The organism is Achromobacter sp. RTa, from assembly GCF_000757485.1.
Taxonomy (GTDB): Bacteria; Pseudomonadota; Gammaproteobacteria; order Burkholderiales; family Burkholderiaceae_B; genus Achromobacter.
In genome coordinates this window covers 1-56,235 of record NZ_JPYO01000027.1, presented here as the reverse complement: position 1 = coordinate 56,235, position 56,235 = coordinate 1, and the positions used below count along the sequence as shown (strand labels likewise).

Sequence of the window (56,235 nt, the reverse complement as noted above, 5' to 3'; positions counted from 1 at the left end):
CATGCCGATTGCTCGTAATCGGGATAGCCCTGTTCGGCCACGGTCGGCACGTCGGGGTTGGAGGCGGCGCGGGTTTTGGTGGTGACCGCCAGGGCGCGCAGCCGGCCGTCCTTCAGATTGCCGATCAGGGGCGGCAGGTTTTCCATCATGGAATCGACGTGGCCCCCGAGCAGGTCCGACAATTGCGCGGCCGTGGCCTTGTACGGAATCTGGCGCACGGCGGCGCCGGTCTGGGCGATGAACAGCTTCACGCCGACTTCGCTGGTCGTGCCCGGGTCCGCCGAGGTCATCGTCAGGCGCTCGGGCTGGGCGCGGGTGGCGTCGATGAAGCCCTTCAGATCGCGATAGGGCGAGGACGCATTCACCACGATGACGTTGGGCGTTTCGGCCACGAGGCCGATCGGCGCGATGTCGCGGTCCAGGTCGTATAGCTGCTGCTTGAACAGGAACCGGTGCAGCACCAGCGTGCCGACGTGCGCGTAGCCGATGGTGTAACCGTCCGGCGCGGCCCGCACCACGGCCTGCGTGCCGATCCGTCCGCCCGCGCCGACACGGTTCTCCACGACCACGGGCTGGCCCAGCTGGCGGCTCATTTCCTGGCCGATGAGGCGTGCCGTGATGTCGGCGTTGCCGCCCGCGGCGGCGGGCACGATCAGCGTGATCGCGCGTTCCGGGTAGTCGGCCAGCGCGAGGGGCGCGGCCAGGCAAAGCGACAGGGCGGCAAGGCAGGCGGTGGCGGAGCGGTTCATGACGATTCCCCAGGCGTTGAGAGCGGTGCCATTGTGCGGCGGCGGCCCAGGGAATATGTTTGGTCCAGTGATATGAGTGTTCAGTAAAATCTAATGATTGCCAGGCTTGCGCCGGTCGGCTCGCCGCCCCAGCCCGTAGCCCACCGCGGCGGCGCCCAATGCGCAGGCGGCCCCCAGCACGGCGATCAGCGCCGCGCCGTGGCCCAGCATGTCCACGCCCGCCTTGACCCAGCCGCTGGCCGCGTCGCCCGCGCGGTAGACCACCGTGTCGATGACGTTTTTGGTCTTGTACTTGTCTTCGGGCGGAACCGCGGTAAACAGCATCTCGCGCCCCGGCTTGATCAGCGCATACTCGCCGACGCGGCGCACGACCATGGCCGCGGCCAGTACGCCGAAAACCGGAAAGGCCGCCAGGGCCAGGAAACCGGCCGCCACCGCCAGGGGCACTGCGGTCAGCAGGAAGCGCAGGCCCAGCCGCGCGGCGACCCGGCCGGTGATGAAGACCTGGGACAGCAGCGACAGCGCCTGCACCGCGAAATCCAGCGTGCTGAAGACCCGTATGCGTTGCGCCGTGTCGGGAAAAGCATGGGCGACGAGCCGTGCCTGCTCCATGTACAGGAACGTGCTTAGCGTGGCCAGCAGAATCACCAGCAGCGAGATCCCCATCAGGTAGGGCGACTGGAAGATGCGCGATATGCCGGCCAGGACGGAGCCCTCGATGGGGCGCTCCATATCGTCCGGAGAGGTGTCTTCCCGGCCCGCTGCGCGCCATCGCAGCAGCCATCGCTTGAGCGGCAGCGTGGCGGCCAGCAGCAGCGCGGACAGGAGCAGCAGGCCGGCCGGGCCCAGGGCGCCGGCCAGCAGGCCGCCCAAGAGCGGGCCCGACAGCCCGCCCGCGCTGGCGCCCGCGGCGATCAGGGCGAAGAGACGCTTGGCGGAATCCATCCGGAATACGTCGGCCATCAGGCTCCAGGCGATGGAGACGACGAACAGATTGAACACCGACAGCCAGACGTAGAAGGCGCGCGCGGCCCAGACGCTGCCGGGCCGCAGGTGGAGCAGGACCGCGAACCCGGCCATGGTGAGGGCGAAGATGGCATAGACCCAGGTGATCAGCGTGGCGCGCGGCACGCGGGCGGACAGCCAGCCGAACAGCGGCACGACGGCCAGCATGGCGACGAAGGTGGCGGTGAACAGCCATTGCAACTGGTCGACGCCCGCCTGTATGCCCATCGTTTCGCGGATGGGGCGCAGCATGAAATAGCCGCAGAAGAGAAAGAAGAAAAAGGCGAAGCCGCAGGCCGCCGGGGCCAGTTCGTCGTCGTGTATGCCCAGCGCTTGCGCCGCCCGGCCCCGCAGGGTGTGCGCGGCCGCCATGGCGTCAGGCCAGCAGGGCGGCGATGCGGTCCCGCATGGCGGCGTCGGGTTGCCGGCCGAACCCGGCCCGGGCGTTGTCCGCCATGTTGGCCGGCTTGGAGGTGGCGGGGATGACCGCCGTGACCGCGGAATGGCCGATGATGAATTTCAGGAAAAGCTGCGCCCACGACGTGCAATCGATCTCAGCCGCCAGGGCCGGCAGCGCCATGCCCCTGACCTGGCGAAACAGCGCTCCGTCCTGGAAGGGGCGGTTGATCAGCACCGCGACGCCGTTGGCCTGGCATGCGGGCAGCAGGCGCTTTTCCGCATTGCGGGCGCCGACCGACAGGTTGACCTGCAGGAAATCGGGCCGTTCGCGCTCGACCAGCGCCGTCAGCTCGTCGTGGGCATGGTCCGCATAGTGCGTAATGCCCACGTAGCGGATGATGCCCTGGCGTTTCAGGTCGCGCAGCAGCGCCAGCTGGTTGACGGTGTCGATCAGGTTGTGCACCTGGATCAGGTCGAGCTTGTCGCTGCCGAGAGCCTTCTGGGATTGGCGGATCTGGCGCATGGCCGATTCGTGGCCCTGCGTGCTGATCTTGGTGGCCAGGAAGGTCCGGCCCCGCAGGCCCGGGGCACGGTCCAGCAGCGCGCCGGTGACGGCTTCCGCCTGGCCATAGCTGGGCGCGGTATCAATGAGGCTGCCGCCCGCCCGCTGGAATGTTTCCAGGACCTGGGCCAGCGGCGCCATGGCGGCGGCATCGCCCGGATCCACGTTGAAGGTGTCCGCCGTGCCCAGGCCGATGACGGGCAGCGCCTCGCCGGACGCGGGGATGGCGCGCGCAAGCATCGGAGGCTGCTGGCTGAGGGCGCGGGCCGTCCGCGAGGAGCCGATCAGGGCGGCGCCGGCGGCGGTCTGAAGGAAGCGGCGGCGGTCTGGCATGGCGGCAGGAGTCGAAGATGCCTAGGAAAAAAAAGGGCCTACATGAGAATGTAGGCCCTTGGAGCAGTTCTGGCTGTTGGCGATTACTCGCGGTTGCCGCCGAAGATGCCCAGCAGCATCAGCAGGTTCGAGAAGACGTTGTAGACGTCCAGGTAGATGGCCAGCGTGGCGGACACGTAGTTGGTTTCGCCGCCGTTGACCACGCGCTGGAGGTCGACCAGCATGAAGGCCGAGAAGATGACGATGGCCAGGACCGAAATGGTCAGCATCAGCGCCGGCAGCTGCAGGAAGATGTTGGCCAGGGCCGCCACCAGGATCACGACCGCGCCGATGAACAGGAATTTCTGCATCCCCGAGAGATCGCGCTTGATGGTCGAGGCCAGCGTGGCCATCGTGCCGAACACGATCGCGGTGCCGCCGAAGGCCGTCATGACCAGCTGCGAGCCGTTGCTCATGCCCATGACGAAGCCGAGCAGGCGCGACAGCATGATGCCCATGAAGAAAGTGAAGGCCAGCAGCAGGACGACGCCCAGCGAATTGTTCTTGTTCTTTTCGATGGCGAACATCATGCCGAACGCGCCCACCAGGAACACGATCGCGGACAGGCCGGGGCTGGCGCCCATGACGGTATTGATGCCGGTGTACAGGCCGACGGCGGCGCCGAGCACGGTGGGGATCAGCGAGAGCGCCAGAAGCCAATAGGTGTTGCGCAGGACCTTGTTGCGCGCGACCTCGCCCGGCGCGCCGGCAATCGCGCCGGAACGGTTAAAAGGGGACGGACGATATTCGTTCATGGAGAACTCCTGTGTGCGGCAGAGTAATGGTTGCCTAGAAGGCTTAGATGGGAAGGATACCTTACAGTTCCCTGAAGAATCCAGTTTTGCCAAGAATTAGACCGGATGCCGGGCGTGGGTTCCCGAGGGTTCATCCCGGCCTGACATCCCGCAGGACGCGGGCGACGATGCCCGGAAGCTCGGCGTCCATGCGGGCCTGGATCTGCTCGATGGCGTCCGCCAGGGCCTCCCGCGTGAGCTGCTCCACTTCGGCCTGCAGGCGGGCGCTGACGACGGCCGCGTCGGGCAGGGCGGCGGACGCGGGCGCGCCGGCGGGGGCCTCCGCGGATTCCGCCACATCGGTCAGCAGCGGGAAGGCGTCGTCGCCATACGCCTGCGCGGCCTCGTCGGCCAGCTCCGTCAGCACCGGCGCCTGCACGCCGCCTCCGGTCGAGGGCGCATGGAAGGTGGGCTCGGCCCGTTGGGTCAAGGTAGGGATGCCGGGGTCGTTGAGGCGAGAAGGCATGGTGGCTCCCGAAGGTCTGGATCGCGCGGCGGCCGGGGGGGGCGCCCGCATGGCGGTCAGCCGTCCGGCTGCTGGCGGCTGAGGTCGTGGCTGTGCGGCGCGTGGCCGGCGCCCTGGTAGGCGCGCCAGCGCTGGCGGGCGGCCTGCTTGTCATCGGGATCGTCGGAGACGATTTCGAGCAGCCGCTCGAAGGCCTCGAACCCGGGAGGGCAGTCATTGTCCAGGTTCAGCAGCCAGGAGGGGGCGGGATGCCCGCCCTGGCTTGCCGCCGCCGCAGCCTGCTGCGGATCGCCCGCGGTCAGCACCACGGGCGTGTCCGCCGCCAGCGGATCGTTGGCCAGCACGTGGGGCACGAAGGACGTGTCGTCGAACGCCCACAGCATGCGGTCGAACGCGGCCAGCCGGCTACCGTCTTTACAGTACACCACCAGCCGCTGGCCCGCCAGGAATCGCTTGCGCACGACTTGGCAGGCCATGCGCAGGCGGTCCGGCGCGCCGAAGGCGAAGTCGATGCGCGTCATGCCGGGCACCGTTCCAGGCGCTTCACGCCTGGTCCAGCAGGTACTGCATCAGCAGCGGCACGGGGCGGCCCGTGGCGCCCTTGTCCTTGCCGCCGCGCCAGGCCGTGCCGGCGATGTCCAGGTGGGCCCAGGGATAGGCCGTGGCGAAGCGCGACAGGAAGCAGGCCGCCGTGACCGCGCCGGCTGGGGGGCCGCCGATGTTGGCGAGGTCGGCGAAATTGGACTTCAGCTGTTCCTGGTAGGCGTCGTCCATGGGCATGCGCCATGCGGTGTCCAGCGACGCGCGGCCGGCGGCGGCCAGCGCGTCGGCCAGGCCGTCGTCCTTGGAGAACAGGCCGCTGTTGACGTTGCCCAGGGCGACCACGCAAGCGCCGGTCAGCGTGGCGATGTCGATGACGGCGGACGGCTTGAAGCGCTCCGCGTAGGTCAGGGCGTCGCACAGGACCAGGCGGCCCTCGGCATCCGTGTTCAGGATTTCGATGGTCAGGCCGGCCATGCTGGTGACGACGTCGCCCGGCTTGTTGGCCTTGCCGCTGGGCAGGTTTTCGCAAGCGGGGATCAGGCCGACCACGTCCAGCGGGAGCTCAAGTTCGGCCAGCGCGCGGAACGAGCCCAGCACACTGGCGGCGCCGCACATGTCGTACTTCATTTCGTCCATGGTGGCGGCGGGCTTGAGCGAAATGCCGCCCGCGTCGAAGGTGATGCCCTTGCCGACCAGCACGATGGGGCCCGGAGCCGACTTCGCGCTCTTCTTGGCGGCCTTGTTGCCGGCGTGGCGCAGCACGATGAAGCGCAGCGCTTCCTCGGAGCCCCGGGCGACCGACAGGAACGAGCCCATGCCCAGCGCTTCGACCTGCTTGCGGTCCAGCACCTCGACCTTCAGCGACTTGAATTCGCGGGCCAGGCGCTTGGCGGTCTCGCCCAGGTAGGTGGGGGTGCAGATGTTGCCGGGCAGGTTGCCCAGGGTGCGGGTCAGGTCCATGCCGTTGGCGATGGCGCTGCCTTCGCGCAGGCCTTTCTGGGCCTGGGCGGCATCGGAGCGCTCGACGACCTGGACGATCTTCTTGAGCTTGGGGCGGGCGTCGCGGTCGGGCTTGCCGAAGCTGGCGTCGTAGTGATAGACGGCGTTGCCGGCAGCGATGGCCGCGCTGCGGGCGCGGGCGGCGATGGCCACGTCGGCGATGGGGTTGGCGGCCAGCGTGGACACGCCTTCGGTGAGTTGGGCGACGACGCAGGCCGAGGCGAAGGCCTGTTCGGCCGAGGCGTGGGCGCGGGCCGAGTATTCCTCCTGTTTGCCCAGGCCCACCAGCACCACGCGCTGCGCGGTCACGCCGGGCAGATTGCGCAGCGTCAGGGTGGAGCCGGCGCGGCCGCGGAACTCGGCCTTGACCACCGAACGCACGGCGCCGTTGGAGGCGCGGTCGATGAGGTCTGCTGCGGGGCTCAACACGCCTTCCGCGTACACCCCGACGGCCAGGGCGGCGGTTTTGACTTGGTGCAGGGAAGCGGTGGTCTGTGTGCTAAATTCCATGAGGGTTTCCCGTGTGCGTCTGTGTATGATGCGGTCGATTATCCCGCATATTCTCCCATGTCTCTATTTAAACGCTCTGTCGTCAGCGAGATCGTCAGTCACGCTGGCGTTGTCTTTTCCACGTTGCTCGTCGTGTGGCTCAGCGTGCTGCTCGTGCGCTTGCTCGGCGAAGCCGCCGGAGGCAACATCGGAGCGGACGTCGTGCTGGTGCTGGCCGCGCTGTCGACCATCACCGCCTTGCCGACCGTTCTGGCGGTCTCGGTATTCATCGCGGTCCTGACCACCGTCACGCGCAACTACCGCGAATCCGAAATGGTGGTGTGGTTCGCCAGCGGCCTGTCCCTGGCCGATTGGCTGAAGCCCGTGCTGCGCGTGGCCATTCCCGTCGCGATCGCCGTGGCTGGGCTGACGCTGGTGGCCGCGCCATGGGCGTACCGCCAGATCGGCGAATACCACGAACGTTTCGAGCAACGCTCTGACCTGTCCAAGGTCACGGCGGGGCAGTTCGCGGAATCGTCCGGAGGCAGCCGGGTGTTCTTCGCCGAGGATCCTCTCGACGCCAACGACGAATTGGGCAACGTGTTCGCGCGCGAAACCGGGCCCGAATGGCTGAGCGTGCTGACCGCCAGCAAGGCGCACAGCGAAACCCTGCCCAACGGCGACCGCTTCCTGGTGCTGGGCGAGGGGCACCGCTACGACCTGAAGCCCGGCACGCCCGAGCTCCGCCTGGTGCATTTCGACAAGTACGGGCTGCGCCTGGAAAGCAAGTCGGGCGGCGATCCGGTGGCCGAGGCCCGCGCCGCGGCGGAGCGGTCGTCCAAGGCGCGCACCACCTCGCAACTGATGGCGGACAACACCGACAGCAGCTGGTCGCAGGTGATGTGGCGCATCTCGCTGCCTCTGGCCGCGTTGAACCTCGCCCTGCTTGCGATCCCCCTCGGGGCGGTGAACCCCCGCCTGGGGCGCTCGGGCGACCTCCTCATCGCCGGCCTGGTGGGCCTGCTCTATATGAACCTGATCAACCTGTCGCGCGCCTGGATTTCCAGCGGCAAGCTCAGCTTCGGCGTGGGCGTGTGGGCCATCCATGGCGCGGTGGCCCTGTTGACGGTGTTCCTGCTGATGCGGCGGTTGCGCGTGAAGGCGCCCCGCAATAACGCCTAGGCCCGGTCCCCGGGGCCCAGGCCCCGGCCGTCAGGGCAGGTACTGCATCGTGCCGCGCCTGCCGGCCAGCAGGCCGGCATTCTTCAGCACCGACTTGCGGATGAATTCCCACAGGGCCGTCACGCGCTTGAGCTTGCGCAGGTCTTCGTGGCAATACATCCAGAACGAGCGCGTGATCTCCACCTCGTTTTCCAGCACCGGCGTCAGCCGCGGATCCTGCGCGGCGATGAAGCAGGGCAGGATCGCCAGAGACTGGCCCTGCAGCGCGGCGTGGTACTGCGCGACCACGCTGGTACTGCGCAGCACCACTTTGCTGGCGGGCAGCAGGTCCTCCAGGTAGCGCAGGCGCTCGCTGAACAGGAGCTCGTCCACATAGCCGATGAAGGAATGATCCGCCAGGTCCGCGCGCGCCCGGATCGGCGGGTGGCGGGCGAGGTAGCCGGGCGTGCCGTACAGGCGCAGCGTGTAGTCGCACAGCTTGCTGCACACATAGGGGCCGCGCTGAGGGCGTTCGATGGTGATGGCCAGGTCGGCCTCGCGCTTGGACAGGCTGACGAAGCGCGGCACCGGCAGGATGTCCAGCGTGATGTGCGGATAGCGCCGCTGGAAGTCCGCGGCCAGCGGAGTCAGCACGTAGCTGCCGAAACCCTCGGTGGCGCCGATGCGCAGGTGGCCCGATAACGCCTGGCCGATGCCAGACAGGTTCTCGCGGGCGGAATGCACCGTGCTTTCCATCTGCTCGGCATGGACGAAGAGGCGCTGGCCGTCTTCCGTCAGCATGAATCCGGCGCTGCGCGACTTCTCGAACAGCAGCGTTTCCAGTTCGGCCTCCAGGGCGCGGATGCGCCGCGACACCGTCGTGTGTTCCACCCCGAGCTTGCGCGCCGCCGCGCTGACCCGCTGCGTGCGGGCCACTTCCAGGAAATACCGCAGGCTGTCCCAATCAAGCACGATCCGGCGCTCCAGGCGTCTGCGGCGCAGCGCGCGGCGGACGCGAAATCCTATTGTTTATTTATGCACAAGGAATGTGCATTTCTGGTGTTGCTTGTTGATTTTCACACATCTACACTGGGTTGGCAGACCCTGGGGCGACGCTCCATGGGATCGCAGGCCGCAAAGACGGCGCCATAACGCATAAAACTCAGGAGACAAATCCATGAAATTGCACGCACGCGGGCTGGCCGTAGGTTTGTGTCTGGGCGCCGCCCTGGTTGCCCAGGCGCACGCGGCGGACAAGCCGCCAGTGAAGATCGGCATTCTGACGGACATGTCCGGCACCTACGCCGGCATGGGGGGAGCGGGTTCGGTAGCGGCGGCGCAGTTGGCGATCGATGATTGCCTGGCCGCGGAGTGCAAGGGAATGAAGATCGATCTGGTGTCCGCGGACAACCAGAACAAGGCGGACGTGGGCGCGGCCAAGGCGCGTGAATGGTTCGACCGCGACGGGGTCACCGCCATCGCCGACCTGACCAACTCCGCCGTGGCGCTGGCGGTGCAGGGCATCGCGCGCGAAAAGAACAAGGTGGTGATGTTTTCCGGGCCGGCCACGACGGCGCTGACCAACAAGGAATGCTCGCCCGTCGGCTTCCACTGGATGTTCGACACGTATTCGCAGTCCGCGGGCGGTGCCAAGGCCACGGTGCGGGCGGGCGGCAAGTCCTGGTTCTTCATCACCGTGGACTATGCCTTCGGCCACTCTCTGGAGGCCGACACGGCCAAGGCCGTGAAGGCCTTGGGCGGCACGGTGGCGGGCAGCGTGCGTCATCCGCTGAACGCGCCGGACTTCGCTTCTTACCTGTTGCAGGCCCAGAGCTCCAAGGCGCAGGTGGTGGCGCTGGCCAATGGCGGCCAGGACACCGTCAATGCCGTGAAGCAGGCGCGCGAGTTCGGCATCGTGGCGGGCGGCCAGCGTCTGGTGTCGCTGCTGATCTTCCTGTCCGACCTGCGCGCGCTCGGCCTGGACAACGCCCAGGGCCTGTCGTACGTGGACGGCTTCTACTGGGATTACGACGACACCACCCGCCAGTGGTCCGCGCGCTTCGAGAAGGCCTTCCGCGGCTTGAAGCCCACCATGACCCAGGCCGGCGTGTATTCCAGCGTGCTGCACTACCTGCGCTCCGTGGCGGCGTCCGGCAGCACGGACGGCAAGGTGGTGGCCGACAAGATGCGCGAGCTGCCCATCAAGGATCCGATCATGCGCAATGCCTCGATCCGTCCGGACGGCCGCGTGATCCACGATATGTACCTGTATGAAGTGAAGAAGCCGACGGAGTCCAAGGGCGGCTGGGACTATTCCAAGCTGGTGGCCACCATTCCGGCCGCCGAGGCTTTCCAGCCCCTGGCCGATTCCACCTGCCCGCTGGTGAAGAAATAAGGCCATGCGCGCGGCGCCGGCCCGATGCCCGCGCCGCGCCGCAAGATCCATGAACGCGGAGTTCCCTCCGCATCGACTACGCAGTGTGAGGAGCATCAAATGAGTGAAGTCCCGCGCGTTCCGCTATTGATCGGCGGCAAGCTAGTGCAGTCCAAAACCACCGAATGGCGAGACGTGATCAATCCCGCCACCCAGGAGGTCGTCGCCAAGGTTCCCTTCGCCACCCGCGAAGAACTGGACCTGGCCGTCTCCAACGCCAAGGAGGCCTTCAAGACCTGGCGCAACAGCGGGCAGGGCATGCGGATGCGCGTCATGCTGAAGTTCCAGGAGCTGTTGCGCGCCAATACCGGCAAGCTGGCCGAAATGATCACCCGCGAACACGGCAAAACGTTGCCGGACGCCGAGGGCGAAGTCGGCCGCGGGCTGGAAGTGGTCGAGCACGCTTGCTCGATCGCCAACCTGCAGTTGGGCGAGTACGCCGAAAATGCCGCTTCGGGCATCGACGTCTACACGCTGATCCAGCCGCTGGGCGTGTGCGCGGGCATTACCGCGTTCAATTTCCCCGTGATGCTGCCTTGCTTCATGTTCCCCATCGCCGTGGCCTGCGGCAACACCTTCGTGCTCAAGCCCTCCGAACAGGACCCGACGTCCTCGCTGTTCCTGGCCCAGCTGGCCCTGGAAGCCGGCCTGCCCCCGGGCGTGCTGAACGTCGTGCACGGTGGCCCGGAAACCGCCAACGGTATCTGCGAGCATCCTGACATCAAGGCGGTTTCGTTCATCGGTTCGACCCGCGTGGGCACCGAGATCTACAACCGCGCCTCGGCCGCGGGCAAGCGCTGCCAATCCATGATGGGCGCCAAGAACCACTGCGTGGTGCTGCCGGACGCCGATCCCGAAGTCGCGCTGAACCAATTGCTGGGCGCCGCCTTCGGCGCGGCCGGCCAACGCTGCATGGCCTCGTCCGTGGCCGTGCTGGTCGGCGAAGCGCGCAACTGGCTGCCCGACTTCGTCGAACGCGCCAAGAAACTCAAGGTCAACGCCGGCACAGACCGCGCCGCCGACCTGGGCCCCCTGGTGTCGCCCAACGCCAAGAAGCGCGTCGAGGGCCTGATCCAGAAGGGCGTGGACGAGGGCGCGAAACTGCTGCTGGACGGTCGCGACCTGAAAGTGCCGGGCTTCGAGCAGGGCAACTTCGTGGGCCCGACGATCTTCGACGGCGTCACCGAAAGCATGACGATCTACACCGAAGAGGTCTTCGGGCCGGTCCTGTGCGTGGTGGGCGCCGAAACGCTGGAGGACGCGGTGGAGTTCATCAACCGCAACCCCAACGGCAACGGCGTCGCGATCTTCACCCAGGACGGCGGCGCGGCCCGCTACTTCCAGAACAACATCGACGTGGGGCAGGTGGGCATCAACGTGCCGATCCCGGTGCCCGTGGCCTGGTTCAGCTTCACCGGCTCGCGCGGGTCCAAGCTGGGCGACCTGGGCCCCAACGGCAAGCAGGCGGTGCAGTTCTGGACGCAGACCAAGACGGTCACCGCGCGCTGGTCGGCGCACGCCAAGAGCGTGAACACCACGATTACGATGCGCTGAAAGAGGGACGTCTTGCTCCTAAGCTTATACGAATAAGTGATATAGCAAGGCGTCCTTATTACTTATAATTGGTCCGTCTATCAGGGGCCAATTCATGAACCTGCAGCAATTTCGTTTCGTGCGGGAAACCATCCGGCGCGACTTCAATCTGACCGAAGCCGCCCGGATGCTCTACACCTCCCAGCCGGGAGTGTCCAAGGCAATCATCGAGTTCGAAGACGAACTGGGCATCAAGATCTTCGAACGGCATGGAAAACGCATCAAAGGGCTGACCAAGCCCGGCCTGGCGGTGTCGCAGGTCATCGATCGCATCATGCGCGAAGTGGACAACCTCAAGAAGGTCAGCGACGAGTTCGCCCGGCGCGACGAGGGCGGCCTGGTGATCGCATGCACCCACACCCAGGCGCGCTACCTGCTGCCGCGGGTCATCCCTGCGTTCCGCAAGCAATTTCCCAAGGTGCACCTGTCCCTGGCCGAAGGCAGCCCCGCGCAACTGGCGGAGATGGTCCTGCACGAGCAGGCCGATCTTGCGCTGGCGACGGAATCCCTGGCCCTGACGCCGGGCCTTGCCACCTTGCCGGTCTATGCCTGGGAGCACACCGTGGTGGTGCGCCCGGACCATCCGCTCGCCGAGCTGACGTCCAGCGCCGCCAAGCGCCTGTCGCTCGCGCAACTGGCCGAATTCCCCATCGTGACCTATGACCGCGCCTTCACGGGCCGCAGCACCATAGACGAGATCTTCGCGAACCAGGGCATCCATCCGGACATCGTGCTGGAAGCCATCGACGCCGACGTGATCAAGACCTACGTCGATGTGGGCCTGGGCATCGGCATCATTGCCGGCGTGGCCTACGATCCGCGGCGCGACTCGAACCTGGTGGGGTTGCCCGTGGGCCATCTGTTCGGCACGCATACGACCCGCGTCGGCGTGAAGGCCGGCGTGTTCCTGCGCGACTACGTCTACACCTTCCTGGAAATGCTGGCGCCGTCCCTGAGCCGTGCGGTGGTCACGGAAGCGGTGCAGGGCACGCCCAAGTAGGCGGTTCGTCCCCCCGAAAGCAAGAAGCGCGGCGCCTTCCGGCCCGCGCTTTTTTCTTGCCCTCTCCGGATCTCGCTATCCCCTTTTGGGGGCTCATAAAAATAATTAAATAAGAATGGCTCTCATTTGTGTTGACTAAAAAATAGGAATCATTATCATTACATCCAGTCTCAACGACCCAGCGAGGTTCATCATGACGGCAGGACTCAGTGCAGTGGTAGTGGGCGCCGACCGCCTCGGCAACATTCCCGATCTTCTCAAAGGACACAATATTTCGATCACGCACCACATCAGCGGGCGCGATCCTTCGCATCAAAAGAAGACGCTGCAACTGCCGTCGGGCACCCAGCTGGTCATCCTGCTGACCGATTTCCTGGGCCATAACGTCATGAAGACCTTCCGCAACGCGGCGCAGCGCGGCGGCATCCGGGTCGTGGCTTGTCGCCGCTCGGTATGCAGCATGCAGCAGGCGCTGCAGCAATGCGGCCTGTGCTCCCGCGCGGGCACGGTGCATTAAGCGCCGGCCGCCTGCCGCGGCCGCGAGAGAACACTGGGGAGGCCAAAACGGCCCGCGGCACGCAAGCCGCGAAGAGAAACGAAAACGCCGCCGGACTGGAAAGTCCGGCGGCGTTTTGCTTGTTCTGTACGGGAAGCGGGGCGGGGCTCAGTTGGCCGCGCGCGCGGAGGCCATGAGATTGTTGTCGAGGCGGCGGGCGCCGTTGTAGCGCTTGGCCCAGTAGGCCATGGTCATGTTTTCGACGCGGACCACGCCGCCGGCGCTGGGCGAGTGCACGAAGCGGTCATCGCCCAGGTAGATGCCCACGTGCGAATAGCGGCGGCCCAGCGTGTTGAAGAAGACCAGGTCGCCGGCCTTCAGCTCGTTCTTGTCGACGGCGACGCCCTGACGAGCCATCTCGGCCGCGACGCGGGGCAGCTTCAGGCCCAGCGAACGTTCGGCGGTGTAGGTGACCAGCCCGCTGCAATCGAAGCCGGTATCGGGGGAATTGCCGCCAAAGCGGTAGCGGATGCCCAGTTGGTTCAGGGCTTCGCTTACCATGGCGTTGTCGCTGCTCACGCCCGAGTGGGCCTTTTGGCGCTCGCGCTTGAACTTGTGCACCACCAGCATGCCGATGGGGTCATCGGCGGTGGCGACCCACTCCGTTTCGTAGGGGTCGATCTCCGACGTATGGGCGGTTGACTTTGGGTTCGTGCCGGCACAACCTGCCAGACCCGCCACGCACGCAACCAGCGCCAGCAAACGCAGACCGCGTGTTGCCTGGGCAGAGGATGAAATCTGTAGCGCGCGGGTGGAGTGTCGATGCATTCGCCTGGGGATGATCTGCGGACAACGGCCAAAAGCACGGAATTCGCCGTGAATCGGGCTGAAATGTCAGCAAAATCAACATTTTTGTACAACTTCGCGGGGATTCTACCAAACTTTCAAGACCGGTTCGTTACGTTACCGGCTTAAATGTCCATGCAGCGTGGACGCTTGGCGGAACTTTTTGACTTGCGGCAAGCCTCGTGCAAGGTTGGCCAACCAAAATGACCGAAAGATTCGAAAAGAAAGCAATCAGCCATAAGGCTTACGAACGATAACAGGAGACATAAATGCAAAAAACCCGGGATTTCCATTACCGCTCGGTGCATGATCGCGATGCTTTCTGGCGGGAAGAGGCGGGCCGCATTCATTGGGAAACGCCGTTCGAGTCTGTGCTGGACTTTTCCCGTCCGCCGTTCGCCAAATGGTTCACGGGCGGGCGGACCAATCTTTGCTACAACGCCGTCGATCGCTGGCTGCCGACGCAGGCCGACGCGCCGGCCCTGATCTGGGTGTCCACCGAAGTGGACCGCGAGCACGTCTACACACGGCAGGACGTCTTCGAAGAGGTCAATGCGGCCGCCGCCATGCTCAAGGAGCTGGGCGTGGGGCGCGGCGACCGGGTGCTGCTTTACATGCCGATGGTGCCGGAGGCGGTGTTCACGATGCTTGCCTGTGCCCGGATCGGCGCCGTGCATTCCGTGGTGTTCGGCGGGTTCGCCTCGGTCAACCTTGCGCAGCGCATCGACGACGCGGCGCCCAAGGTCGTGGTGTGCACCGACGGCGGCTCGCGCGCGGGCAAGGTCGTGCCATACAAGCCGCTGCTGGACCGGGCGCTGGCCCTGGCCAAGACGCCGCCGGCCTCGGTCGTGGTGTTCGACCGGGGACTGGCCCCCTTCGAACCCGTGGCGGGGCGCGACCTGGATTACGCCACCCTGCGGGAGCGCCACCGTGGCGCGCGGGTGCCGGTAGAGTGGCTGGAGTCGTCCGAACCCAGCTATATCCTCTATACCTCGGGCACCACGGGCCGGCCCAAGGGCGTGCAGCGCGACACGGGCGGTTACGCCGTGGCGCTGGCGTCGTCCATGGAATACATCTTCAACGGGAAGGCGGGCGACACGTACTTCTGCACCAGCGACATCGGCTGGGTGGTGGGCCATTCCTACATCGTCTACGGTCCGCTGATCGGCGGGCAGGCGACGGTGCTGTACGAAGGCACGCCGGTGCGCCCGGACGGCGCGATCCTGTGGAAGCTCGTCGAGCAGTTCGGCGTCAACACCCTGTTTTCGGCGCCGACCGCGGTGCGGGTGCTCAAGCGGCAGGACCCGGCGCTTCTCAGGCAGCACGACCTGTCCTCGCTGCGCGCGGTGTACCTGGCGGGCGAGCCCCTGGACGAGCCCACGGCGCAATGGATTTCCAGCGGGCTGGGCAAGCCTATCATCGACAACTACTGGCAGACGGAATCCGGCTGGCCCATACTCTCGGCCCAACCGGGCGTGGAGCAAGTGCCCACCCGCTACGGCAGCCCGTCCTTCCCCGTGTACGGCTTCGACGCGCGCATCGTCAGCGAATCCACGGGCGAGGACCTGGGCCCGGACCAGAAGGGCGTGGTGGCCATCGTGCCGCCGCTGCCGCCCGGCTCGATGTCGACCATCTGGGGCGACGACGAACGCTTCGTGCAGACCTACTTCACGTCCATTCCCGGACGCCAGGTGTATTCCACGTTCGACTGGGGGCTGGTGGACGCCGATGGCTACTGGTTCATCCTGGGGCGCACGGACGACGTGATCAATGTGGCGGGCCACAGGCTGGGCACGCGCGAGATCGAGGAATCGGTCAACAGCCACGGCCTGGTCGCCGAATGCGCGGTCGTGGGCGTGGCGGACGCGCTCAAGGGGCAGGTGGCCATGGCGTTCGCCGTGCTCAAGAATCCCGCGGGGGCGGAGACCGAAGAAGGGGCAAAGCAGCTGGAAGGCGATATCATGCGGCTGGTGGAGGATCAGCTGGGAGCGGTGGCCAGGCCCGCCCGGATCCGGTTCGTGGGCGCGCTGCCCAAGACCCGTTCCGGCAAGGTGCTGCGCCGCGCGATCGTCGCGGTATGCGAAGGACGCGACCCCGGGGATCTGACCACCATAGAAGACCCAACCGCCCTGGAACAGATCAAGGAGTCGCTGCAATGAATACCAAACCCGTGCTGAGCGCCGAAGACGTCAAGAAAGTGTTGGCCGCGGCCGAGGCACACGCCCTGCAGAACAAATGGGCCGTCACCATCGCCGTGGTCGACGACGGCGGCCACCTGCTGGGCATGCTGCGCCTGGACGACGCGGCTCCGATCTCGGCGCATATCGCTCCCGCGAAGGCCAAGACCGCCGCGCTGGGCCGCCGCGAATCGCGCGTCTACGAAGAAATGATCAACAACGGCCGCTATTCGTTCCTGTCTGCCCCGTTGATCGACGGCCTGCTGGAAGGCGGCGTGCCGGTCGTGGCGAACGGCCACGTGGTTGGCGCGGTCGGCGTCTCGGGCGTGAAATCGACCGAAGACGTGCAGATCGCCCAGGCAGGTATCGCCGCGCTGGGCCTATGAGCTCGCAGGGCCGCCCCGAGGGCGAATACCGGCGTGCGCAGCACGAAGGCAGTCCGGTAGGCCAGGGCGTGCCGCCGGAAGCGCCGGCCGGCGCTTCCGGACTCAACGCCGGACCGGGGGGCGACAGCCCCCTGAATCCGGGCGTGGCCAAGCGCGAAGTCTGGGCCTGGGCCATGTACGACTTCGCCAATTCCGGCTACACCACCGTGATCCTTACGGCGGTGTTCAGCACCTATTTCGTCGGCGTGGTGGGCGGACGCGCTCCGTGGGCCACGCTCGCCTGGACCGCGGCGCTGTCGCTGTCCTATCTGCTCATCATGCTCACCATGCCCACGCTGGGCGCCCGCGCCGACGCGAGCGCGGGCAAGCGCCGGCTGCTCTACGCCAGCACGGTGGGATGCGTCGCGGCCACCCTGGTGCTGACGCAGGCGGGGCCCGGAGACGTCTGGCTCGCGCTGGCCGCCATCGTCATATCGAACTACTGCTATTGCGTGGGCGAGTCCGTGGTGGCCGCCTTCCTGCCCGAGCTTGCCAAGCCCTCCGCGCTGGGGCGGGTGTCGGGCTGGGGCTGGAGCTTCGGCTATTGCGGCGGCATGCTCACCCTGGGATTGTCGCTGGTGGTGGTGACGCTGGCCGAGGCGCGAGGCGCGACCGCCGAGCATTTCGTCCCCTGGGTCATTGTCGTCACGTGCGCCGTATTCGCGCTGGCGGCGCTGCCATCCTTCTTCCTGCTGCGCGAGCGCGCGAAACCGCAAGCCGGACAGCCCGAGGCGCTGCACATGCTCAAGCGTCTGGCCTACGCCTGGCGTGAAACGGGGCTGCATTTTCCGGAGTTCCGCCGGCTGCTCATGTGCATCGCCTGCTACCAGGCCGGGATTTCCGTGGTGATCACGCTGGCGGCCGTGTATGCCTCGGAGGTCATGGGCTTCACCACTCCCCAGATCATGTTGCTGGTGTTCACCGTGAACATCGGCGCGGCGGCCGGCGCGTTCTCGTTCGGCTACGTGCAGGACCGCATCGGCCACAAGCCCGCGCTGGCAATGACGCTGGTCGGCTGGATCGTTATGGTGCTGGTGGCTTATTCGGCCGTGACGGCGCCGGTGTTCTGGGTGGCCGCAACGCTGGCTGGGCTGTGCATGGGCACCACCCAGAGCGCAGGGCGGGCCATGACAGGCGCCCTCGCGCCCGCGGGCCGCCTGGCCGAGTTTTTCTCGCTATGGACCTTCGCGGTGCAACTGGCCGCCGTGATCGGCCCGCTGACCTATGGCCTGGTGACCTGGGCCACTCACGGCAACCACCGGCTGGCGATCCTGGTGACCGGCCTGTTCTTCGTCGGCGGCCTCATCCTGCTGTCGCGGGTCGACATGAAGCGCGGCCTGGCCCGGCGGGCCGCCTGAGTCTCGCGAAAGCGCCGCGGCGGCTGCTATCCTTATGGTCTGCCCAGCGGCGCCGCTTTTCCGATGCGGCGCCGGTGCGTTGTTTGCTTGTGCATGCCGCTATATGTATGCCTTCCGGCCCACTGGGCCCGAGGCCGGCATTGCCGGAGCTCCGAGCTCCTGCGCCCTTGCGGGCTCTGGCCCGCATTTTGCGTAAGGTGCCCGTAAGAGCGTGGCGATACGGTTGCAAGTGGGTAATGAAAAAGCGGCATAAACAACAGAATCACCGATTGGAGACAAAAATCATGTCGAACGCTATTGAGTCCGTCCTGGTGGAAACCCGTGTTTTTCCGCCGCCCGAACGCGCGGCGCAGGGTGCCGCCATTCCCAGCATGGAAGCCTATAACGCGCTGTGCGCGCAGGTCGAGAACGATTTCGACGGATTCTGGGCCGGCCAGGCCCGCGACAACCTGCAGTGGACCAAGCCGTTCACGCAGGTCCTCGATGAGTCCGACGCTCCGTTCTACCGCTGGTTCGGCGACGGCGAACTCAACGTTTCGGCCAATTGCCTGGACGTGCACCTGACCAACGGCAACGCCGACAAGACCGCCATCATCTTCGAGTCCGACGATGGCAAGGTCGACAAGGTGACCTACCGCGAACTGCTGGCGCGCGTGTGCCGCTTCGCCAACGGCATCGCCGCGCTGGGCTACAAGAAGGGCGACCGCGCCATCATCTACATGCCCATGTCGATCGAAGCCGTGGTGGCCATGCAGGCCTGCGCGCGCCTGGGCGTGACGCATTCGGTGGTGTTCGGCGGCTTCTCGGCCAAGAGCCTGCAGGAACGCATCATGGACGTGGGCGCTTCGCTGGTCATCACCGCCGACGAGCAAGTGCGCGGCGGCAAGACCATTCCCCTCAAACCTGCAGTGGAAGAGGCCTTCACGATGGGCGGCTGCGATGCCGTTTCCAAGGTCATCGTGTACCGCCGCACCGGCGGCAAGGTGCAATGGAACGAAGGCCGCGACCTCTGGATGCATGACGTCGAGGCCGGGCAGGCCGATACCTGCGAGCCGGTGCCGGTCAACGCCGAGCATCCGCTCTTCATCCTCTACACCTCTGGCTCCACCGGCAAGCCCAAGGGCGTGCAGCATTCGTCGGCGGGGTACCTGCTGTGGGCGCTGCTGACGGTGAAATGGACCTTCGACGCCCGCAAGGACGACGTCTACTGGTGCACGGCCGACGTGGGCTGGGTCACCGGGCATACCTACATTACCTACGGCCCGCTGGCCGCCGGCCTGACGCAGGTGGTCTTCGAAGGCGTGCCGACCTACCCGAACGCCGGCCGTTTCTGGGACATGATCGCCCGCCACAAGGTCACCACGTTCTATACCGCGCCCACCGCGATCCGTTCGCTGATCAAGGCGGCCGAGGCCTCGCCCGAAGCGCATCCGATGAAGTACGACCTGGACAGCCTGCGCATCATCGGCACGGTGGGCGAGCCCATCAACCCCGAAGCCTGGATGTGGTACCACAAGAACGTGGGCCGCGAGCGCTGCCCCATCGTGGACACCTGGTGGCAGACCGAGACCGGCGGCCACATGATCACGCCGCTGCCGGGCGCCACGCCGACCAAGCCGGGTTCCTGCACCCTGCCGCTGCCGGGCATCGCGGCCGCCATCGTCGACGAGACCGGCGCCGACGTCGAGCAGGGCAACGGCGGCTTCCTGGTCATCAAGCGGCCGTGGCCCGCGATGATCCGCAACATCTGGGGCGACCCGGAGCGTTTCAAGAAGAGCTATTTCCCCTCCGAGCTGCGCGGCTACTACCTGGCGGGCGACGGCGCGCAGCGCGATGCCGACGGATATTTCTGGATCATGGGCCGCATCGACGACGTGCTGAACGTATCGGGCCACCGCCTGGGCACGATGGAAGTCGAGTCGGCGCTGGTTGCGCACGAGATGGTGGCCGAAGCCGCGGTGGTGGGCCGTCCGGACGACACCACGGGCGAGGCCGTCGTGGCCTTCGTGGTCCTCAAGCGGACGCGTCCGGAAGGCGACGAGGCGCAGGCCATCGCCAAGACGCTGCGCGACTGGGTGGCCAAGGAAATCGGCCCCATCGCCAAGCCCAAGGACATCCGCTTCGGAGACAACCTGCCCAAGACGCGTTCGGGCAAGATCATGCGCCGCCTGCTGCGCGTGGTCGCCAAGGGCGAGGAAGTCACGCAGGACGTCTCCACGCTGGAGAATCCCGCCATCCTCGAACAGCTGTCCAAGCCCCTGTGAGCGTGGCCGGCCGGCGCCGTCCGGCCGCTCCCCGCGCGACAGGCGCATAATGTCAGGCGCCCGCGCCGGCAACCCGCCGGCCCCGGGCGCCTTTTCTTTTTCTTTTCCGCAGTTCCACGGAGCCAGACAAGTGAGCAGCAGTTTCGATCGGGCGGGGCTAGCCCTCATGTTCAGCACCATCCTGGTCTGGGCGGGCAGCTGGATCGCGATGAAACTGATCGTGCCTTATATCGGCCCGTTCGATTTCGTGGCGCTGCGCTACGTGGCCGGCAGCCTGGTGCTGTTCGCGCTGGCGTTCGCGACCCGCCGTCCGCTGGCCATGCCGCCGTGGAAACTGACTTTGCTGATCGGCCTGACGCAGACGGCCGGGTTCCAGGGATTCGTGCAGACGGCGCTGGTGACGGGCGGGGTGGGCAAGGTTTCGCTCATGGCCTACACCATGCCCTTCTGGGTGATCCTGTTCGCGTGGTGGCTGCTGCGCGAACGGCCTACCGCAAGGCACGGATTCGGCATCGGCCTGGCCGCCGTCGGCCTGATCTGTTTCGTGGAGCCATGGAACGGCCTGGGCGACATCCGCCCCGTATTGCTTGGGCTGGGCAGCGGCTTGAGCTGGGGCGTGGGCACGGTGCTGTCCAAGCGCATGTTCGAGCGGCACTCGCCGGACGTCATGACTTTCACCGCATGGCAGATGCTGTTCGGCGGCCTGGCGGTCGTGCCCGCGGCCTTGCTGGTGCCGCAGATACCCGCGCAGTGGGGCTGGCAACTCTGGACCGGCATGACCTACATCGTGCTGATCGCGACGGCGGCCGGCTGGCTGCTGTGGCTGCAGGTCGTGCGCCGTGTGCCCGCGTCCATCGCGGGCCTGTCGAGCCTGGGCGTGCCTGTCGTGGCCATGCTGTTTGCCTGGGCGCTGCTGGCCGAACGGCCCACTCCGGTCGAACTGGGCGGCATGACCTTGATCCTCGCCGGCATCTGGGTCGTGAGCCGCGCCGCGCCAGCGCCGCGCGCCGAATGAGCGGCGTTCCGAATTCCGTTTTCCATCCAAGGATTTTCCATGATCGATCTGCGTAGCGACACCGTTACCCGGCCCTCCGCGGCCATGCTGCAGGCGATGGTAGCCGCGCCTCTGGGCGATGACGTGATGGGCGACGACCCCACCGTGATCCGCCTGCAGGAGGCGGTTGCCGAGCGCGCCGGCAAGGCGGCCGGCCTGTTCTTTCCCTCCGGCACGCAAAGCAATCTGGGGGCGCTGATGGCGCATTGCGGCCGGGGCGACGAATACCTGGTGGGGCAACTGGCGCACACCTACAAATACGAAGGCGGCGGGGCGGCCGTGCTGGGCAGCATCCAGCCCCAGCCGATCGAGCACGCCGAAGACGGATCGCTGCCGCTGGAAAAGCTGGACGCGGCGCTCAAGCCCGAGGGAGATCCGCACTTCGCCCGCACCCGGCTGCTTGCCCTGGAAAACACCTTCCACGGCAAGCTGATTCCGGCCTCCTATGTGCAAGCGGCCACGGACTGGGCGCGCCAGCACGGCCTGGCGACGCACCTGGACGGCGCGCGCGTGTTCAACGCGGCAGTGGCCAGCGGCAAGCCGGTGGCGGATCTGTGCAGTCCCTTCGATTCAGTGTCGATCTGCTTCTCGAAGGGGCTGGGCGCGCCGGTGGGCTCCGTCCTGGTGGGCAGCGCCGAGCTCATCGCCCGCGCCCGCCGTTGGCGCAAGATGCTCGGCGGAGGCTTGCGGCAGGCCGGAGTGCTGGCCGCCGCCTGCCTCTATGCGCTGGAGCACAACGTCGAGCGCCTGGCCGAGGATCACGAGAACGCGCGCTTGCTGGCCGAGGGGTTGGGCGGCATTCCGGGCGTCAAGGTGCTGAGCCAGGATACCAACATGGTGTTCGTCCAGGTCGAGCCGGCGCTGTGCGATGGACTGACCGCCGCGCTGGACGCGCAGAACATAAAGATGCGCGCGGTGTACGGCGGGCCGACGCGCCTGGTGACCCACCTGGATATCAGCGCGGACGACGTGCGCCGCGCGGTGCGCGCCGTGGCCGACTACTGCTCCACCGCTCCGCGTTGAGCGCAGCGGCAGCGCGCGGCGCCGGGTTCAACGCCGCGTCGCGCGCCTGAAGGCGTCAGGGCATGGATCGCAACGCGTCATACAGCGTCGAGAAGAGCCGGTCCATCTGATGGCGTTCGATCGTGAGTGGCGGCGACAGCAGCATGGTGTCGCCGGCTGAACGGATCAGGCAGTCGCGTTCCAGGCAGGCCTGGTGCACGGCATAGCCGCGCTGGCCGGGCTTGCCTTCCTCGGGGGCCAACTCGACCGCGGCCAGCAGGCCGATATTGCGCACGTCGACCACATGCGGGGCGCCTTTGAGCGAGTGCGCGGCGTCTTCCCATTCCTTCCATAGCTCGCCGGCCCGCTCGAACAGGTTCTCGCGCCGCGCGATCTCGAGCGTGGCCAGGCCCGCTGCGCACGCGACCGGATGGCCCGAGTACGTATAGCCATGCGATAGCTCGATGGCGCTCTCCGGCCCCTGCATGAAGGCTTCGTACACGTGCTCCCGCACCAGCGTGGCGCCCATCGGGATTGCGCCATTGGTCAGCCCCTTGGCGCTGGTGATGATGTCCGGCATTACGTCGAAGTACGAAGCCGAGTACGCGCCGCCGATGCGTCCGAATCCGCAGATGACTTCGTCGAAGATCAGCAGGATGCCGTGCTTGTCGCAGATTTCTCGCAGAAGCTGCAGGTAGCCGCGAGGCGGCACGAGCACACCCGTAGAACCCGCAACGGGCTCGACGATGACCGCGGCGATGGTCGAGGCGTCGTGCAAGGCCACGATGCGTTCCAGCGCGTCGGCCAGGTGCGCGCCCCACTCGGGCTGGCCGCGGGTGTAGGCCATCTTTTCGCGGTCATAGGTATGGGGCAGGTGATCGACGAAGGGCAACAGATTGCCGAAAGGCTTGCGATGGCCCGCGATGCCCGAGACCGACAGGCCGCCGAAACCGACGCCGTGGTACGAGCGCTCGCGGCCGATCAGGCGCACGCGCTGCCCGTCGCCGCGCGCCCGATGGTAGCCCAGCGCGATCTTGAGCGCGGTGTCCACGGCCTCTGAACCCGAGTTCGAGAAGAACACCTGGCTAAAGCCGGCAGGCGCTGCCTGGATCAACTCGTCGGCGAAGCGCAGGGCGAGCGGATGGCTCATCTGGAACGAGGAGGCGTAATCGAGGTCCGCCGCCGCGCGCGAAATGGCCCGCACGATCTCCGGCCGGCCATGGCCGGCGTTCACGCACCACAAGCCCGCGATGCCGTCGAGCACCTCGCTGCCGTCGGGGCGGAAGTAGTACATATCCTGCGCGCCGCTGAACACCACGGGGTTGCGCTTGAAGCGGCGATTGGACGTAAAGGGCAGCCAATAAGCCTCGGAGTTCGGCATCTGGGGCGACATAAGACGATCCTGTTGGGACTGTGAACGACGTCTTATTGTGTACTAACATAGTAAAAAATACAATCTAGTCCGAACTGAAACAATCCAGACCTGGGTACGGGTCGGCGGGAAAGGCTCAGGGAATCAGGAGCGTTGCAGCGCGGATTTCAGATGCTGCCGCATCAGCTGGGCGGCCCATTCCTGGTCGCCGTCTTCGATCGCGGCCAGTATCTGCAGATGTTCGCGGCTGGAGCTCGAGTATTGCGCCAGATGGTAGAACGCGCGGTGCTCCTCGAGCCGGCGCAGTTGGTTCTGCTGCTGCACGGCCTGCAGGATGTAGCGGTTGCCCGAAAAGCGCGCCAGCATTTCGTGGAAGGAGGCGTTCAGATTGAAGAATTCCGCGGCCGAGATGTCGCTGCCATCGCTGCGCGCGGCAAGCGCCTCGTGCGCGGCGCGCATGCGCGCCAGGGCCTCTTGGTCCAGGCGGAACGTGGGCTCCAGCAGCCCCGCGCATTCGACCGTCATGCGGAAACGGTAGCTTTCGTTGAGCGCATCGCGGTTTTCCAGCGACGGCGCGAACTGCCATCCGTGGCCTTTGCGCTTTTCGATCAGGCCGTCCGCCGACAGCTGCAGCAGCGCTTTGGCCAGCACGCTGCGCGGCGCGGGGTAGCGCTGGAACAGGTCGCTTTCAGTAAACGTGTCAGGCAATGCGCGCGAGGCGCGATCGCTGATCAGGCGCCGGTACAGTTCGTCCTGGGTGGGGCCGGCTCCTTCGATCGCCGGAAGCGCGGAGGCGCCGTGCGCCGCCACCGTATAGCCGCTGTTGGGGCGATGCATGATCAGCCCCTGCGCGGCCAACAGCTTGAGCGCGCCGCGCACCGGGGTGCGCGAGACTTCGTAGTTCGCCGCGAGCGCTTCCTCGGAGAGATGGTCGCCCGGCGCGTAACGTCCGGCCACGATATCTTCCGCGATATGGCGAGCCAGGTCGACTTGCAGCGGAGTGGGGCGGGCAGGGACGGCGGTGGACATGGGCGGGGCAGCGGCGCGCGTGGCGAGGGAGTGGGAATGGTACCGGAGAGCGATGCGGGCCGGGGGGACGTGCGAGCGAGAGCGTCGGAGGTGCTTATATTGATTATTTTTGTATGTTAGTACAAATAAGGATCGCCCGCGCCGCCGCTACCGAGACGGCCTGCCTCAACCGTGCCGCTTGCGGCTGTCCGTGGGGGCTTCTTGACGTTCATGCATGCCATAGTCACGCAGCACCTGGGCGACTCGCAGGCGGTAGCCCGCGAATACGCCGCCGCGCCCGGCCTCCTGCGCGCGGCGGTGCGACTCCAGCGAACGCCAGCCGCGGACTGCCTCTTCATCCCGCCAGAATGACAGCGACAGCAGCTTGCCCGGATTGCTCAGGCTCTGGAAGCGCTCGACCGAAATGAAGCCGTCCATGGCCTTCAATTCCTCGATGAGGCCGGCGGCTATTGCAAGATAGGGTTCAGGGTTGCCGTTGGCGGGTTCGACTTCGAATATCACGGCGATCATTGGGATGGCTCCTTGGGGAAATCAAATTGTGGAACGCGCGCGCTGGGCAGCGGCCGGTAGCGCAAGCGAGCCGCGAGCGATACGGTGTCGGCGCCCGTGCGCAGCAAATGCGCAAGCGCCGCGGCCGCGTGGCGGCGGGCGAGTTCGGCGCCGGGACAGGCGTGTCCCAGCGCCCCGAAAGGCCATTGCGACTCGGGCTCGCTCATGGCCGCGGCGGCCAGGACCAGCAGCACGGTCTGGCCGGCTTCGATGCGCTGGCCGCAAATCTCCATGCCGGCGGCAAGAAAACGCCGGGTATTGTGCACTGGCGGGTCCTTGCGCAGCGCCTCGTCCACCAGTGCCTCGGCCTGTCTGTCCGAGACCGCGCCGCGTATGCCGCGGCGCCCTGCCAGGACGAGCGCGTTGCCCAGCAGGCCTGCGCCCGCCTCGCAGGATTGGAACAGCAGGCCTGCGAGATTCGCGGCCAGCAGGGCCGGCGCCAGATTGGCGCGCATGCCGGCCTCGCTCAGCCTGCGCAAGGCCGGCGAGGCTTGCGGAGCCAGTAGATGCGATTCCAGACGGCCCTGCAGGCGTTCGGCGGCGGCGTGTGCGGCTGTAGTCTTGGGACCGGCGGAAACTTCAGGCAAGCTCGACAGGAAGGCGCCGATATCCGCCGCGCAGTCGGCATAGACGCTGGGCGGCAAGCCGAGGAAGGCGGCTTGGGCGTGCACCGGCGCCGCGGCGAGGTAGCGGTCGATGGCGTTCGCCGTGAGCGCTCCGGTTTCGGGCCAGGCCATCGTCTCTGGACCAGGTTTGTGCTCGCGTATGAAGTCCGTGAGCAAGCCTTTGAGTTGCGTGTGCGGCAGGCTGTCGTTCATGCGCACGAAGCGGCCGAACAGTGTCCCTGCCGGGCCCGGGCACAGGGCGGGGGGAACCGGCGCGTCGGGCGGGCGTACGCGCGCGGCCGGATGCCGCATGACGGCGCGGATGGCGTCGGGATGGCAGACGACCCAGAGCCCGAGCGCGGGCTCCCGATACAGCGGCGCGCCGCGGGCCAGCGCGGCGTAGTAGGGATAGGGGTCGGGATGCGTGACCGCGTCCAGGGGATGGGCGGGATACATGGCGGCGGGGCGTCAGTGGAGGTGGCGCCAGTATCAGGCAGGTTCGCGGCCGACGATTCGGCGCGTGGCGAACTATGACTGCGGCGGGCCATCCTGGACGTCGCGCTCGGCGAGCAGCGCGGCGTAGCCCTGGCGAGAATCCGGCCATTGCAGCGTGAATCCGCTGGCGCGCAGCCGGGCATTGCTGAGCTTCTTGCTGCCGACGTTCGCGGGCGCTGGCGCCACGCGCGGCGAGGGCGCGCCGGCCAGCCGGGCCAGTTCGGCATACAGCGCGTGCAGGGGCAGGGGCGTATCGTCGCAGCCGATGTACACCGGCGCCACCTCGGGCAGCAACGCCAGATGGACCACGGCGGCGGCCGCGTCGTCGATGTGCATGCGGTTGGCCCAATGCTCGGGCTGGGTCGGCGCGCCGGCCGCGCCGTTGCGCAACCGCTCGATCAGCTGCAACCGGCCGGGGCCGTACAGGCCCGCCAGCCGCAATGCGGTGGACGGCAGGCGACGGGCCGCCAGCGCGGCCTCGGCCTCCAGCAGCAGTCGGCCATTGGCGCCCAGGGGAGAGGGCGGCGTGTCTTCGGTGACCCAGTGACCATCGTGCTCGCCGTAGACGGCGCTGGACGAGACGAACACGACGCGTTCGAGCCGCGACGTGTCCAGCGCGTCGAGCACGTTGGCCAGGCCGTCGATGAAGACGGCGCGGTAGGCGGCGGGGGCGCGCGCGCCGGGCGCGGGCAGGTGGATCAGGCGCGTCACGCCCTGGGGCAGCGCGGGCAGCCCGTCGGGGCGGGAGATGTCGCCGCGCAGCCAGCGGATGCCCTGCGGGCCGTCGGCCGGCGGATTGCGGCGCAGGGCCAGGACTTCGTCGCCGCGCGCCAGGAAGCGCCGAGCCACCCGCTGGCCCAGGTCGCCGCAGCCGATGAGGAGTACGCGTTCGGTCATGGAATAGTCCTGCTCGTCGAAAAAAAGGCGCCCCGCGGGGCGCCTTCGGTGACCGGGCGCGCTGGGCGTCCGGCTGCTTTACATGCCGCTGTAGACGGGGCCTTCGCCGCCTTGCGGGGCCACCCAGACGATATTCTGGGTCGGATCCTTGATGTCGCAGGTCTTGCAGTGCACGCAGTTCTGCGCGTTGATCTGCAGGCGGTCCTCGCCGTGGTCGTCCTTGACGAATTCGTACACGCCCGCGGGGCAATAGCGCGACTCCGGCCCGCCGTACTTGGCCAGGTTGACCTGCACGGGAATGCTGGGGTCCTTCAGCGTCAGGTGGACGGGTTCGTTCTCGTCGTGGTTGGTGTTCGAGATGAAAACCGAGCTGAGCTTGTCGAAGGTGAGCTTGCCGTCCGGTTTGGGATAGTCGATGCGCGCGCATTGCGACGCCGGTTGCAGGCAGGCGTGATCGGGCTTGCTGTGGCGCAGGGTCCAGGGCATCTTGCCCTTGAACAGCAGTTGCTCGACGCCGGTCATCACGGTCGCGATGGTGCGGCCCTTCTTGAACCACTGCTTGAAGTTGCGCGCCTTGTTCAACTCGGCATGCAGCCAGGACGCCTCGAATGCCTGCGGGTAGGCGGAGAGCTCGTCCTGGCGGCGGTCGGCGACCAGGGCGTCGAAGGTGGCTTCGGCCGCCAGCTTGCCCGACTTGATGGCCGCGTGGCTGCCCTTGATGCGGGAAGCATTCAGGAAACCGGCCTCACAGCCGACCAGCGCGCCGCCGGGGAAGGTCAGCTTGGGCAGCGAGAGCAGGCCGCCGGCCGTGATGGCGCGCGCGCCGTAGGCGATGCGCTTGCCGCCTTCGAAGGTGCCGCGGATGGCGGGGTGCGTCTTGTAGCGCTGGAATTCGTCGAACGGCGACAGCCATGGGTTGGCGTAGTCCAGCCCGACGATCATGCCCACCGCTACCAGGTTGTTGTCCAGGTGATAGAGGAAGGAGCCGCCGTAGGTATCGGAATCCAGCGGCCAGCCGGCCGTGTGGATGACCAGGCCGGGCTTGGACTGGGCCGGGTCCACTTCCCACATTTCCTTGATGCCGATGCCGTAGGACTGCGGGTCGCGGCCGTCATCGAGCTTGTAGCGTTCGATCAGCTGGCGGCCCAGCTGGCCGCGTGCGCCTTCGGCGAACACCGTGTAGCGGGCATGCAGCTCCATGCCGGGCTGGTAGTGGTCGGTGTGGCTGCCGTCGCGGGCCACGCCCATGTCGCCGGTGGCCACGCCGCGGACGGCGCCGTTCTCGTCGTACAGGACTTCCACGGCGGCAAAGCCGGGGAAGATGTCCACGCCCAGCGCTTCGGCCTGCTCGCCCATCCATTTCACGACGTCGCCCAGGCGGACGATGTAGTTGCCCTCGTTGTGGAAACAGGGCGGCAGCAGCCAGTTGGGCGTGCCGCGCGCGCCGGTCTCGGACAGGAACAGGAACTTGTCTTGCGTGACGGGCACGTTCAGCGGCGCGCCTTTTTCCTTCCAGTCGGGGATGAGTTCGGTCAGCGCCAGCGGGTCCATGACGGCGCCGGACAGGATGTGCGCACCCAGTTCCGCGCCCTTTTCAAGCACGCAGACGCCGATTTCCTGATTCTTCTCAGCGGCCAGCTGCTTAAGACGGATTGCGGTGGCCAGGCCGGCGGGTCCACCGCCAACCACGACCACGTCATATTCCATCGACTCGCGTTCAGACATTGCAAAGCTCCCCGTATGTGTTCCATATATGGCTGGAAGTATTATCGACGATTGTATTGCAGGCGGAGCCTTGCCCGCCTTCGTATTTCATTCAGCCATCAGGAGCTATTGGTGAACCCGGACAACCTGTCTGCACGGATTCTTGCGGTAGGCGATACCCACGAAACGGAATTGCCTTTGCGTTGGGGCGATTCGGACGCTTTGAACCATCTCAACAACACGCTGTATTTCCGCCTCATGGAAGAGGCCCGGATGCAGATCCTCTACCAGGCCGGCTTCGAGCTGCCGGCGGATGCGGGCCCCATCCTGGCCCACGCATCCTGCGATTTCCTGCGTCCCCTGACCTATCCCGCAAACGTGCGCGTCACGCACAAGGTCACCCGCATCGGCCGTTCCAGCGCGGAATTCGAGCTGCTGCTGGAGAAGGCCGGCGACGCCGGAGGCCCCTATGCCCGCGGGCGCAACGTGCTAGTCTGGATGGACTACGTGGCCAATGCGTCCGCCCCATGGCCGCCGGAAGTGCTGGCGCAGCTTGGCGCGCTGTTCAGCCCCGCGGCCTGAGCCACCCGGGCCGCAAGGCGCGATGCCGGCAAAATAGGGCGTGCGTTGGCCGGGCATGCCGGTAAAATCTAGCGCAAGATTACAAAAGCAATAGAAAAAACAGGGCCTATCCCGATTTTTTCGATCCCCGCGCGGGACGGTTGCGCGCTAGCGGCGGGACAGGCTCTCTTCAGTTCGACCTTAACTAGGAGTTGGAGCGATGGACAAGGTTTATGCAAGCGCCAAGGAGGCGCTGGCAGGCATCGTCAAGGACGGTCAGATGATCGCCGTGGGCGGTTTCGGCCTTTGCGGTATTCCCGAAGCCCTGATCGCCGCGTTGCGCGATTCGGGCGTGAAGGACCTTACCTGCATCAGCAACAATGCGGGCGTGGACGGCTTCGGCCTGGGCCAGCTGCTCAACACGCGCCAGGTCCGCAAGATGATCGCGTCCTACGTGGGCGAGAACAAGGAATTCGAGCGCCAGTACCTGTCGGGCGAGCTCGAGCTCGAATTCACGCCGCAGGGCACGCTGGCCGAAAAGCTGCGCGCAGGCGGCGCGGGCATCCCGGCGTTTTTCACGCGCACCGGCGTGGGCACGATCGTGGCCGACGGCAAGGAAATCCGTGAATTCGACGGCCAGCAATACGTGATGGAGCGTTCGCTGGTGCCCGACGTGTCGCTGGTCAAGGCGCACATCGCCGACCGCAGCGGCAACCTGGTGTTCCGCAAGACGGCCCGCAACTTCAACCCGAACGTCGCCATGGCGGGCAAGCTGACGGTGGTCGAAGTCGAGGAAATCGTTGAGACCGGCAGCCTGGATCCCGACCAGATCCACCTGCCCGGCATCTATGTGCAACGGATCGTGCTGAACGCCACGCCCGAAAAGCGCATCGAACAACGCACCACTCGCCCGGCCTAAGGAGAACAGACATGGCATGGTCCCGCGATGAAATGGCGGCTCGCGCCGCGCGCGAACTGCAAGACGGTTTTTACGTGAACCTGGGCATCGGCTTGCCGACCCTGGTGGCCAACCACGTGCCCAAGGGCGTGGAAGTGTGGCTGCAATCCGAAAACGGCCTGCTGGGCATCGGCCCGTTCCCCACCGACGACGAGGTCGACGCAGACCTGATCAACGCCGGCAAGCAGACGGTGACGACCCTGCCCGGGTCCTCCATCTTCTCCTCGGCCGATTCGTTCGCGATGATCCGCGGCGGCAAGATCAACCTGGCCATTCTTGGCGCGATGCAGGTCTCCGAAAAAGGCGACCTGGCCAACTGGATGATCCCGGGCAAGATGGTCAAGGGCATGGGCGGCGCCATGGACCTGGTGGCTGGCGTGGGCCGCGTCGTGGTCCTGATGGAGCACGTGGCCAAGAAGAAGGACGGCACCGAAGATATCAAGCTGCTGCCCGAGTGCTCGCTGCCGCTCACCGGTGTGGGCGTGGTCAACCTGATCATCACCGACCTGGGCGTGATGGAAGTCACCGAAAACGGCCTGAAGCTGCTGGAAACGGCGCCTGGCGTGACGGTGGACGAAATCCAGTCCAAGACGCTGGCCAAGCTGGACGTCTCCGGCTTGTGATGCTGCGCTGTTGATGAGTTGCGCGCGACCGGCGGCGGGGCCTTTGCCCAAAGCCCTTCGCGCTGCACCCATCCTGCGATGCTCGACGCCCCGCAAGGGGCGTTTTTGTTTTCAGTCGGGTGGCGGCCCTGCCGCCGTCAGGCCGATTTCGACAGCAGCATTCCGATATGCGGGATGCCGTCCTCCATGTACTCATCGGTGACTGGCACGAAGCCGTGTCCGGCGTAGTACCCCCGCAGCCGCGCCTGCGCGCCCAGATACACGGGCTCGCCAGGCCATAAGCGCTCGACCTCGGCCTTGGCGCGGCGCATCAGCTCGTGGCCCAGCCCCGTGCCGCGGGCGGCGGGGGCGGTGATCACGCGGCCGATGATGGCCTTGCCTTCGTTCAGGGCCGGTTCCAGCAGCCGGCAGTAGGCGAGCAGCGCGCCGTTCTTCCAGGCCATCAGATGTTCGGTCCGGCCTTCCAGGTCCTTGCCGTCCATGTCGAGAAATACGCAGTTCTGTTCGACCACGAAAACTTCCGAGCGCAGGCGCAGGATGGCGTAGAGCTCGGTCGGCGTCAGTTCGGCGTGCAATTTGCAGGTCCAGGCGGGCATGGCGGAAAGCGCTAAATAGGGAAGGGCGATCAGGGTACCGCAGACCGGCCCCATTTTCTTGCCGGCGCACTGTTACATCACTTCACGGGTATACCCTTAGTATGAAAATCTATTTTCTTCTCTAAAATTTGCGTGTAAACGAATTTACACAAACCTCAGCTACACCTCCCCCTATCTTCGATGAACAAGGCCGCACTTACGATCGCTGATCGGATCGCCCGGGCCCAGCCCGCGCTGAGCCGCACCCAGCACAAGATGGCCGACTACGTCCTGGCGCACCAATTCCGGGTGGCGACCATGACCATCGATGAGTTCGCGGCGGCCGTGGGGGTGTCGGTCGCCACGGCGAACCGCTTCGCGCGGGCCCTGGACCTGCCGGGCTATCCGCAATTCCGCGCCGAGCTGGCGCGCGGCTTCGAGGCCGCCCTGGAGCCAGTGGAAAAGCTGCGCACGGAACTGGCCCATTCCGCCAGCGCCGTGCAGATTTTCGCCGCCACGCTGGAAGAGGACATCCGCAATGCGCAGCGCAATCTGCAGTCCCTGGACGCCGTCGCCTGTGAGCAGGCGGTGGCCGCCATCCTGGCCGCGGAACGCGTCTTCATCATTGGCTTTGGCGCCAGCGGTTTCCTGGCGGGCCTGCTGCAACGCGGCCTGTGCATGCATCTGCACTCGGTCGAGTCGCTGGCCGGACCCGGAGGCGTATCGCATGCGGCGCGCCAGATGTCGCGCATGACGGGCAAGGACCTGGTGATCGCCATCGGCTTTCCCCGCTACCTTGCCGACACCGTCACCCTGGCCGGCGCCGCCAAGCAGGCCGGCGTGCCGGTCCTGGTGCTGACCGACAAGCCCACCTCGCCGTTGGCGCCCACGGCTTCCGTGGTGCTGTATGCGTTCTCGGCGCGCCAGCTGAGTCCCAATTCCGAAACCGCCGCCCTGGGGCTGATCGAAGCCCTTTCCGCGGCGGTGGCCTATCGGGCCAAGAATTCCGTCGCGGCCGCCGCTGGGGTGACCCAGTCCGTCATGCCGTGGCTCATCCATGGAGTAGGTAAACGATGATTCAACCCGTGATCGCCATTCACGGTGGCGCCGGCGCAATGTCCCGCGCGGCCATGTCGCCCGAAAAAGAGCAGGAATACCTGAGCGCGCTGGAGTCCATCCTGGCCGCCGGCCAGGCCGTGCTGGCCCAGGGCGGCAGCGCCCTGGACGCCGTGACCGAAGCCGTCCGCCTGCTGGAGGATTGCCCCCTGTTCAACGCCGGCCACGGCGCCGTGTTCACCAGCGCGGCCACGCACGAGCTGGATGCCGCCATCATGGACGGGGCCACGCTGCGTTCGGGCGCGATCGCCAACGTGCATCGCGTGCGCAATCCGGTTTTCGCCGCGCGCAAGGTCATGGAGAACAGCAAGCACGTCTTCTTCGTGGGCGAGGGCGCCGAGGCGTTCGCCGCGCAAGAGGGCGTGGAGCTGGTCGATCCTTCGTACTTTTCCACCGAAGCCCGCCGCGAGCAGCTGCTGCGCGTGCAACGCGAGACGCCGGAAGCCGCCGTGCTGGATCACGACGGCCAGGCCATGGTCGCGCGCGGCCAGCCCGCGCCGGCGGATCCGCTGGATGCCGACAAGAAGTTCGGCACGGTGGGCGCCGTGGCGGTCGACGCCCAGGGCAACCTGGCCGCGGCCACCTCGACCGGCGGCATCACCAACAAGCAGGTCGGCCGCGTGGGCGACGCGCCGCTGATCGGCGCCGGCACCTATGCCAGCAACAAGACCTGCGCGGTGTCCACGACGGGCACTGGCGAGATGTTCATCCGCATGGTCGCGGCCTATGACGTGGCGGCGCAGATGGAGTACTGCGGCGCGTCGCTGGAGGCGGCCGCGGACCGCGTCGTCATGGAAAAACTGCCCACCATCGGCGGCAAGGGCGGCCTGGTGGCCGTCGACGCCCAGGGCAATGTGGCCTTGCCGTTCAACACGGAAGGCATGTACCGGGGCTATGCCCGCGTTGGCGAGAAGCCGGTCACCGCGATCTACCGCTGAAGCCTGGCGGACCGGTAGCGGGATTTTTTAATTTTAGGGATTGAATAAAGATGGTTGATCGCGCAAGCAGCCTGGCGCTGCCGGATAACCGCGTGGTCCAGGTCGACGACCTGACGGTGCGCTTTGTGGGATCCGAGCGCACGGTCGAAGCCGTGCGCAATCTGTCGTTCCATGTGGACCGGGGCGAGACCCTGGCCATCGTGGGCGAATCGGGTTCGGGCAAGTCGGTGACGTCGCTGGCGCTCATGCGGCTGGTGGAGCATGGCGGCGGCCGCATCGCCCAGGGCAGCATGGCCCTGCGCCGACGCAACGGTTCCGTGATCGACCTGGCCGGATCCAGCCAGCGCGTCATGCGCAATGTGCGCGGCGCGGACATGGCCATGATTTTCCAGGAGCCGATGACCTCCTTGAACCCGGTGTTCACGGCCGGCGACCAGATCGCCGAATCGATCCGCCAGCACCAGGGCAAGGACGCGGCGTCCGCTCGGGCCGAAGCGTTGCGCATGCTGGAACAGGTGCGCATTCCGGAAGCGAAATCGGTGCTGGACCGCTATCCGCACCAATTGTCGGGCGGGATGCGCCAGCGCGTCATGATCGCCATGGCGCTGGCCTGCAAGCCGGCCCTTCTGATCGCGGACGAACCGACCACCGCGCTGGACGTCACCATCCAGGCTCAGATCCTGCAACTGATCCGCCAACTGCAGGAAGAAATGCACATGGGCGTGGTGTTCATCACCCACGACATGGGCGTGGTCGCCGAGGTGGCGGACCGTGTGCTGGTCATGTACCGCGGCGACAAGGTCGAGGAAGGCCCGTCGGACCAGGTGTTCGCCGCCCCGCAGCACCGCTACACCAAGGCGCTGCTGTCGGCCGTGCCGAAACTGGGCGCGATGCAGGGCACCGACCTGCCGGCGCGGTTCCCGCTGCTGCAGGTGGACGGGCAGGCCCAGCAGGCCGAGACGCCTGCTCCCAGCGCGCCGCAGGCCGAGGGCAAGCGCGAACCCATCCTGAGCGTGCGCGATCTCGTTACCCGTTTCGATCTGCGCGGCGGCATCATGAGCCGGGTGCAGCGCCGCGTGCACGCCGTGGAGCGGGTCAGCTTCGACCTGTATCCCGGCGAAACGCTGTCGCTCGTGGGCGAATCCGGTTGCGGCAAGTCCACGACGGGCCGCTCGCTGCTGCGCCTGGTGGACAGCCAGGGCGGCGAGATCCGCTTCGGCGGACGCGACATCGTGCGCCTGAAGAACAACGAGTTGCAGTCCCTGCGCCGCGATATCCAGTTCGTGTTCCAGGATCCCTTTGCCTCGCTCGACCCGCGCGTGACCGTGGGCTTCTCCATCATGGAGCCGCTGCTGGTGCACGGCGTGGCCAAGGGCCGCGACGCCGAGCGCCGCGTCGCCGAGCTGCTGGAGCGCGTGGGCCTGCCGGCCGAAATGGCGCAGCGCTATCCGCATGAATTCTCCGGCGGCCAGCGCCAGCGCATCTGCATTGCGCGCGCCCTGGCCCTGAATCCGAAAGTCGTGATCGCGGACGAATCCGTGTCCGCGCTGGATGTGTCGATCCAGGCGCAGATCGTGAACCTGCTGATCGACCTGCAGCGCGACATGGGCATTTCGTTCCTGTTCATTTCGCACGACATGGCCGTCGTGGAACGCGTCAGCCATCGAGTGGCCGTCATGTACCTGGGCCAGATCGTCGAGATCGGCCCGCGCCGCGCCATTTTCGAGAATCCGCAGCATCCGTACACGAAGAAGCTGATGTCGGCCGTGCCGATCGCCGATCCGGCGCGCCGCCACCTGAAGCGCACCTTGTTGTCCGATGAAATCCCAAGCCCGATCCGCAAGCTGGGCGACGAGCCGGTGGTGCAGCCGCTGGTGCAGGTCGGAGCGGATCACTTCGTCGCCCGGCATCCGGTCGGCGGAGCGTATTGAGTCAGTTGTCGTACTTGTTTTTCTTCCACCAAACCCCCTAATTCCTATCTGGAACCAGGAGTTGCAATGATGAAAGTTCTGCGCCCCACCAAGCTGATGGCCGCCGCCGCGGTGGCCTTCGGCATGCTCAGCTCGCCGCTGGCGCACGCTGCCAAGGACGTGACGTTCGCCGTCTCCATCGCGCTGGAAACGCTCGATCCGTACAACACCAACAGCACCCTGAACCAGGCGGCCGGCAAGGCCTACTACGAAGGCCTGTTCGAATTCGACAAGGACCTGAAGGTCCAGAAGGTGCTGGCCACCGATTACACCGTCAGCGAAGACGGCCTGGTCTACACGTTCAAGCTGCGTCCCGGCGTGAAGTTCCACGACGGCACCGATTTCAACGCCGAAGCCGTCAAGATCAACTTCGACCGCCCGGCCAATCCGGATAACCGCCTGTCGCGCTACATCCAGTTCAGCGTCATCGAAAAGACCGAAGTGGTCGATCCGATGACCGTCAAGATCACGCTGAAGAAGCCGTTCTCGGCCTTCATCAACGCGCTGGCCCACCCGGCCGCCATGATGATCTCGCCCGCCGCGCTGGCCAAGTACGGCAAGGAAATCGGCTTCCACCCCGTGGGCACCGGTCCCTTCGAATTCGTCGAATGGAAGCCGGCCGAGTACCTGAAGGTCAAGAAGTTCGACGGCTACTGGAAGAAGGGCTACCCCAAGGTCGACACCCTGACCTTCCGTACCGTGACGGACAACAACACCCGCGCCGCCGTGGTGCAGACGGGCGAGGCGCAGTTCGCCTTCCCGGTGCCGTTCGAGCAGGCCGCCGTGCTGCAGAAGAACGACAAGCTGGACGTGGTCGACCACAAGAACTCGATCATGGCCCGCTATCTGTCGATGAACACGCAGCAGAAGCCGTTCGACAACGTCAAGGTGCGCGAAGCCATCAACTACGCCATCAACAAGGAAGCCCTGGCCAAGGTCGCCTTCTCGGGCTACGCCACCATCGTCGACGGCGTCGTGCCGCAAGGCGTGGACTTCGCCCACAAGACGGGTCCGTGGCCGTACGACATCAAGAAGGCCAAGGCCCTGCTGGCCGAAGCCGGCTACCCCAACGGCTTCGAGAGCCAGCTGTGGTCCGCCTATAACGACGGCACCTCGGTGAAGGTCGTCCAGTTCCTGCAGCAGCAGCTGGCCCAGGTCGGCATCAAGGTGTCGGTCGAAGTGCTGGAATCGGGCCAGCGCGTCCAGCGCGTCCAGCAGGTGCAGAAGCCTGAAGACGCCAAGGTCCGCATGTACTACGCCGGCTGGTCGTCCTCGACCGGCGAAGCCGACTGGGGCCTGCGTCCGTTGCTGACCACCGCCGCTTTCCCGCCGGTGCTGAACAACGTGTCGTACTACTCGAACAAGTCGGTCGACGACGGCATCCAGCAGGCCCTGGCCACGACGGATCGCGCCAAGAAGACGGAAATCTACAAGAACGTCCAGGAAACGATCTGGAAGGATGCCCCGTGGGCCTTCCTGGTTACCCAGAACAACCTGTACGTGAAGTCGAAGAACCTGTCGGGCGTCTACGTTGAACCGGACACCTCGTTCTGGTTCGGCGACATCGACCTGAAGCAGTAAACCTAGCAGCAACCCCGGGGCCTGAAAGCCCCACAGTAAGGCCGCATGCGGCGGGGACACGGTGTCCCCGCCGATGTCGCAGGAATTTCAATGCTGACCTACATCGTCAAACGTCTTTTGGGCATGATCCCCACGCTGCTACTGGTGGCGGTGGTCGTGTTCCTGTTCGTGCACATGCTTCCGGGCGATCCGGCCCGTCTGGCCGCCGGCCAGGAAGCCGACCAGGCGACCGTCGAACTCGTGCGCAAGGAACTCGGGCTGGACCTGCCCCTGCCGCAGCAGTTCGTGCGCTACTTCAGCCACATGCTGCAAGGCGACCTCGGCACCTCGCTGCGCACCAAGCGCCCCGTGTCGACGGAAATCGCGGACCGCTTCATGCCCACGCTGTGGCTCACCATCGCCAGCATGGTCTGGTCGGTGACATTCGGCATGATCATCGGGATCGTGTCCGCCGTGTGGCGCAACCGCTGGCCCGACCGCCTCGGCATGACGCTGGCGGTGTCCGGCATCTCGTTTCCCGCCTTCGCGCTGGGGATGATGCTGATGCAGGTGTTCTCGGTGAACCTCGGCTGGCTGCCGACCGTGGGCGCCTCCAGCTGGAAACACTACATTCTGCCGTCCATCACGCTCGGCGCCGCCGTTGCCGCCGTGATGGCCCGCTTTACCCGCGCCTCTTTCGTGGAAGTCATCCAGGAAGACTTCGTGCGCACCGCGAGGGCCAAGGGGCTGACCGAGCGCCGCGTGGTGATCAAGCATGCCTTGCGCAATGCGCTGATTCCCGTGGTGACCATGATGGGCCTGCAGTTCGGCTTCCTGCTGGGCGGCTCGATCGTGGTCGAGACCGTGTTCAACTGGCCCGGCCTCGGCCGCCTGCTGGTGGACGCCGTGACCCAGCGCGACTATCCGGTGATCCAGGGCCTCGTGCTGCTGTTCTCGCTGGAATTCATTCTGATCAACCTGATTGTCGACGTGCTCTACGGCGTCATCAATCCCAGCATCCGTTACAAGTGAGGCGGCCATGAGCAATACGACACCCGCCGCGACCATCGCCGCCGCTCCCAAGAGCGACGTGCGCACGCCCGCCACCGAGTTCTGGCGCAAGTTCAAGAAGCAGAAGCTCGCCGTCGGCGCAGGCATCTTCGTCCTGCTGCTGGTCCTCGTCGCGATCTTCGCGCCGTGGATCGTGCCGTTCGACGCCGAGAACTTTTTCGACTACGACGCCCTGAACGCGGGGCCGTCCGCCACCCATTGGCTGGGCGTGGACTCGTTGGGCCGCGACATCTTCAGCCGCATCCTGATGGGCGCGCGCATCTCGCTGGCCGCCGGCTTCCTGTCCGTCGCCATGGGCGCCATCGTGGGCACGTTCATGGGCTTGATGGCCGGCTACTACCAGGGCTGGTGGGAGCGCATCACGATGCGCATCTCCGACGTGCTGCTGGCCTTCCCGGGCATGCTGCTGGCGATCGGCGTGGTCGCCATCCTGGGTTCCAGCATGGTCAACGTGATCGTCGCCGTCGCGGTGTTCAGCGTGCCGGCGTTCGCCCGCCTGGTGCGCGGCAATACGCTGTCGATCAAGCAGATGACCTATGTCGAGGCCGTCAAGAGCGTGGGCGCGTCCGACTGGACCATCATCATGCGCCACATCCTGCCCGGCACGATCTCGCCGATCGTGGTGTACGGCACGATGCGCATCGGCACCTCGATCATCACTGCCGCCAGCCTGTCCTTCCTGGGCATGGGCGCCCAGCCGCCCACCCCGGAGTGGGGCGCGATGCTGAACGAGGCCCGCGCCGACATGGTGATCGCGCCGCACGTGGCGATCTTCCCGGCGCTGGCGATCTTCTTCACGGTGCTCGCGTTCAACCTGCTGGGCGACGGCCTGCGCGACGCGCTCGATCCCAAGATCGATCGCAAGTGATCCTGCCGCCGGTCCTCCCGGGACCGGCGTGGAGGGCGATTTTCCGCCGCCGCCTCCGTCCGGCACGCGCCGCAAAGCGCGCGCCGGACCCAGGGCGGCGGCGTTTTGCATTCAGGAGCGTGGCGACACGTAGCGAACATGGACAAACAAGCGCTGGACATCCCCCGCATCGGCGTACTGCCCTCGGGCCCGCTGGATTCGATCTGCGACGTGGGCGAGGTCACCGTAGGCCACCGCACGCTGGCCGAGGGCCCGCTGCAGACCGGCGTGACCGTCGTGCGTCCGCATGGCGGCGATCCCTATCTGGACAAGGTGCCGGCCGCCGCCACCGTGCTCAACGGCTTCGGCAAGAGCACCGGGCTGGTGCAGGTGCAGGAGCTGGGCGTGCTGGAAACGCCCATCGCACTGACCAATACCTTCGGCGTGGGCACGATGGCCAATGCGCAGATCCGCGCCGCCGTGGCGGCCAACCCCGGCATAGGCCGGGGCATGGCCACGGTCAATCCGCTGGTCTTCGAATGCAATGATGGCTATCTGAACGATATCCAGGCGCTGGCGGTGCAGGAATCGCATTACGCCGACGCGTTGGCCGCTGCGGACAAGCCGTTCGAGCAGGGCGCAGTCGGCGCCGGCCGCGGCATGTCGTGCTTTTCGTTCAAAGGCGGCATCGGCTCGGCTTCGCGCGTGGCCTCCATTCAGGCGGGACCGCAATACACGGTCGGCGCGCTGGTGCTGGCGAACTTCGGCCGCCTTCCCAACCTGACCGTGGCGGGCCGGCCCTTCGGGCGTCGGCTGGCGGCGCAGCTGGACAGCGGCTTGGCGCAGGCGGGCGAGAACGCCGCCATCGCGCCCGAAAAGGGCTCCATCATTCTGTTGCTGGCCACCGACGCGCCGCTGGACTCGCGCCAGCTGCGCCGCCTGTCGCTGCGGGCGGGGGCGGGGCTGGCGCGCACCGGCTCGGTATTCGGTCACGGCAGCGGCGACATTGCGCTGGCGTTTTCCACGGCCTACACGGTGCCGCAGCTGCCCGAGCAGCCCATGCCGGCGGTCGCGATGCTGCATGAAGCCCGCATCGATCCCTTGTTCGAAGCCGCCGCCGAGGCCTGCGAACAGGCCATCATTTCCGCGCTCTGGCACGCCGATGGCGTGACGGGGCGCGACGGCAACCAGCGCGCCGCGATCCGCGACGCGGCGCCGCAGTGGCGCCAGTGGCTGTCCGACACCGAATTCTGAATTCCTCGAAGGCTGATTCCATGAAGATCCTGATTTCCACCGATATCGAAGGCGTCGCCGGCGTCTTCCATTCCGAACAAGTCCGCGCTGGCAACGGCGAATACGAGCGCGCCCGCGCCTGGATGACCGCCGAGGCCAACGCGGCCGTGCAGGGTGCCATCGCCGGCGGCGCCGAAGAGATCCTGGTCAACGATTCGCACGGCGGCTTTCGTAACCTGCTGCCCGACGGCCTGGACGAGCGCGCCCGCCTGGTGCTGGGCAAGCCGCGCTACCTGGGCATGATGGGCGGGCTGGAAGAAGGCTGCGACGCCGTCATCATGATCGGCTACCACTCGCGCTCGCAGGGCCGCGGCATCCTGGCCCACACCATCAACAGCTTCGCCTTCGCCCGTGTGTTCATCAACGGCATGGAGCTGGGCGAGGCCGGCCTGTACGGCGCGCTGGCCGGCGAGATGGGCGTGCCCGTCATCCTGGGCACCGGCGACGATGCCTTCATCGAGGAAACCCGCGACATCTTCCCTGGCGCCGAGTGGGTACAGACCAAGGTGGCCCACGGGCAGGGCAGCGGCGTGACCCTGTCGCCCGCTGCTTCGCGCCGCGCGATCGCCGCCGCTGCCGAAACCGCCGTGCGCAATCTGAAAGGGGATGCCCCCACGCCGCGCCCGTCAAACGGGCCTGCCGCCCCCCAAGGGGGCGTTTCTGCCTTGGGGCGGCCCGGCGGCAGAAAGGGCGCACCGGTTCCTTTCCGCATTCCCGCCCCTATAGAATGCCGGTTGCAGACGCAAAGCTCGGCGCTCGCCGACCTGTTCTGCATGTGGCCCACGCTGGAACGCGTGGACGGCGTGACCTTGCGATTCACCACGGATAGCATGCAGTCCGCCGTCCGCACGCTGAACAGCCTGGCCGCCATGTCTTTCATGTTGCGCTAAGGAAACCCATGTCCAGCACCGACGCCCGTATCGCCCAATTGCGGCAGGCCATGAGCCGCCGCGGCCTGTCCGCCTACATCGTTCCTTCTTCGGACCCGCACCTGTCCGAATACCTGCCCGAGCGCTGGCAGGGGCGGCGCTGGCTGTCCGGTTTCACGGGATCCGTCGGCACGCTCGTGGTCACCGCCGATTTCGCCGGCCTGTGGGTGGACAGCCGCTATTGGGTACAGGCCGAGGCGCAACTGGCCGGCACCTGCGTGCAGCTGATGAAGATCGCGCTGGCGTCCACGCCCGGCCATGTCGACTGGCTCGCGGCCAATACCAAGGCGGGCGAGGTCATCGGGGTGGATGGGCAGGTGCTGGGCCTGGGCGCTTTCCGCGCCCTGTCGGCGGCCGCGGCCTCCGCGGGCGCCATCCTGGAAATCCGCGAGGATCTGCTGGAAGACATCTGGACGGGCCGCGCCGGCCTCCCAGGCGCCCCGATCTATGACCACGTGGCCCCCGAGGCCTGCGTCTCCCGCGCCGACAAGCTGGCCCAGGTGCGCGAGGCCATGCGCGGGCATGGCGCGGACGTTCATTTCATCAGCACGCTGGACGATATCGCCTGGCTCTTCAATCTGCGCGGCGCCGACGTGGACTACAACCCCGTGTTCGTCGGCCATGCGCTGGTCGGCCTGGACCACGCCACGCTGTTCGTGGCGGACGGCAAGATCGACGGCGCCCTGCGCGGCATCCTGGCAGCCGACGGCGTGGAAGTGGCGGATTACGCCCAGGCCGCCGATGCGCTGGCTTCGCTGGAGCTGGACCAGAAATTGCTGATCGACCCGGCCCGCGTGACCTGCGGCGTGTTCCATGCCATGGATCCGGCGGTGCCGCGCGTCGAGGCCATCAACCCGTCCACGCTGCTGAAGTCCAGGAAGACCGACGCCGAGCTGGCGAACGTGCGCCAGGCCATGGCCCAGGACGGCGCGGCGCTTTGCGAATTCTTCGCCTGGTTCGAAGGCGCGCAGGGCACTGAAACCATTACCGAACTGACCATCGACGACCGGATCACCGCCGCTCGCGCGCGCCGCCCCGGCTACGTCTGCCCCAGCTTCGCCACCATCGCCGGCTTCAACGCCAACGGCGCGATGCCGCACTATCGCGCCACTCAGGAATCGCACGCGGCCATCGAAGGCGACGGCCTGCTGCTGATCGATTCGGGCGGCCAGTACCTGGGCGGCACCACCGACATCACCCGCGTGGTCGCCGTGGGCACGCCCAGCGCCGACCAGAAGGTGGACTTCACGCTGGTGCTCAAGGGCATGATCGCGCTGTCGCGGGCCTCGTTCCCGCGCGGCACGCCTTCGCCCATGCTGGACGCCATCGCACGCGCTCCCATCTGGGAGGGCGGGGCGGAATACGGTCATGGCACGGGCCATGGCGTGGGCTACTTCCTGAACGTGCACGAAGGCCCGCAGGTGATTTCCTACCGCGCCGCGCCTGGCCCGCACACCGCGATGGAGCCGGGCATGATCACCTCCAACGAGCCGGGCATCTACCGTCCCGGCCGCTGGGGCGTGCGCATCGAGAACCTGGTTGCCAACCGCGCCTGGCTGACTTCGGAACTGGGCGAGTTCCTGTGCTTCGAGACGCTGACGCTGTGCCCGATCGACACGCGCTGCATCGAGCCGTCGCTCTTGCGCGCGGACGAAACGGCGTGGCTCAACGACTACCACAGGACGGTGTTCGAGCGCTTGTCGCCGCTGGTGGACGGAGAGGCGCTGGCATGGCTGGAGCGCCGCACGGCGGCGATCTGACATCCGCTTCCGGACAATGAAAAAGGCCCCTTGGGGCCTTTTTCATTGTGCCTATCTTCGCGATGCGGCCTTCGGGCTGTTCCGTTCAAGCCGGCGCGGCGTCCTGCTGCGCCTCGCGGCGCCGGTAGAACAGCCTGGCGCCGACGTGGCACCCCAGCGCCAGCAGGGCGCCGTAGGCCAGCAGCAGCACCACCGTCGTGGCGCTGGTTTCAGCGGCACGCACCAACTGGTTCCACGTCATGGCGCGGATGGCCAGGACGGCCAGGCCGATCCCGAGCGCCTGCGCCGTCCAGAAAGCGAACGTCCCATGGGAGATGGCCCGGCCGAATCCGGCCGCGCCCAATGTTTGCGGCACGCGTTTCAGGCAGACCCACGCCGCCAGCGCCAGGATCAGGGCGGGCAGCACCCAGTAGCCCAAGGCGTACTCCAGCAGGTCCGTCGATTGCATGTACGACGTGAAGTAGCCGCCCAGTGCCAGCGCCGCATGCAACTGCCACAGCAGCAGCGTCAGCGCGGCGATCCATGCCGCGTGGCGGGGCAGGTAGGAAGGCGCGCCCGAGGCGTCGCCCGGCTTGACGCTCCAGGCTGCGATGCGCACGGCCAGCCAGCTGCCCACGATCGTGAGCAGGATGCCGCAAAGCTTGAGCGGCAGGCCCATTACCAGCATGCGGCCCGGGCCGTAAAAGCCGAAGGTGTTGTCCACCCATTCCTTGTAGGTGACGATGAACGAATAGAAGGCATGCTGAAGCAGGGCCTGGGCGACGGAAATCAACACGAACAGGACCAGCGACAGCGCCAGCAGCACTGCCGTCATCCGGCCCGGGCGGTCGACGCCGCTCGCGCCGTGCCGGCGCAGCCAGCGCTGCGTGGTGCACCAGGTGACCAGGCCCACGAGGATGCAGCCGGCCGCAAGCTGCACGCCCGTGGTTGCCAGCATCTCGGGCCGCGCATATATCTCGCGCATTTGCGCGGCCATCGGCGAAACGAACAGCAGGTAGGCCTGGAGCAGCGCGGTGCCGAGCACCTGCAAGCCAATCGCGGCCGTGGTCAGGCGCCAGGCCAGGGATTTGGGGTGGACGGGCGGGGTGTTCATGGGCGGCGGCGCTCCTCGTGCGATCCAAAATCGGGGACGACCATAGCACGAAGCCCCCGGCGCGATATTTCCATGCGCCGGCCGAGTGCAGCCAAATGTTACGTACTGGCTGCTAGGGGAAAACCCAAATAAGCTCCGCCTCCCGGCTATAATCCAAATTTCCCGCACGCGCCCGCTCGTCCCGGGTGCTCATTACGATGACCAAATACGTATTTGTCACCGGCGGTGTGGTGTCTTCCCTGGGCAAGGGCATCGCCGCTGCGTCGCTTGCCGCCATCCTCGAGTCGCGTGGCCTGCAAGTCACCATGCTGAAGCTCGATCCGTACATCAACGTCGACCCGGGCACCATGAGCCCGTTCCAGCATGGCGAGGTTTTCGTCACCGAAGACGGCGCCGAAACCGACCTGGACCTCGGCCACTACGAGCGTTTCATTTCCGCTCGCATGCACAAGGTGAACAACTTCACCACCGGCCAGATCTATGAATCCGTGCTCCGAAAGGAGCGCCGCGGCGACTACCTGGGCAAGACCGTCCAGGTCATCCCCCACATCACGAACGAAATCCAGGACTTCATCGCCCGTGGCGCCGATGCCGCCTGGAACGGCAACACGGACGTTGCCATCGTCGAGATCGGCGGCACGGTGGGCGACATCGAATCCCTGCCTTTCCTGGAAGCCGCGCGCCAGATGAGCCTGCGCATGGGCCGCAACAATGCCGCCTTCGTGCACCTGACGCTGGTCCCCTTCATCGCCTCCGCCGGCGAACTGAAGACCAAGCCCACGCAGCACTCCGTGCAGAAGCTGCGGGAAATCGGCATCTACCCGAATGCGCTGCTGTGCCGCGCCGACCGCCGCATCCCTGACGACGAGCGCGCCAAGATCTCGATGTTCTCCAACGTGCCCCTGGACGCGGTCGTTTCCGTCTGGGACGCCGATTCGATCTACAAGATTCCGGCCATGCTGCACAAGCAGGGCGTGGACAACATCGTCTGCGAAGCCCTGGGCCTGACCCCGCCGCCGGCCGACCTGTCCATGTGGGACAACCTGGTCGAAGCGCTGGAGCACCCGCAGCACGAGCTCACCATCGGCATGGTCGGCAAGTACGTCGACCTGACCGAGTCGTACAAGTCGCTGACCGAAGCCCTGGTCCACGCCGGCATCCATACGCGCTCGAAGATCAACATCGAGTACATCGATTCCGAAGACATCGAAACCCGCGGCACCGACCAGCTCAAGCACCTGGACGCCATCCTGGTTCCGGGCGGTTTCGGCAAGCGCGGCACCGAAGGCAAGATCGCGGCCATCCGTTACGCCCGCGAGAACGGCGTTCCGTACCTCGGTATCTGCCTGGGCATGCAGCTGGCCGTCATCGAGTTCGCGCGCCACGTCGCCGGCCTGGGCGGCGCCAACAGCACGGAATTCGACCCGTCCGCCCCGCATCCCGTGGTGGCCCTGATCACCGAATGGATGGATCGCGAAGGCAAGGTCGAAAAGCGCGACAATTCCTCCGACCTGGGCGGCACGATGCGCAAGGGCGCGCAGCGCGTGCCGATCAAGGCCGGCACCCGCGCGCAGGCCATCTATGGCGACGAAGTGAACGAACGCCATCGCCATCGTTACGAAGTCAATAACGTCTACGTGCCCCGCCTCGAAGAGGCCGGCATGGTGATCAGCGCCCGCACGCCGACCGAGAACCTGCCGGAAATGATGGAATTGCCCAATCATCCGTGGTTCGTGGGCGTGCAGTTCCACCCGGAGTTCACGTCCACTCCGCGTGACGGCCACCCCTTGTTCTCCAGCTATATCCGCGCCGCCATCGAGCAGAAGGCTCGCCGCGGCCAGGAGGCGTAATGGGCGCCTGCGGTCTCGAGTTCCGCATGCGGATCCTCGGGATCGCGGGCCTCTGCCCCGGCGCCGCCCTGTACGGCGGCGCTTCTTTCGGATACAACCGATTAGCAACGGATATGCGTCGCCGGCCGCCTTTGCGCGACACTGGCGGTGCCGCCGTATCCGGCGCCAGACCGAAACCAACGCAACTGTCCTGAAGGAACCCCATGAGTGCTTATCTCATCGCCGACGTCACAGTGACCAAGCCCGCGCAGTACGAGGATTACAAGCGTCTGTCCACGCTCGCCATGCGGGCGTACGATGCGAAGATCCTGGTGCGCGGCGGCGAGTCCAAGCACCTTGAGGGCCGTAAGGCTGGCCGCACCGTCGTCATGGAGTTCCCCTCCATGGCCTCCGCCCAGGCCTTCTACGACTCCTGGCAGTACCGCCGCGCCCGCAATGCCCGCGAAGGCGCGGCCGTCATGAATATGTTTATCGTTCAGGGAATGTAAAGTCATGAGTGCAATTGTCGACATCATCGGCCGCGAGATTCTGGATTCGCGCGGCAACCCCACCGTGGAATGCGATGTGCTGCTGGAATCCGGCGCCATGGGCCGCGCGGCCGTGCCGTCGGGCGCCTCCACCGGCGCGCGCGAAGCCATCGAACTGCGCGACGGCGACAAGAGCCGTTATCTGGGCAAGGGCGTGCTGCGCGCCGTCGAGAACCTCAATACGGAAATCTCGGAAGCCTTGATGGGCCTGGACGCCCAGGAGCAGACCTTCGTCGATCGCACCCTGATCGAGCTGGACGGCACCGACACCAAGGAGCGCCTGGGCGCCAACGCGATCCTGGCCGCCTCGATGGCCGTGGCCCGCGCCGCTGCCGACGAATCCGGCCTGTCGCTGTACCGCTATTTCGGCGGCAGCGGCCCCATGAGCATGCCCGTGCCGATGATGAACGTCATCAATGGCGGCGCGCATGCCAACAACACGCTCGACCTGCAGGAACTGATGATCCTGCCGGTGGGCGCCGGCAGCTTCCGCGAGGCCCTGCGCTGGGGCGCCGAAGTCTTCCACATGCTCAAGAAGCTGATCCACGGCCAGGGCATGTCCACCGCCGTGGGCGACGAGGGCGGTTTCGCGCCCAACGTGCCCAGCCACGAAGCGGCCATCCAGCTGATCCTGAAGGCCATCACCGAAGCCGGCTACGAGCCGGGCTCGCAGATCGCCCTGGGCCTGGATTGCGCCAGCTCCGAGTTCTACCGCGACGGCAAGTACACGCTGGCCGGTGAAGGCGGCATTTCGCTGTCCTCGCAGGAATTCACCAACCTGCTGGCCACCTGGTGCGACAAGTACCCGATCATCTCGATCGAAGACGGCATGGCCGAAAACGACTGGGAAGGCTGGAAACTGCTGACCGACCAGTTGGGCAAGAAGGTGCAGCTGGTGGGCGACGACCTGTTCGTCACCAACACCAAGATCCTGCGCGAAGGCATCCAGAAGGGCGTCGCCAACTCGATCCTCATCAAGATCAACCAGATCGGCACGCTGACCGAAACCTTCGCCGCCATCGAAATGGCCAAGCGCGCCGGCTACACCGCCGTCGTGTCGCACCGTTCGGGCGAAACCGAGGACTCCACCATCGCCGACATCGCCGTGGCGACCAACGCCATGCAGATCAAGACGGGCTCGCTGTCGCGTTCGGACCGCATGGCGAAGTACAACCAGCTGCTGCGCATCGAGGAAGAATTGGCCGAAGTCGCGTCGTATCCTGGCCTGGAAGCTTTCTACAACCTGCGTTGATGACGAGCGTGGCCCCGGGCTTGCGTCCAGGGCCACGACTGCTGAGGGTTCTCGCGTATGCGCCTGTTGTTCCTGGTGCTGTTCGTGCTGCTAGGCCTGATCCAATACCCGCTCTGGCTGGGTAAGGGCGGCTGGTTCAAGGTCTGGGATCTGCAACGCCAGGTGGCGGAGCAGCGCGAGACCAACGAAGGCCTGCGCGCGCGCAATGCTGCGCTCGAAGCCGAAGTGCGCGATCTCGAGGGTGGAACCGGCGCCATCGAGGAACGGGCTCGCGGCGAGTTGGGCATGATGCGCGAAGGCGAGGTGTTCGTGCATATCCTGCCGCAGAATACGCCGCCGCCCGCGGGCGGCGCCTCGCTGGCGGCCGATCCCGCCGCCAGGCCCGCCACCGCCGCGCGCGCCGGTGCGCCGGCCGCCCGGACGTCCGCTCCGGCGCCCAAGCCCTCCCATCCGGCGAACGCCCGGCACTGACCGGCGCCCGCGTTCCCGCGCCCGCATTCCGTTTCGATCAGCCGCAGCGCAGGCTGCGGCACTCGCCATGGACGAAGCCGGCGGGTGGCGTCCTGCGCGCCCATTCGGCCGGGTGCGATTGCATCTCCATTTCCAGTTCGACCCGGATGGGCAGCAGGCCCCGGGCCTGCGCATGGCCGGCGTAGCTGGAGGCGTCGCGGCCCAGCGCCGCCAGCAAGGCGCGCAGGGGCGGCAGCAACGGTTGGTGCAGATAGGTCAGCCGCAGTTTCAGCGTGTTGGCCTGGAAGATGGTCTGGCCGCCCGGGCGGGAAGGCTGGCGCGCGTGCTGCAAATCCTGGTAGTCGTTGTCGATCGCGCGCAGGCCGGCAGCGGAGGCGACGCGCAGGCCCGGCCGGGCGTGGCCGCGGAAGGATCGTTCATCGGGTAGCAGCACTTCGATGCGCCAGGGATGCGTGCCGGCAAGCGAGGCGATCCTTGCGAGGCGATAAGCCTGTCGGCGCCGGGCCCCCGCCTGGCCCAGGGGGGAGGCGTCGCGCGGCAGCAGGGCTTGCAGGAACGCCGCCCGCATGCGCGCCGGGTCGCCGTGGGCGGTGGCGCCGGCGCGGGCCGCCTCCATCAGCGCCAGGTGGGCCATCTGGCGCATGCCCTGCCAATGGGCGGCCTCGATCGCCAATAAGCCCAATAGCAGCACGACGGCCGCCGCCACCGCGAACTCGATGGCGGCGGCGCCGCGTTGCGGGCGCAGGGGCTGGGCACGAAAAAAAACGGTCATGGCTGCGCAGTGTGGCGCGGGCATGACCGCTTGTCGATGAGGACAATCCGGTGTGATGGAAACGTCGCGGCGGCTGGGCCGCCGGCGCGTCAGTGCACGGTGGGAGGCGCGTCCGCGGCGGGGGGCGCGTTGGGCGTGAACAGGGCGGCGCAGTCGACCGAATCGAATTTGTATGGCTTGCCGCAGAAGTCGCAGGAAACGTCCACCTCGCCGCGTTCGGCCAGGATGTCCTGGACTTCTTCCTCTCCCAGCGAGCGCAGCATGTTGGCCACGCGCTCTCGGGTGCAGGGACAGTACCAGCGCACTTCGAGCGGCTCGAAGGCCACCAGCGTTTCTTCCCAGAACAGGCGATGGGCCAGCGTATCGATCTCGGTCGCCAGCAGCTCGTCGCGTTTCAGCGTGCCGGCCAACGCGCAGATGCGTTCCCAGGTTTCGGCGGCGTCCTGCTCGGTGAGCATCGGGGCGTCGGAGCCGCCATGGTGCGGCAGGCGCTGGATCAGCACGCCAGCGGCATGCTCGGCGTCTGCGGCCAGCCACAGCCGCGTGTCCAGCTGTTCGGAGGCCTTCATGTAGTGCTGCAGCGCTTCGGCAACGGTATCGCCTTCCAGGGGCACGACGCCCTGGTAGGCCTGCTGGCCGGGCAGCTTGCGCTGCGGGTCCAGCACCACGATGAAACGGCCGTTGCCGCCGGGGTTCAGCAAGCTTTGCATGTCGCCGTCGGAGGGCACCGCGTGCCCTTCGCGCATCTTGACGGTGGCGCGCAGGCTGAGATCGTGGCGGCATTCCACCACCAGGAGGGCGATGGGGCCGTCGCCTTGGATCTGCAGCACCAGCGAGCCATCGAACTTGATGTTGGCGGCCAGCAGGGTGGATGCGGCCACCAGTTCGCCCAGCAGGTTGGTGATGGCGGGCGGGTAGTCGTGGTTGGCCTGCACGGCCTTCCAGGTCGCGGCCAGGCGCACGGCCTGGATCCGGACGCTGCGGTCTTCGGTAAGGTATTTCTTGAGCTGATCGGTCATGGAGGAATGTTAGCCGATCGGGCGGGCCGAATCCCCCTGCTGGCAGCAGGGGTTGGGGGGCGCTGCGGGGACGTTCAGGCGATCCGCTTGAGGGCGGTCTTGTAGTGTTGGCCCCGCGCCACGTAATGGGCGGTGTTCTTGTGCATATTGGCGATTTCGTCGGCCGAGAGTTCGCGGACGACCTTGCCGATGCCGATGACCAGGGAGTTGTCCGGGATGACGCGGTCCTCGGGAATGATGGCGCCGGCGCCGATCAGGCAATTGCGGCCGATGACCGCGTTGTTCAGCACGATGGCCTGCATGCCCACCAGCGCTCCTTCGTGGATGGTGCAGCCATGCAGCATGGCCTGGTGCCCCACCGTTACGTTGGGGCCGATGGACATGGGACAGCCGCCGTCCACGTGCAGCACGCTGCCTTCCTGGATATTGGTGCCCTCGCGGATCTGGATGGCGTCGTTGTCGCCCCGGATCGACACGTTCGACCAGATGCTGACGCCGGCCTCCAGCGTGACATTGCCGATGATGTCGGCGCTGTCGGCCACGTAGGCCGAGGGATCGATGCGGGGGATCAGGTCGTCGAGCTGGTAGATGGGCATGCCTTTGGTCTCCGGTTGCGGCGTCAGGCCTCCGGGGCCTGGGGCGCGTCTGTAATGCCTGCGGGGCCCCGAGCTAGGTCTTCTTCTCGCTGGCGCAGGATGCGGCGTTGGATTTTACCGGTGGTCGTCATGGGCAGCTCGTCGACGAATTCGATCTCCTTCGGGTACTCGTAGGGGGCCAGGCGCTCGCGCACGTGTTCCTGCAGGTTCTCGATGATGTCGTTGCGGTCGCGCTGCGCGAATTCCGGGGTCAGCACCACGTAGGCCTTGACCAGGGCGCCGCGTTCGGCGTCCGGCTTGGGCACGACCGCGGCATTGGCCACGGCGGGGTGCCCGATCAGGCAGCTTTCGATTTCCCCGGGGCCGATCCGGTAGCCGGCGGACTTGAAAACGTCGTCCGCGCGGCCGGCGTACCAGAGGTAGCCGTCGGCATCCACCTTCGCCAGATCGCCGGTCAGGCACCAGTCGCCCTTGAATTTGGCCTGCGTGGCGGCTTCGTTGCGCCAGTAGCCCAGGAACATGACGGGATCGGGGTAGCCGTGGATATCGAGCCGGTTGACGGCGATTTCGCCCGTGCCGCCAGGGGGCACCGGATTGCCGTCGTCGTCCAGCACGGCAACGTTGTGGCCCGGATAGGGGCGGCCCATGCTGCCGGGCTTGGCGGGCCAGCGCTTTTGGCTGTTGCCCACCACGTAGTTCATTTCGGTCTGCCCGAACATTTCGTTGGGCGTCACGCCCAGCGCGGATTGGCACCAGTCGAACACGCTTTCGCCCACGCTTTCGCCCGCGCTCATGATGGCGCGCAACGCAAGCTGGTAGCGGTTGCGCGGGTCCGGCACCGACTTCATCATCATCTTCAGCGCGGTGGGGAAGAGGAACGTGTTGGTGACCTGGTAGCGCTCCATGAGCTCGAACGCGCGTTCAACGGAAAAACGGCCGCGCGTGCCGACGATGGCATGCCCGAAGTACAGCGTGGGCAGCAAGGCGTCCATCATGCCGCCCGTCCAGGCCCAGTCGGCGGGCGACCAGAACACGTCGCCGGGCTTCGGAAACCAGTCCTGCGAGGCCACGAAGCCCGGCAGGTTGCCGATCAGCACGCTGTGCGGCAGCAGGGCGCCCTTGGGCGCGCCGGTGGTGCCGGAGGTATAGAGCAGGATGGCCGGGTCCGAGGAGCGGGTCTGCACGGCCTTGAATTCGCTGGGCTGGCGGGCCAGCAGGCTGCGCCAGGGCAGCACGCGCTCGTCCGCGAAGCCGATGCCGATGATCTGCTGCAGGGCGGGGCAGTCGTCGCTGATGGACAGCAGGCTGGCGCTGGAGGCGTAGTCCACGATCGCGACCCGCGCCTCGGCGTCGCGCAGGCGGCTTTCCAGGGCTTCCGGGCCGAACAGGGCCGACAGCGGCAGCACCACGGCGCCCACGCTGTAGATGGCCATGTGGGCGACGACGGTTTCCGGACGTTGCCCTAAAACCACACCGACCCGGTCGCCGCGGCCCACGCCCATTTTGATCAGGCCGTTCGCCAACTGGTTGACGGCTTCCGCCAGACGGGCATAGGTCCAGACCTCGCGGTTGCCGGATTCGTCTTCGTAGTAGATGGCGATGCGCCGCGCATCCGGACTGCTGGATGCCCAGCGGTGGCAGCACGCTTCCGCGATGTTGAACTGGGTGGGAACCAGCCAGCGGAATGTTTGGTAGAGCGCCTGATATTGGTCGTTCATGGCCCTATGTTGTGAGCATGTTGCAGCGTGAACGGGTCAGATCGCCCGTTGCCCCAGATGCAAGCATGACCTAGAGGGCCGTGAACTGCAACATCCCCGTTGCGTAACGGGGACGCATACGGGTTATCACGGGTGTTTGCTTTGGCGGCGCAGTGCGGAGGGCAGGGCCGGCAGGGTCAGGGAGCGGGGCGGACGGGGCGTCGGGTCGGCCCGCCGCTCTGCCTGGATGGCCGCCCAGTCCAGCAGCTGGAGCTGCCCGTCATGCGTTTCGCCCAGGGCCGACAGGCTTTCCACCCAGTCGCCGTCGTTGCAGTAGAGGATCCCGCCCACGTCCCGCAGCTCGGCCTTGTGGATGTGGCCGCAGACCACGCCGTCCAGGCCGCGGCGCCGGGCTTCGCCCGCCAGCGCTTCCTCGAAGTCGGTGATGAAGGACACGGCGTTCTTGACCTTGTGCTTCAGGTATTGCGAGAGGGACCAGTAGTGCAGCCCCAGGCGGTGGCGCAGCCGGTTGAAATGGTGGTTGATCCACAGAGCCAGCTGATAGAGGCCGTCGCCCAGGTGGGCCAGCCAGCGGCTGTGCTGGATCACGCCGTCGAACTGGTCCCCATGCAGCACCAGCAGCCGCAGGCCCTTGGCGGTGACATGCACGTCCTCGTCGAGGATTTCGATGTCGCCGAAGGCATAGCCGGCGAATTCCCGCGCGAATTCGTCGTGGTTGCCGGGAATGAATACCACCCGGGTGCCGTTGCGCGCCTTGCGCAGGATGCGCTGGATGACGTCATTGTGGGCGCGGGGCCAGTGCCAGTGCTTGCGCAATTGCCAGCCGTCGACGATGTCCCCGACCAGGTAAAGGGTGTCCGAATCGTTGTGATCCAGGAAGTCGAGCAGGAATTCCGCCTTGCACCCGGCGGTGCCCAGGTGAATATCGGAAATCCAGAGGGCGCGCCAGTGCGCAGGGTGGATTTCGTTCACGGTCGCTTCCCCAAGGGCTGTGGTCATTCCTGGGAATGAAACCACCCGCCGATGACCGGAATATGAAGGCTCGGTGACGCTGTTGTGACGGCGGGGCGCGCCCGTTCAGCGGCGCACGGCCGCCAGCATGTCGTGCACGTCGTGCGCCATGACGGCCAGGATGCAGACCAGCGCCAGGTAGGCGCAGGTATAGGTCAACTTGCTTTCGAGCGACGTGCCGTAATAGGCCTGGTTCTCGGGCAGCGAGGGATCGTACCGGAAGGCGCGCACCACGTTGGGAAAGGCCAGCAGCGCCACCAGGATCAGGATGGGGCTGGGGCGCCAGAAGAACAGGGCGACCAGGATGGGCACGCCGGCCAGCCAGATCCGCGGAGACAGCACCGCCGTGATGCGGCCGCCGTCGAACGGCGACAGCGGGATCAGGTTGAAGAGGTTGATGAAGAAGCCGGCGTAGGACAGCGCCAGGAGCAGATCGCTGCCCGTCTCGCGCGCGGCGAAGTAGCAGGCCAGGGAGGCCACCGTGCCGGCGAAGGGGCCGCCCAGGCCCACGTAGGCTTCGGTATCCGCGTCATGCGGCATCTTTTTCAGCTGGATCCAGGCGCCGACGAACGGGATAAAGACGGGCGCGCCCACGTCCAGCCCGCGCTGGCGCGCCGCGACGTAGTGGCCCATTTCATGCACGAGCAGCAACAGCACGAAGCCGGCGGCGTAGCGCCAGCCGAAGATGAAGGCATAGGCCGCCACCGACAGCAGCATCGTGCCGCCGGTGGCCAGCAGCTTGCCGAACTTCAGGTACTTGAAGCCGGAAAACAGCAGCAGAAGCAGTTTCATGGCCCGGCAGTCAGGATTGCTGCTGGCCGGCCTTCTTGCCGCGCAGGCGCTTCCAAAGGCCGCCTCCCAGGGCCGCCGCGGCCAGGATGCCGACCTTGGCGAACTTCGCCAGGAAGGCGGCGATCACGGCGAACAGGCCCAGTTTCTTGGCCGCCACCCCGGCCACCAGCGCGGCCAGCCCATATTCGGCCACCTTGTCGGTCGACGAATTGAAATCGGCGTAGCGCTTGCCTTCCACGTAGTTCAGGTTGTCCAGCAAGGTCAGCACGGCCGCCTTGTCCTTGGGCACCAGGTTCTTCTGCGTGATCAGGTCCAGCGTGATGTAGCCGTCGCGGCCCAGCGCGTAGGTGTTGTAGTTGACGGTGGGGTTGTCGTTGGCGTCTTCGCCTTTGTGCTTGACGGCGACCGACCACACCAGGCGCTGCGTGTTGCTGTCGTATTTCGGCGCCTGCACCCAGCCGTCCATGATCAGTTCGGGGAAGCCGAGCTTCTTGCGTTCTTCGTTGGACTGTTCCGTGCCTTCGCGCAGGCTGTCCAGCAATTCACTGACGTTCCAGTTCTTGGCGTCGTCGTCCTTGATGTACCCGGCCTTGTCGAAATTGACGGTAATGACCCACTCGTCGTCGTCGCTCTTGGACATGACCAGGCCCAGCAGCGAGGGATCCTTGCCGTTGCCATGGGCCGCCATGAGGCGGTCCGCCTGGAGGCGCGGCACGAAGAACATGGACTCTGGCAGATGCACTACGGCCTGGTCGCCCAGTTTGACGTCGGCCGGCCCTTCCTGCGCGGCGGCGTAGGCGGCTTTCGTGGCCGCTTCGATTTCCTGCTGGGCGGCGGCGTTCTGCGCGGATGCGCCGACGGGCAGCAGGAGCAGGGCGCTGGCGGCGGCCAGCGCAACATGGGAAAGGAAAGCGCGCATGATCATTCTGAGGCGTTGGAAAAAGGGGCCTCATTGTCTTTGCGGTCGACTTTCAACTTTCTGAAAGCAAGCGGTGAAATCGCCGCTCGATGTTGCGGCTTGTCTCGGAATGTAATTGGCAGCCGGCTGCGGCAGCGCGGGGAGGGTCAGGTTTTCTTGCGCTGCGGCGCATTGCGCAGCCGCGTGCCCAAAATGCGGTCGTGCAGGAACTGGCCGTCCGGATCGAACCAGGACCAGACGAAGATCGTAAAGGGCGCGGCCACGATGAACATGTCCACCGATGCCCAGCCGGTGGCGGCGGCGGCGGCCCACACCAGCGCCGCGCCAGCCAGGACCAGGGGCCAGGCCAGGACGTAGCGCAGGATGAGGCGCGGGGTGGACGGGGTGTTGCCGTCGCGGTCCACCAGCCGGATGTTCCAGGTCTTCATAGGCAGCGTCTGGCCGCGGCGGCGCCAGCAGAGCACGAAGTACGCGCCGATCGCGACGAACAGCCAGGCTTGCCGGGCCGAGCGCAGATCCAGCGCGTTCCTGCTCTGGGTGAGGGTGTCCATCAGGTAGCCCGCAAGAAAAACCACGCCGAACAGCAGCACGGCTTCATACATCATGCAGGCGAATCGGCGCAGCCGATTGGGGGTCTGGTCGAGATGGGCGTCGGTCATGGACGCGTATTATGCCCGGGAATGGCACAGTGCCATGCCTAGGGCGCGCGCCCCAGTGTCCGACACCCTTACGAGATACTCGCTCAAGTTGAAGCCGACGCTCCTGGGTGTCTGACACCAGGTTTCGTTCCTGGGCTGCAAGCGCGCAACGCGCGATCTCACAACAAATCGCCTGTTGTGCACGGACCTGGCAAGAATAGCCGGCCCGCCGCCGGGCCGCCCCAAGGCGGGCCAGTGTATGGACCGGGGACATGGGTAACAGGTGTACGAGGACATAGGTGACACTTTTCCGGGTTAGGTGCCCGGGAGAGTTCCATGCCTTGGAGTCCAGTTACCGTGAACGATCAGAAGACCGAGTTTGTGGCGTTGGCCGGGCAGGCTAACGCCAACATGAGCGAGCTGTGCCGGCGTTTCGGCATCAGTCGTAAGACTGGATATAAGTGGCTTGGCCGGCATGAACAACACGGGCCAGCCGGGCTTGAACCGCTATCGAGGCGCCCTCGGCACACATCGGGG

53 protein-coding genes (1 of these 53 only partly in view) are annotated in these 56,235 nt (G+C 66.5%); 28 read left to right on the top strand and 25 right to left on the bottom strand.

Features of this window, described 5'->3' with window-relative positions; translation table 11 throughout:
- The 7 genes from JL37_RS08345 to JL37_RS08315 form a co-directional block, all read right to left on the bottom strand.
- Positions 1-749 carry the 5' portion of a tripartite tricarboxylate transporter substrate binding protein gene (locus JL37_RS08345; RefSeq protein ID WP_043543288.1) on the bottom strand. It extends 220 nt beyond the left edge of the window, so 749 of the gene's 969 nt are visible here — the first part of the coding sequence; the start codon lies at positions 747-749; the stop codon falls past the left edge of the window.
- A 90-nt stretch (positions 750-839) separates the two neighbouring features.
- Positions 840-2,126, bottom strand: a complete 1,287-nt coding sequence (locus tag JL37_RS08340) for an NTP/NDP exchange transporter (protein ID WP_043543286.1) — start codon at positions 2,124-2,126, stop codon at positions 840-842.
- 4 nt (positions 2,127-2,130) lie between these two features.
- The gene (locus JL37_RS08335; protein WP_043543284.1) at positions 2,131-3,048 is read right to left on the bottom strand and encodes an aldo/keto reductase; all 918 of its coding nucleotides are present in this window, start codon (positions 3,046-3,048) and stop codon (positions 2,131-2,133) included.
- An 83-nt stretch (positions 3,049-3,131) separates the two neighbouring features.
- Complete coding sequence (locus JL37_RS08330) at positions 3,132-3,842, bottom strand: Bax inhibitor-1/YccA family protein (protein ID WP_043543283.1); 711 nt, start codon at positions 3,840-3,842, stop codon at positions 3,132-3,134.
- Between the two features lie 130 nt (positions 3,843-3,972).
- A complete protein-coding gene (locus tag JL37_RS08325) occupies positions 3,973-4,347 on the bottom strand; it encodes a hypothetical protein (RefSeq protein ID WP_043543281.1) in 375 nt (124 codons plus the stop codon).
- Between the two features lie 56 nt (positions 4,348-4,403).
- Positions 4,404-4,868 carry a DNA polymerase III subunit chi gene (locus JL37_RS08320; RefSeq protein WP_043543279.1) on the bottom strand — a complete coding sequence of 155 codons (465 nt, stop codon included), beginning with the start codon at positions 4,866-4,868 and terminating at the stop codon, positions 4,404-4,406.
- Between the two features lie 22 nt (positions 4,869-4,890).
- Entirely contained in the window at positions 4,891-6,399 is a 1,509-nt protein-coding gene (locus JL37_RS08315) for a leucyl aminopeptidase (protein WP_043543277.1), read from the bottom strand.
- Between the two features lie 57 nt (positions 6,400-6,456).
- Between JL37_RS08315 and lptF the strand changes: the two genes are divergently transcribed.
- Positions 6,457-7,560: an LPS export ABC transporter permease LptF gene (gene lptF / locus JL37_RS08310; protein WP_043543826.1), complete on the top strand. Its 1,104-nt coding sequence runs from the start codon at positions 6,457-6,459 to the stop codon at positions 7,558-7,560.
- A gap of 30 nt (positions 7,561-7,590) precedes the next feature.
- Here the strand turns inward: lptF and JL37_RS08305 are convergent, their stop codons facing one another.
- A complete protein-coding gene (locus tag JL37_RS08305) occupies positions 7,591-8,511 on the bottom strand; it encodes a LysR family transcriptional regulator (RefSeq protein WP_043543275.1) in 921 nt (306 codons plus the stop codon).
- Positions 8,512-8,716: 205 nt separating this feature from the next.
- On the opposite strand from JL37_RS08305, the gene JL37_RS08300 reads away from it, so the two are divergent.
- From JL37_RS08300 to JL37_RS08285, 4 genes are all read left to right on the top strand, one after another.
- On the top strand, positions 8,717-9,934 hold the full coding sequence (locus JL37_RS08300; protein WP_043543273.1) for an ABC transporter substrate-binding protein: 1,218 nt from the start codon (positions 8,717-8,719) through the stop codon (positions 9,932-9,934).
- 99 nt (positions 9,935-10,033) lie between these two features.
- Entirely contained in the window at positions 10,034-11,527 is a 1,494-nt protein-coding gene (locus tag JL37_RS08295) for a CoA-acylating methylmalonate-semialdehyde dehydrogenase (protein WP_043543271.1), read from the top strand.
- A 94-nt stretch (positions 11,528-11,621) separates the two neighbouring features.
- Positions 11,622-12,566, top strand: a complete 945-nt coding sequence (locus JL37_RS08290; protein WP_043543269.1) for a CysB family HTH-type transcriptional regulator — start codon at positions 11,622-11,624, stop codon at positions 12,564-12,566.
- Between the two features lie 193 nt (positions 12,567-12,759).
- Positions 12,760-13,083, top strand: coding sequence for a DUF2325 domain-containing protein (locus tag JL37_RS08285; RefSeq protein WP_039883953.1), 324 nt, complete (start codon positions 12,760-12,762; stop codon positions 13,081-13,083).
- A 147-nt stretch (positions 13,084-13,230) separates the two neighbouring features.
- Here JL37_RS08285 and JL37_RS08280 read toward each other — a convergent pair whose 3' ends face one another.
- A complete protein-coding gene (locus tag JL37_RS08280; protein WP_043543265.1) occupies positions 13,231-13,890 on the bottom strand; it encodes a C40 family peptidase in 660 nt (219 codons plus the stop codon).
- A gap of 287 nt (positions 13,891-14,177) precedes the next feature.
- On the opposite strand from JL37_RS08280, the gene JL37_RS08275 reads away from it, so the two are divergent.
- The 6 genes from JL37_RS08275 (at position 14,178) to ltaE (ending at position 22,209) form a co-directional block, all read left to right on the top strand.
- Positions 14,178-16,067, top strand: coding sequence for a propionate--CoA ligase (locus JL37_RS08275; RefSeq protein ID WP_043543263.1), 1,890 nt, complete (start codon positions 14,178-14,180; stop codon positions 16,065-16,067).
- Positions 16,064-16,471 carry a heme-binding protein gene (locus JL37_RS08270; protein WP_043543261.1) on the top strand — a complete coding sequence of 136 codons (408 nt, stop codon included), beginning with the start codon at positions 16,064-16,066 and terminating at the stop codon, positions 16,469-16,471. The genes JL37_RS08275 and JL37_RS08270 overlap by 4 nt, the downstream gene beginning before the upstream one ends.
- A gap of 173 nt (positions 16,472-16,644) precedes the next feature.
- Positions 16,645-17,868: an MFS transporter gene (locus JL37_RS08265; protein ID WP_043543824.1), complete on the top strand. Its 1,224-nt coding sequence runs from the start codon at positions 16,645-16,647 to the stop codon at positions 17,866-17,868.
- Positions 17,869-18,152: 284 nt separating this feature from the next.
- Positions 18,153-20,132 carry an acetate--CoA ligase gene (gene acs, locus JL37_RS08260; RefSeq protein ID WP_043543259.1) on the top strand — a complete coding sequence of 660 codons (1,980 nt, stop codon included), beginning with the start codon at positions 18,153-18,155 and terminating at the stop codon, positions 20,130-20,132.
- 166 nt (positions 20,133-20,298) lie between these two features.
- Positions 20,299-21,147: a DMT family transporter gene (locus tag JL37_RS08255; protein WP_043543257.1), complete on the top strand. Its 849-nt coding sequence runs from the start codon at positions 20,299-20,301 to the stop codon at positions 21,145-21,147.
- A 39-nt stretch (positions 21,148-21,186) separates the two neighbouring features.
- Complete coding sequence (ltaE, locus tag JL37_RS08250; RefSeq protein ID WP_043543255.1) at positions 21,187-22,209, top strand: low-specificity L-threonine aldolase; 1,023 nt, start codon at positions 21,187-21,189, stop codon at positions 22,207-22,209.
- Positions 22,210-22,264: 55 nt separating this feature from the next.
- On the opposite strand, the gene JL37_RS08245 is transcribed toward ltaE, so the two are convergent.
- The 6 genes from JL37_RS08245 to JL37_RS08220 all read right to left on the bottom strand — a co-directional run bounded on the left by JL37_RS08245 (position 22,265) and on the right by JL37_RS08220 (position 28,860).
- Entirely contained in the window at positions 22,265-23,581 is a 1,317-nt protein-coding gene (locus JL37_RS08245) for an aspartate aminotransferase family protein (RefSeq protein WP_197064584.1), read from the bottom strand.
- Between the two features lie 123 nt (positions 23,582-23,704).
- Positions 23,705-24,589 (bottom strand): GntR family transcriptional regulator, encoded by an 885-nt coding sequence (locus JL37_RS08240; RefSeq protein ID WP_043543254.1) that lies wholly within the window; start codon positions 24,587-24,589, stop codon positions 23,705-23,707.
- A 165-nt stretch (positions 24,590-24,754) separates the two neighbouring features.
- The gene (locus JL37_RS08235) at positions 24,755-25,099 is read right to left on the bottom strand and encodes an antibiotic biosynthesis monooxygenase (RefSeq protein WP_043543252.1); all 345 of its coding nucleotides are present in this window, start codon (positions 25,097-25,099) and stop codon (positions 24,755-24,757) included.
- Positions 25,096-26,199 (bottom strand): cytochrome P450, encoded by a 1,104-nt coding sequence (locus tag JL37_RS08230; RefSeq protein ID WP_043543250.1) that lies wholly within the window; start codon positions 26,197-26,199, stop codon positions 25,096-25,098. Before JL37_RS08230 ends, JL37_RS08235 begins: the two co-directional genes overlap by 4 nt.
- Before the next feature lie 72 nt (positions 26,200-26,271).
- Positions 26,272-27,135 carry an NAD-dependent epimerase/dehydratase family protein gene (locus tag JL37_RS08225; protein ID WP_043543249.1) on the bottom strand — a complete coding sequence of 288 codons (864 nt, stop codon included), beginning with the start codon at positions 27,133-27,135 and terminating at the stop codon, positions 26,272-26,274.
- A gap of 78 nt (positions 27,136-27,213) precedes the next feature.
- Positions 27,214-28,860 carry an electron transfer flavoprotein-ubiquinone oxidoreductase gene (locus tag JL37_RS08220; protein ID WP_043543248.1) on the bottom strand — a complete coding sequence of 549 codons (1,647 nt, stop codon included), beginning with the start codon at positions 28,858-28,860 and terminating at the stop codon, positions 27,214-27,216.
- 111 nt (positions 28,861-28,971) lie between these two features.
- Between JL37_RS08220 and JL37_RS08215 the strand changes: the two genes are divergently transcribed.
- The 3 genes from JL37_RS08215 (at position 28,972) to JL37_RS08205 (ending at position 30,981) form a co-directional block, all read left to right on the top strand.
- Entirely contained in the window at positions 28,972-29,421 is a 450-nt protein-coding gene (locus JL37_RS08215; protein ID WP_043543245.1) for a thioesterase family protein, read from the top strand.
- Positions 29,422-29,620: 199 nt separating this feature from the next.
- Positions 29,621-30,319, top strand: a complete 699-nt coding sequence (locus JL37_RS08210; protein ID WP_043543243.1) for a CoA transferase subunit A — start codon at positions 29,621-29,623, stop codon at positions 30,317-30,319.
- An 11-nt stretch (positions 30,320-30,330) separates the two neighbouring features.
- Entirely contained in the window at positions 30,331-30,981 is a 651-nt protein-coding gene (locus tag JL37_RS08205; RefSeq protein ID WP_043543242.1) for a CoA transferase subunit B, read from the top strand.
- 137 nt (positions 30,982-31,118) lie between these two features.
- Here JL37_RS08205 and JL37_RS08200 read toward each other — a convergent pair whose 3' ends face one another.
- Positions 31,119-31,577 (bottom strand): GNAT family N-acetyltransferase, encoded by a 459-nt coding sequence (locus JL37_RS08200; protein ID WP_043543821.1) that lies wholly within the window; start codon positions 31,575-31,577, stop codon positions 31,119-31,121.
- Positions 31,578-31,757: 180 nt separating this feature from the next.
- On the opposite strand from JL37_RS08200, the gene JL37_RS08195 reads away from it, so the two are divergent.
- The 9 genes from JL37_RS08195 to JL37_RS08155 all read left to right on the top strand — a co-directional run bounded on the left by JL37_RS08195 (position 31,758) and on the right by JL37_RS08155 (position 43,040).
- The gene (locus JL37_RS08195; RefSeq protein WP_043543240.1) at positions 31,758-32,633 is read left to right on the top strand and encodes a MurR/RpiR family transcriptional regulator; all 876 of its coding nucleotides are present in this window, start codon (positions 31,758-31,760) and stop codon (positions 32,631-32,633) included.
- The gene (locus tag JL37_RS08190) at positions 32,630-33,610 is read left to right on the top strand and encodes an isoaspartyl peptidase/L-asparaginase family protein (RefSeq protein WP_043543239.1); all 981 of its coding nucleotides are present in this window, start codon (positions 32,630-32,632) and stop codon (positions 33,608-33,610) included. Before JL37_RS08195 ends, JL37_RS08190 begins: the two co-directional genes overlap by 4 nt.
- A 50-nt stretch (positions 33,611-33,660) precedes the next feature.
- The gene (locus JL37_RS08185; protein ID WP_043543237.1) at positions 33,661-35,541 is read left to right on the top strand and encodes a dipeptide ABC transporter ATP-binding protein; all 1,881 of its coding nucleotides are present in this window, start codon (positions 33,661-33,663) and stop codon (positions 35,539-35,541) included.
- A 66-nt stretch (positions 35,542-35,607) separates the two neighbouring features.
- Positions 35,608-37,161: a glutathione ABC transporter substrate-binding protein GsiB gene (gsiB, locus tag JL37_RS08180; RefSeq protein WP_043543235.1), complete on the top strand. Its 1,554-nt coding sequence runs from the start codon at positions 35,608-35,610 to the stop codon at positions 37,159-37,161.
- Between the two features lie 90 nt (positions 37,162-37,251).
- Complete coding sequence (gsiC, locus tag JL37_RS08175) at positions 37,252-38,172, top strand: glutathione ABC transporter permease GsiC (RefSeq protein ID WP_043543233.1); 921 nt, start codon at positions 37,252-37,254, stop codon at positions 38,170-38,172.
- Between the two features lie 7 nt (positions 38,173-38,179).
- On the top strand, positions 38,180-39,079 hold the full coding sequence (gsiD, locus tag JL37_RS08170) for a glutathione ABC transporter permease GsiD (RefSeq protein ID WP_043543232.1): 900 nt from the start codon (positions 38,180-38,182) through the stop codon (positions 39,077-39,079).
- A gap of 138 nt (positions 39,080-39,217) precedes the next feature.
- Positions 39,218-40,312, top strand: coding sequence for a P1 family peptidase (locus JL37_RS08165; RefSeq protein WP_043543231.1), 1,095 nt, complete (start codon positions 39,218-39,220; stop codon positions 40,310-40,312).
- Positions 40,313-40,332: 20 nt separating this feature from the next.
- A complete protein-coding gene (locus JL37_RS08160) occupies positions 40,333-41,241 on the top strand; it encodes a M55 family metallopeptidase (RefSeq protein WP_043543229.1) in 909 nt (302 codons plus the stop codon).
- Between the two features lie 8 nt (positions 41,242-41,249).
- Entirely contained in the window at positions 41,250-43,040 is a 1,791-nt protein-coding gene (locus JL37_RS08155; protein WP_043543228.1) for an aminopeptidase P family protein, read from the top strand.
- Between the two features lie 85 nt (positions 43,041-43,125).
- Here JL37_RS08155 and JL37_RS08150 read toward each other — a convergent pair whose 3' ends face one another.
- Positions 43,126-44,133 carry a hypothetical protein gene (locus tag JL37_RS08150; protein WP_043543226.1) on the bottom strand — a complete coding sequence of 336 codons (1,008 nt, stop codon included), beginning with the start codon at positions 44,131-44,133 and terminating at the stop codon, positions 43,126-43,128.
- 197 nt (positions 44,134-44,330) lie between these two features.
- Between JL37_RS08150 and JL37_RS08145 the strand changes: the two genes are divergently transcribed.
- The 4 genes from JL37_RS08145 (at position 44,331) to ftsB (ending at position 48,233) form a co-directional block, all read left to right on the top strand.
- Positions 44,331-45,983 carry a CTP synthase gene (locus tag JL37_RS08145; protein WP_043543224.1) on the top strand — a complete coding sequence of 551 codons (1,653 nt, stop codon included), beginning with the start codon at positions 44,331-44,333 and terminating at the stop codon, positions 45,981-45,983.
- Positions 45,984-46,186: 203 nt separating this feature from the next.
- A complete protein-coding gene (locus JL37_RS08140; protein WP_043543222.1) occupies positions 46,187-46,471 on the top strand; it encodes a DUF1330 domain-containing protein in 285 nt (94 codons plus the stop codon).
- A 4-nt stretch (positions 46,472-46,475) separates the two neighbouring features.
- Positions 46,476-47,762: a phosphopyruvate hydratase gene (gene eno / locus JL37_RS08135; protein ID WP_043543220.1), complete on the top strand. Its 1,287-nt coding sequence runs from the start codon at positions 46,476-46,478 to the stop codon at positions 47,760-47,762.
- 57 nt (positions 47,763-47,819) lie between these two features.
- The gene (gene ftsB / locus JL37_RS08130; protein WP_043543218.1) at positions 47,820-48,233 is read left to right on the top strand and encodes a cell division protein FtsB; all 414 of its coding nucleotides are present in this window, start codon (positions 47,820-47,822) and stop codon (positions 48,231-48,233) included.
- A gap of 37 nt (positions 48,234-48,270) precedes the next feature.
- Here ftsB and JL37_RS08125 read toward each other — a convergent pair whose 3' ends face one another.
- The 8 genes from JL37_RS08125 to JL37_RS08090 form a co-directional block, all read right to left on the bottom strand.
- Positions 48,271-49,005 (bottom strand): TadE/TadG family type IV pilus assembly protein, encoded by a 735-nt coding sequence (locus JL37_RS08125; protein ID WP_052096982.1) that lies wholly within the window; start codon positions 49,003-49,005, stop codon positions 48,271-48,273.
- 89 nt (positions 49,006-49,094) lie between these two features.
- Positions 49,095-50,024: an Hsp33 family molecular chaperone HslO gene (gene hslO / locus JL37_RS08120; protein WP_043543216.1), complete on the bottom strand. Its 930-nt coding sequence runs from the start codon at positions 50,022-50,024 to the stop codon at positions 49,095-49,097.
- A 74-nt stretch (positions 50,025-50,098) separates the two neighbouring features.
- A complete protein-coding gene (locus JL37_RS08115) occupies positions 50,099-50,620 on the bottom strand; it encodes a gamma carbonic anhydrase family protein (RefSeq protein WP_043543214.1) in 522 nt (173 codons plus the stop codon).
- Between the two features lie 23 nt (positions 50,621-50,643).
- Positions 50,644-52,338: an acyl-CoA synthetase gene (locus tag JL37_RS08110; RefSeq protein ID WP_043543213.1), complete on the bottom strand. Its 1,695-nt coding sequence runs from the start codon at positions 52,336-52,338 to the stop codon at positions 50,644-50,646.
- A 126-nt stretch (positions 52,339-52,464) separates the two neighbouring features.
- Complete coding sequence (locus tag JL37_RS08105; protein ID WP_156124250.1) at positions 52,465-53,337, bottom strand: UDP-2,3-diacylglucosamine diphosphatase; 873 nt, start codon at positions 53,335-53,337, stop codon at positions 52,465-52,467.
- A 78-nt stretch (positions 53,338-53,415) separates the two neighbouring features.
- On the bottom strand, positions 53,416-54,141 hold the full coding sequence (locus tag JL37_RS08100; protein WP_043543210.1) for a site-2 protease family protein: 726 nt from the start codon (positions 54,139-54,141) through the stop codon (positions 53,416-53,418).
- Between the two features lie 10 nt (positions 54,142-54,151).
- Positions 54,152-55,060, bottom strand: coding sequence for a DUF2167 domain-containing protein (locus JL37_RS08095; RefSeq protein WP_043543819.1), 909 nt, complete (start codon positions 55,058-55,060; stop codon positions 54,152-54,154).
- Positions 55,061-55,206: 146 nt separating this feature from the next.
- Entirely contained in the window at positions 55,207-55,719 is a 513-nt protein-coding gene (locus JL37_RS08090; RefSeq protein WP_043543207.1) for an RDD family protein, read from the bottom strand.
- A 315-nt stretch (positions 55,720-56,034) separates the two neighbouring features.
- Between JL37_RS08090 and JL37_RS29980 the strand changes: the two genes are divergently transcribed.
- Positions 56,035-56,235: helix-turn-helix domain-containing protein (locus JL37_RS29980; RefSeq protein ID WP_156124249.1), on the top strand; the 201-nt coding region annotated here is incomplete at its 3' end.

Coding starts and splice junctions, on each gene's coding strand:
- JL37_RS08270 (WP_043543261.1), top strand. CDS start 16,064: ATGAATACCAAACCCGTGCTGAGCGCCGAAGACGTCAAGAAAGTGTTG.
- JL37_RS08125 (WP_052096982.1), bottom strand. CDS start 49,005: ATGACCGTTTTTTTTCGTGCCCAGCCCCTGCGCCCGCAACGCGGCGCC.
- gsiD (WP_043543232.1), top strand. CDS start 38,180: ATGAGCAATACGACACCCGCCGCGACCATCGCCGCCGCTCCCAAGAGC.
- JL37_RS08140 (WP_043543222.1), top strand. CDS start 46,187: ATGAGTGCTTATCTCATCGCCGACGTCACAGTGACCAAGCCCGCGCAG.
- JL37_RS08240 (WP_043543254.1), bottom strand. CDS start 24,589: ATGTCCACCGCCGTCCCTGCCCGCCCCACTCCGCTGCAAGTCGACCTG.
- JL37_RS08290 (WP_043543269.1), top strand. CDS start 11,622: ATGAACCTGCAGCAATTTCGTTTCGTGCGGGAAACCATCCGGCGCGAC.
- JL37_RS08110 (WP_043543213.1), bottom strand. CDS start 52,338: ATGAACGACCAATATCAGGCGCTCTACCAAACATTCCGCTGGCTGGTT.
- JL37_RS08150 (WP_043543226.1), bottom strand. CDS start 44,133: ATGAACACCCCGCCCGTCCACCCCAAATCCCTGGCCTGGCGCCTGACC.
- ltaE (WP_043543255.1), top strand. CDS start 21,187: ATGATCGATCTGCGTAGCGACACCGTTACCCGGCCCTCCGCGGCCATG.
- JL37_RS08155 (WP_043543228.1), top strand. CDS start 41,250: ATGTCCAGCACCGACGCCCGTATCGCCCAATTGCGGCAGGCCATGAGC.
- JL37_RS08340 (WP_043543286.1), bottom strand. CDS start 2,126: ATGGCGGCCGCGCACACCCTGCGGGGCCGGGCGGCGCAAGCGCTGGGC.
- JL37_RS08295 (WP_043543271.1), top strand. CDS start 10,034: ATGAGTGAAGTCCCGCGCGTTCCGCTATTGATCGGCGGCAAGCTAGTG.
- JL37_RS08285 (WP_039883953.1), top strand. CDS start 12,760: ATGACGGCAGGACTCAGTGCAGTGGTAGTGGGCGCCGACCGCCTCGGC.
- JL37_RS08145 (WP_043543224.1), top strand. CDS start 44,331: ATGACCAAATACGTATTTGTCACCGGCGGTGTGGTGTCTTCCCTGGGC.
- JL37_RS08200 (WP_043543821.1), bottom strand. CDS start 31,577: ATGCCCGCCTGGACCTGCAAATTGCACGCCGAACTGACGCCGACCGAG.
- JL37_RS08195 (WP_043543240.1), top strand. CDS start 31,758: ATGAACAAGGCCGCACTTACGATCGCTGATCGGATCGCCCGGGCCCAG.
- JL37_RS08095 (WP_043543819.1), bottom strand. CDS start 55,060: ATGCGCGCTTTCCTTTCCCATGTTGCGCTGGCCGCCGCCAGCGCCCTG.
- JL37_RS08235 (WP_043543252.1), bottom strand. CDS start 25,099: ATGATCGCCGTGATATTCGAAGTCGAACCCGCCAACGGCAACCCTGAA.
- hslO (WP_043543216.1), bottom strand. CDS start 50,024: ATGACCGATCAGCTCAAGAAATACCTTACCGAAGACCGCAGCGTCCGG.
- JL37_RS08330 (WP_043543283.1), bottom strand. CDS start 3,842: ATGAACGAATATCGTCCGTCCCCTTTTAACCGTTCCGGCGCGATTGCC.
- JL37_RS08210 (WP_043543243.1), top strand. CDS start 29,621: ATGGACAAGGTTTATGCAAGCGCCAAGGAGGCGCTGGCAGGCATCGTC.
- JL37_RS08160 (WP_043543229.1), top strand. CDS start 40,333: ATGAAGATCCTGATTTCCACCGATATCGAAGGCGTCGCCGGCGTCTTC.
- JL37_RS08275 (WP_043543263.1), top strand. CDS start 14,178: ATGCAAAAAACCCGGGATTTCCATTACCGCTCGGTGCATGATCGCGAT.
- JL37_RS08280 (WP_043543265.1), bottom strand. CDS start 13,890: ATGCATCGACACTCCACCCGCGCGCTACAGATTTCATCCTCTGCCCAG.
- JL37_RS08100 (WP_043543210.1), bottom strand. CDS start 54,141: ATGAAACTGCTTCTGCTGCTGTTTTCCGGCTTCAAGTACCTGAAGTTC.
- acs (WP_043543259.1), top strand. CDS start 18,153: ATGTCGAACGCTATTGAGTCCGTCCTGGTGGAAACCCGTGTTTTTCCG.
- JL37_RS08105 (WP_156124250.1), bottom strand. CDS start 53,337: ATGACCACAGCCCTTGGGGAAGCGACCGTGAACGAAATCCACCCTGCG.
- JL37_RS08115 (WP_043543214.1), bottom strand. CDS start 50,620: ATGCCCATCTACCAGCTCGACGACCTGATCCCCCGCATCGATCCCTCG.
- gsiB (WP_043543235.1), top strand. CDS start 35,608: ATGATGAAAGTTCTGCGCCCCACCAAGCTGATGGCCGCCGCCGCGGTG.
- JL37_RS08090 (WP_043543207.1), bottom strand. CDS start 55,719: ATGACCGACGCCCATCTCGACCAGACCCCCAATCGGCTGCGCCGATTC.
- JL37_RS08255 (WP_043543257.1), top strand. CDS start 20,299: ATGTTCAGCACCATCCTGGTCTGGGCGGGCAGCTGGATCGCGATGAAA.
- JL37_RS08300 (WP_043543273.1), top strand. CDS start 8,717: ATGAAATTGCACGCACGCGGGCTGGCCGTAGGTTTGTGTCTGGGCGCC.
- JL37_RS08205 (WP_043543242.1), top strand. CDS start 30,331: ATGGCATGGTCCCGCGATGAAATGGCGGCTCGCGCCGCGCGCGAACTG.
- JL37_RS08325 (WP_043543281.1), bottom strand. CDS start 4,347: ATGCCTTCTCGCCTCAACGACCCCGGCATCCCTACCTTGACCCAACGG.
- ftsB (WP_043543218.1), top strand. CDS start 47,820: ATGCGCCTGTTGTTCCTGGTGCTGTTCGTGCTGCTAGGCCTGATCCAA.
- gsiC (WP_043543233.1), top strand. CDS start 37,252: ATGCTGACCTACATCGTCAAACGTCTTTTGGGCATGATCCCCACGCTG.
- JL37_RS08190 (WP_043543239.1), top strand. CDS start 32,630: ATGATTCAACCCGTGATCGCCATTCACGGTGGCGCCGGCGCAATGTCC.
- JL37_RS08315 (WP_043543277.1), bottom strand. CDS start 6,399: ATGGAATTTAGCACACAGACCACCGCTTCCCTGCACCAAGTCAAAACC.
- JL37_RS08320 (WP_043543279.1), bottom strand. CDS start 4,868: ATGACGCGCATCGACTTCGCCTTCGGCGCGCCGGACCGCCTGCGCATG.
- JL37_RS08165 (WP_043543231.1), top strand. CDS start 39,218: ATGGACAAACAAGCGCTGGACATCCCCCGCATCGGCGTACTGCCCTCG.
- JL37_RS08245 (WP_197064584.1), bottom strand. CDS start 23,581: ATGTCGCCCCAGATGCCGAACTCCGAGGCTTATTGGCTGCCCTTTACG.
- JL37_RS08335 (WP_043543284.1), bottom strand. CDS start 3,048: ATGCCAGACCGCCGCCGCTTCCTTCAGACCGCCGCCGGCGCCGCCCTG.
- JL37_RS08185 (WP_043543237.1), top strand. CDS start 33,661: ATGGTTGATCGCGCAAGCAGCCTGGCGCTGCCGGATAACCGCGTGGTC.
- eno (WP_043543220.1), top strand. CDS start 46,476: ATGAGTGCAATTGTCGACATCATCGGCCGCGAGATTCTGGATTCGCGC.
- JL37_RS08225 (WP_043543249.1), bottom strand. CDS start 27,135: ATGACCGAACGCGTACTCCTCATCGGCTGCGGCGACCTGGGCCAGCGG.
- JL37_RS08265 (WP_043543824.1), top strand. CDS start 16,645: ATGTACGACTTCGCCAATTCCGGCTACACCACCGTGATCCTTACGGCG.
- JL37_RS08220 (WP_043543248.1), bottom strand. CDS start 28,860: ATGTCTGAACGCGAGTCGATGGAATATGACGTGGTCGTGGTTGGCGGT.
- JL37_RS08230 (WP_043543250.1), bottom strand. CDS start 26,199: ATGTATCCCGCCCATCCCCTGGACGCGGTCACGCATCCCGACCCCTAT.
- lptF (WP_043543826.1), top strand. CDS start 6,457: ATGTCTCTATTTAAACGCTCTGTCGTCAGCGAGATCGTCAGTCACGCT.